Genomic DNA, 57,671 nt, shown 5'->3' on the forward strand with positions numbered 1-57,671 from the left:
TATTTCCTTTTGTCATGAGTATTTGACTTTGTGCACTTATATTTATGTTATTTTTTGTGCTTATTACTATTTCTCCACCTGCATTTAGGTTTAATCCAGTTGGACTTGTAAGAGTTACTCCTGTTTCATCTTCAAAATTTATACTTAATGGTTCTTTACTTCCACCTTTTATATTTAAAGCTCCTGGAAGCATTGCTATTTCACTTCCATGCTCTGTTTGAAAGTATCTACTAGTTGTGTCAGATGTTTGTCCACAAGTGTCTCCATTTTTTCTTACGCAACCTGTAATAATTGGTTCATCATTACCTGCACTTGGAAAGTATAGTCTTACACTTTCTCCAATGCTTGGCATTGCGTACATTATGTTTGCTGATGGTGGTGCATATCTAAACCAGAAAGCTTCACCTTCACTTTGATTTTCGTCTATATTTAAATGAATCTTTATTAACTCTTCTTTTACTGCTAGAACTTTTCCTTCAATAGATGCTCCACCTAAAAGTGAATTATATAATTTTGTTTGCCATACCCCATTTTTTCTGCATAATTTATATTTATAAATTGTTTCATCTTGGTATTTGCAAGCTTCATAGTCCTTAGTTCCAATTCTCTAGTATTCTACTCAGCCATCTTATTTTTATGTTTTATTCTATCAATTCTTTTTATTTTTAGTGCTTTTCTATCTTTATCCTATATATATTATTGTTATGAATTTTATTAACTTTTAAGTAGAATTATCAAGCCTAGGATTTCCTTGTTTATCAGCTTACACATCGCTTTCAACCTTGTTTTACTTATTCCTAAAGGACTAGTACTTAATCAACCACAGGTATTTATTTGGCTATTAAAAGAATAATGAACCAGCCTACTTAAATTTCAGCTGATTCATTTCATCCTTTAGATTATGCAGTAAATTGTTTATATACTTTTTATTAATTTCAATTGCTTATACGATTCACATTTTATGCTATTAAATTAAATCTAATTATGAAGTGACTTTTATATATTTACTTGGTATATCATCAGCTAACCATACTTTATCATTACCTAAATAAAATTTAACACCTTCATCCCAAGCCTTTTTAGCATCAATTTCAATAATAATTGGCTTATCATCATGTCTTTTACCAACTTGGAATGCAGTTTCGATATCATTTGATAAATGAACATATTGCCTTCCTTTTGGTAATAGACCTTTATTCTCTATTGACTCTAAAAAACGTCTTGCAGTTCCATGAAATAATATTGCTGGTGGTTCTTCACTTTCTTTTACTATCTTCTTCGGTACAGAATGTCCATATAAAGCTCTAATTTTGCCATCAACTAATTCATGTCTCTTCTTATCAGAATTCTCAATTATATGTTCTAAATCTCCTATGGTTAAACTTTCCCATTTACTATTCTCTTTTAAAGCAGTCAATAATTGTTCTACTCTAACCCATCCATTCTCATCTAGCTCTAATTCATACTCCCAAGGAGCATGTCTAAGAGCGTATGATATCTCCTTACTTAATTGTAAATAGTTAATAAAACTCATCTCCTTTTTTATTCTCTATTGAATTCAATCATTTCACTAATAGCAGTTTCTAACCAAGCCCAAAAATCATTATACTCTGTTCTTTGCTCATAGCCTTCTGATGTAAAATCATGTATTATTTGCACTTTTTCACCTTTACCTACTTCAAAACATGCTATATCATCATTGTCATCTCGTCTTGCAAAAGGTATTAGCTTTCTATTGGGATATCTTTCTGTAACTCCTTTTAACCTATTTAACACTCTCTCTTCATCCATTATATACCATAAATCAAAGTCTAATAAATTTAATTCTATTACTTTACTAAATGAATCTGGATATTGAAACCCATCAATCCCTAATTTATTTTCTAAAATTTCTATATTCATAATTATTTACTATCCTTTCCATAGTATCTGCTCCAAATTGATTATTATTTCTGAATGATGCTTTTTGCTTCCCAATTCTTAATTCAATTGTTTCTCCTGCATCAATTATACTTTTCAAAAAAACCTCTAGAATTAATCTAGAGGTTTAAAATTAATCTTTATATATTACTTTACATTCATTAGAAATACATTCTACTAATATTTCTTTCAATTTTCCTGCTTCCTTAGGTATTATTTCATTTAAATGACTCCATCCATTAAATATAATCACTCTAGGCAACAGAGTTTCTTCTAAAAATTCTCTTAATGCATGCCAATTCATCACATAATATTGTGAAAACTCTAATTTTTCTTTTAAGGTTTTGTGCAACTCAATTAAAGAATTTATATTTCTACAATTTATCTCAACCCTGTCTTTTTTCCCATATTTTCGTTTTAATATCATAGTTATATTATCATCAATCTCCACATCATCAATAATTCTCTCAATATAACTATCATTAATTTTACTAAATTCATCATCATTATTAGATAGTAAATACTTTTGTAGTTCGTTTTTCAAACTAACAACTTGTCTATTATCATTATAATTAGTTGAAATTATTTTATAATAAATAGTATCAGCAAATAACCTATTTAATTCCTCATCATTATCATATACCCATTCTTCAAATTCTCCATTAGATAAATAATCTTTTGTATACAAACCTAAAACTTCTATTATTTTCATAGTTCCTCCTTAATATCCTTACTATATATCTATATTTCATATTTTTTTATTAATATTCTCCAATTTTAAAAACTGTTACATAATGGTCATACGTTCCATATATTAACCCATCATTTGAATAAACTACTCGATAACCAGGATTTTTGCTTCTTCCCTTAGTATAATCCATTCCTACATCAGCCTCGTACCAAGTTCTTGCTTGTTTATTGGGTAAAACTCCATCTTCATTTCTAAATATGTTGCCACCTATTTTCTTATTAGGTGCATAATTCTTTAATGCTTTATTAGGTTTCCAACCTAAATTCATAGCCTCTTCTTTCATTATATAATCATTTGGTAATTTACCAGTTGACTTTAATGAATCCACTACATCATTTGCATATTCTGTTACTTTATATTGTTCCTTAAGTTTTGCATAATTAACTACATTATGTGCTTCAGTATTATCTACCACTTCAGTAATAACTTCTGATTCTTTACTAACCTTCTCAGCTTCACTAATAACTTCTGATGTTTTAGCAATTTTTTCAGATTTATTAAGTTTAGTAACTGTAGGACCGAATAATAAAGCACCCTCAAACAATACTCTTCCTGTAAAATATGATTCAGAGTTAGCATCCCCATCTATTACATCACGTTTATATTCATCTTTAATTTCTTTCCAAATAGCTTTTCCTACTCTTGCTGCATATTCTGAATTTCCTTGCTTATCAAGCTACACATCATTCTTATCCTTGTTTTACTTGCCTCTAAATGTATTAGGTTTAATTAGCCATGAACTCATTTATCAGTTATATGCATGGATTTAGGTAGTAGAAAATCTTTCAGTCCTTAGCACCTTCTATTAAAAGAAAATATCAATACTATTGAAGTATCGACATTTCAGTTAAAACTATATTTTCTTTTAATCTAGGTAAAAAAGGGGGGTACGGTAATAGAGTTTTTAAAAAATATTTTTTAATTTCACTAGCATTAAATTACTTTTTAAATTTATCTGCAACTCTTATCCCCCTACTCACTACATTATTTAGATCATGCAATCTCATTAATTTATAATATAATTTCTCAATATTAAACTTTTTCAGTAAGCTTTTTACAAGTTTTGCATTGAGTCTACTTTAGTCTTCTTATAACAGCCTAACTCCTATCTGCTTTTTAAATTTTATTTTTAATATGCTTTTGCTTACATCATTAATTATCATTTCATCACCTATTTTATTAATGCTCTCAACATTCTCAATCTTACAAGTAAAAACTATTAATTCTTGAAAAGTTATTGTTACTTCACAAATTTTCCTATATACATCCATGAACATAACTATTTCAAATCCTTTATCATCTTTTAAAGAATAAATAAGTTCACCAGCTTCAACCTCTCCAACACTAATAGGTTCATTACAAAACAACTCTAATAACTCATACTCATCATATTTAATAAACATATATTCTACTCCTTTACTTAGAGCTGAAACTGTAATTACAAAAGTTAATGGTAGTAATATTTTTACTATTACTACCATTTTACCATTAATTTAATTTTTATTTAGCTAATCACTACAAAATTATAATTATGCAGTAAACTTTATGTTTTTGTAGTTACTTTATTTAAACAATGTAGCTACCTGCTAATTTCAATGTTCCGATATTCCATTAATTATATTTTCAGAATCTTTCCAAACTGATATGATTCTAGTGCATTCCTTTTCTTATAATGAAATAATCCTACCACTACATCATCAACATCTTTGTAAATATGGCGCTTTAATTTTCCTTACTAGATCACAGTTGACATTCTCCATGTGTCTTTCATACAGCTTCTTATAACATAATTTATTCACTTCTTAAAATATATCCTTCTACAGATTGAATCAATCCAGATTCAGCTTGAAATTGAACATTTATATTTCCGGATATTGTTATATCAATCAATTGATTTTCAGTTCTTTTTATTTCAATATTACCAATATAATAATTAGTATTTGCATTAATATTTAACATAGATATAGCAAAAAAGTCAAGTTCTAGCATTGCTGAATTATAATTTCTCTCCTTCCATTTCTTAGGTGGAGATTCAGGATAAAACGGCATCTTAAATGCAATCGTAATTCTGTTTCCACTATCAGAAATAGCTAACTTAGTTATCTGTACCTCTCCTAACATTGGCACTGAATTATATAGAGTTATTAAAAACTTGTTATTATCTAAACAATCATACCACGTAAATATTCTCCTTTTCTATTTTTTAAATATTAAGATGCATCTTTATTTGAGCTAGATATTCTTGTATCTTCTCATTATCCTCCGAGTATTTAGTTATATGATTTTCACAAGTCTGTAAAAGGTATCTATAAAACATACTGTTTTCTACAACAACCATTGTATCCTCATCATCTGCAGGCTTCCAGAAAAACAAAGTAACACAACCTTCAACATAATCCTCATCATCTGGATCAAATGAACAAGAAATATACTCTGCACCTTGGCCCTTCATTTCTGCCATTGTCTTCAAAGCACTAATTTGTAATTTTCCTAAAAAACATATATTATCAAAATAATAATTTAAATACTTTTCTTTTTCTCCTGAAACTCTCATTTCTTTACCTTCTTTCTAAATAGTAATTTTAATTTGGTACTATTGGGAAAAAGTTGGTTACTTCTCCATTTTCTATATAACCACGAAATTGTAGGCCATTAGATACACTTCCTTCGATGATTCTTCCGTTAATTGTACCATTTTCCATTGCCTCTTTACCCCACTTTAACATCTGGTTGCCTGGAATCTTATTAGGCTCAAAAACTGTCTTTGGCTCTCTAATATTTTTAAATCCTATAAGTTCACCTCTTCCATTATAAGATGGTATAGTATATTTTTGAGCATATACACCATCTATTGTCGGATGTGGTATCGGATCGCCTATTTTTAATTCATTCAAAGAAAAACCTGTACTTTCTAATGTACTATTGAAAAAATCTTCACTGTGTGCTCCAAGAACTCCTCTTTGCTTTGGCCCAATACCTTCTCCCATAATAAAATGATGATCTGGCTTAGTTAAAGGTCCGATAAAATCAGTATCACCAGGTTCAAATATGCTTGTGGGTTTAGCCACCCCCTTATTTATACCACCAAACTCTTCTGGTACTCCAACTCCGCTTTTTTTAGGCACAGAACCTTTGGTTTCCTTAATTCCAAAAATAGCTGATGCTGTTCCAAAACTATTTAACCAATGTTCTTTTGATAAAGGATCTTTAGGATTAAATGTCTCATTTACCATATCTACATTTCCTAAAGTAATCCAATTAGAAAAATCATAAAATGAATTAAAGGCTTTTTCGGATCTTTTTACATTTTCTTTTACAATATCTCTGTCATCCTTGTTTTACCGACTCCTAAAGATGTTAGTATTGATTAACAAGGAACTCCTTTATCAGATGCTTATACTTGAAAAACTGCTAAAAAGATTTTAATCACCTATCAATTTCTATTTAATCAGTTGTTTTAGCCTTTATTCATCACTTTTAAATTAAATGCCACTCTTATTCGTAGTCTTTTAAAACTCTGTTTTCTGATGTGTTATCGTTGTTTTTTGATATAATTCTTTTAAATGATGTATTTATAGCATATGATAACTACTAAAAAAATAATGAACTAGCCTACTTAATTTCAGCTAGTTCATTTCATTTTTCACTACATTATTTAGATTATGCAGCATAATTTAAATTCTACTATATAGTAGAAATCATTAATATTAATTACGACATATAGCTCCAAATAAAATAATATATTTTTGTCGTCAGTTTTTATAAAATTTGTAGTGAGTTCAATTTAAATAATCTGTACTTTTTTATATAATTTAGACATTATTTTTGTATTAAGTAGTTCTGGGTTAATTCTCCCAACTTCGCTTAAATATTGATTTGCTTTCATTTTTACTTTATACTTAAACTCACTAAATGAAATGATTGTTTCTTTCCAAGTCGGATACTTAAAATCCTCTTTTTTAACTGTAATAAGAAAGGCACCATCGCTTTCTCCTGAATACTTAGCAAAACTTACTGTTAAAACATCGTCATTTCGAATAAATTCAAGCCAACTGTCAACACACTCTATTTCTTTTAAAGCAACATATTTTGATTTTTCTTCTAATATCAATATTACTTCCATTAATAAATCAAACCAAAGTGTTATCAATTCATGACCTACTTCAAATTCATTTAACTTATTATCATGATAATATCCTTCAATATTTCCATTAAAGTTAAGAGCAAAAAACCCCTCAACATCAGCTCCATCAGAATCAAATTGATGTGCATTAATATTACTTAAATATTCTAAATCATCTACAATTCTAAAATTAATATCAAACATTGTGTCACCTACTTTCCAAAGTTTATAATTTCATCATAAGTAAATTTATGATTTCCAAATCCAGTTGAAAATTTTCCTTCCCTCATAAATATATTAATTTCTTCTCCATATATCTTATAGGTATGATATCCATCTGTTATTCCTTTACTTACCGCATCTTTATAAGCACTATTTAAAGCATTTGTAACCTGTTCTTCAGTCCAGCTTGGATTAAAAAAGGATTTTTTACTTAGATACCCTTCAACAACTTCTTTTGACTGATACGGAACTTGTTTTACATACCTACTAACAATATGGTCATTCATTGGATGCTTTAAAGCCTTACTGCTAAGGTCTTCGATAGCTTTACCTGTCCTATTACCTAAATTTCCAATACCACTTCCAGCAATAAATTCACTCTCAGCACTAAAATTACCAGATATTATATTTTTAGCAGATTTAATACCACTAATTGATGCTGTTATTCCTGCTTCAGTCAACATTCCTACTGAAAAATCTCCATAAAGTTCTGCATATTCTGGAGTCAAACCATAACATTCACCAACGAAAGTTATATGCTCCTTGAATGGTAATATAGTCCTATCATAAACACCTTTAACTAAATATTCAAGTTTATATTCTCCTGGTAAACTGTGAAGTTTTATATTATCATTCTTATACTCTGGTATTGGTTCAAGACCTGTAGGTTTCTTTGTTATATATGTTTCTCCTGAAATATATGTTTTTTTTGAAATATATCTCTTTTCTAAATTTAGATTAACTCCTTTAAGACTTTGAGATGAATCATCACACTTACTTTCTGTGCTTGATGAACCTGAACCAAATGAAAATATAAAAGCCCCAACCAACAATTTGAATTTCTTTTCTAAAAACTCTTCAATATCATCAATGTCAAGTTCTCCATCTTCATCAACATTTACAACTCCAAGTGCAGCCATAGCTCCAGAAAGAGCCGATCCAATGGTTCCAGCAGCTGATGAAAACATTCCAGAAATTCCTGATATTGCAGACTTTACTGTATTAACTACTGCATTTGCTACTTTTGCAACTGCTCCTACAACACCTTTTACTAAATTTCCAACACTAAAGTCCATTTTATACTCCCCCTTCTGCAAAAGGAGCATAAGTTTCTCTACAGCTTCCATTTTTTGTTACATTATTACCTTTTATATGGAATTCGCCTTCTATTGATACTCCATTTTCTGTATTTCCCTTAGTCATGAGTATTTGGCTTTGAGCACTTATGTTTATGTTATTTTTTGTTCTTATTATTATTTCTCCACCTGCATTTAGGTTTAATCCAGTTGGACTTGTAAGAGTTATTCCACTTTCATCTTCAAAATTTATACTTAATGGTTCTCTGCTTCCACCTTTTATATTTAGAGCTCCTGAAAGCATTGCTATTTCACTCCCATGATCTGTTTGAAAGTATCTATTTATTGTGTCAGATGTGCCTTCACAAGTGTCTCCATTTTTTCTTACGCAGCCTGTAACAATTGGTTCTTCATTACCTTCACTTGGAAAATAGAGTCTTACACTTTCTCCAATTCTAGGCATTGCATACATTATGTTTACTGATGGTGGTGCATATCTAAACCAAAAAGCTTCACCTTCATTTTGGTTTTCGTCTATATCTAAATGAATCTTTACTAATTCTTCTTTTACTGCTAGAACTTTTCCGACAACAGATGCTCCACTTAAAAGTGAATTATATAATTTTGTTTGCCATACCCCATTTTTTCTGCATAATTTATATTCATAGGTTATTTCCTCTTTATTTCTATAGGCTTCATACTCTCTAAGATATAATTCTTTTTGCTTAAAGTAAATTTTAGAATCAATTACTTTCAAATTAAATAAAGATAATACAGTTTATTATTTGTATTATCTTTATTTTACTTCAATTATTCTTCATCTTTTACTGATTCTATACTCAATAAGATATTGGTTCATTTTCCTAACAATACACCCTGAAGTTTCATCAATATTGATATCTTATATAAATTTATTCCATGTAGCTTTTACAGTTTATTGAATATTTTGTAATCTACATCATATAATAATTACTTGTTATTCTCTCTATATTTTTTAGACATATTATCAATTTCTTTATAAAAACCATCCGGAATTGTATAATCAATTTCTTGCTCAGGTGTAACTCTAGCCAAATCACCATACACTTCTAAATGTAGAATATTATTTTGATTGTTATCACTCAATCCTATTATAACATCTGGAGTAGTATTAGGTGCATTGCGGTTAGAACGTTCAGAAAACTGTACGCCCTTTAGATAATTCATAATTTCTAATATATCATTTTTATCTTCAGTACTAAAGCTTCCACCAAAATATAAAATTGTAATGGTATCAATACTCTCTGTATCAACATTTTCAAAAAGTTTTACTTTAGTACTATTGTGACACACCCCCATTAATAATATTATAAGAATTATGCTTATTGCTATAAATATTTTTTTCATAATAGTTCTCCTTCCATATACAAATACATAGATATAAAATAATATTGAAATTATTAATAAACAGTTATAATTTCAACAATAATTGCATTATTCTCTTTACTTTATTCGCACTTTTCCTTGTCTTTTTCTTATTGGCCATCCCTCACTATCTCTTGGAACATATCTCCACCATGTCGGTTGACCAGTTGTCTCCGCTGGAGCTAAAGAATTTTCTGGAAGTACACCATATGTATCCTCATCTTTATATGAACCTTCTCCTCCTGCAACCTCCTCTGATTTCTCTGGTTTCTCATCATTATAAGCATAGACTGTTCCACCATCCCATCCTGTTATCTCATTTGCGTCAACAACATCCTCAAATGCGCTTGCTGTATTTTGTGCATCAGGATTAGCAGAATTACAAGAACTAAAATATAATTCATTCATTTTTTTCTTCTCTAAATCTGATATCAATATATCTTTATTCTTGTTATTTTCATGAATAACTGTTTTATCCGCTCCAATCCTACACCATTCCTTTTCTTTACCTTCATCACCATGAAAATACATAAATCCTGCACCTTTATAATCGTCATCATCTATATCTGGATCTATACTACCATGCAAAATAATTTGAACAGCATCAATAGTCTTAGATTTATCATCCATATTATCCCATTCTCGTTTAAAATCACTTGAATTGGTAACTGGCCTTAAAATCGGGTCAGTTCCTGGATATTTTTTCTTATATTTTTCTTTCTCTATCTCAGCTTGCTCATCAAATGAATGCTTATGATCACCAGATTCTATACCTGGTTGATAAAAAATATAGCATACATGATCACTAGAAATATCATCATTTTCTGTGCTTGATGAACCAGAATCAAATGGAAATATAAAAGCTCCAACCAATAATTTAAATGCTTCTTCGAGCAGTTCTTCCTCATCTTCATCAATCTCACCATCTTCAAAGACATCTGCCATTATTGCCACTGCTCCAAGTACAGCCATTCCTCCCGTAGGTTGTGAAGCCATTCCACCTACAGCTTGTGAACTATTTCCAGAAACTGCAGATACTATAGATTTCACTGCACTGCCTATTGCATTTGCTACTGCTGCCACTGCTCCAACAACAGCACTTACTACGCTATTAAAAAATGACATCTTACACCCCTCCTTCTGCAAAAGGAGCATAAGATTCTCTACTGCTTCCATTTTTTATTACGTTATTTGCTCTAATATGGAATTCGCCTTCTATTGAAACTCCATTTTCTGTATTTCCTTTAGTCATGAGTATTTGACTTTGTGCACTTATATTTATATTATTTTTTGTGCTTATTACTATTTCTCCACCTGCATTTAAATTTAATCCAGTTGGGCTTGTAAAAGTCACTCCACTTTCATCATCAAAATTTATACTTAATGGTTCTTTACTTCCACCATTTATATTTAATGCCCCCGGAAGTATTGCTATTTCACTTCCATGTTCTGTTTGAAAGTATCTACTTGTTGTATCAGAAGTTTGAATGCATGTGTCTCCATTTTTTCTTACGCAACCTGTAACAATTGGCTCTTCATTAAATTCACCTAAAAAATATAGTCTTACATTTTCATTAGTTTTAGGCATTGCGTACATTATATTTGTTGTTGGTGGTGCATATCTAAACCAAAAAGCTTCACCTTCACTTTGATTTTCGTCTATATTTAAATGAAGCTTTACTTTTTCGCCCTGAACTGCAAGGACTTTTCCTTCAAGTGATGCTCCACTTAAAAGTGAATTATATAATCTTCTTTGCCATACTCCATTTTTTCTGCATAACTTATATTTATAAATTAGTTCTTCTTTATTTCTATAAGCTTCATACTCTCTAGCATATAATTCTTTTTGCTTAAAGTAAACTTTTGAACCAATTTCAAGGATAGTTCGCATTTTTATTTTATAGTAAAAATAGTCAGTGTCATGATAAACTTCATCTCCACCAGCTTCATGAAATCTTTGTAAATCTTTGAAAGCCTCATAGTTCATCTTATCATTTAATTTATAACTATGCTCACTTGGTATTCCAAAATTAAACATATAATTCAAATTTATTATATCACAATATAATTCTGATTTTAATTCACTTGCAATCCTCTTTAAAAAGTTCCAATCTGTTTCCTTATATTGAAATAAGGGCTTATCTATTTTTTGTCCTTTCCCTATATTTTGAGTAAAAGTGTAACCTGAATACTCTTTTAATATTTCATTTATAAGAGCATCATAAGTCATATCAACATTTTGAAAAGATCTACTCTTTTCTTTTATATCTAATTTAAAACTTGAAGTTAAAGCTTGAATTTCTAAATAATATATTCCATTTATATTGGTTGTCCTAATATTTTGCACTATTCCATTAAATAATCTTTTACTATTTCTTTCATTAACTTCATTTATATTTATTGTATTTTCATCACTGTTTGTACTCTCATTATCTATATCTTCTATTTCTTCATAAACACATATTTCATCTTCTGTGGAAGCTTTTATAGCAGAATTAAAATTTATACTGTCATCTATTAAACATTTTAAATATAAATATCCATGTTCATTAGGTTTATTTTCAATTTTTATATCTACTATCTTCATTAACTCATATGGCGATTTTACCCTTAATCTATTAATTTCTCCCATATATTTTTCCCCTTAAGTTTTATAATTTTTTACTATTGTCCATCTGTAACAAATTTTATTATTCCTCCATATGCACATATCAATGTTGAATCCGTAGTCAATGCCGGTTCTCCATCAACTAAAGTATCTTCTTTAGTATTCATCCACTCTTTTAATATCTTTACTTTGCATTTTTTCCCCGTTACTGTATCACCTCTTTCTTTTGTTAAAGTAACATTTTCACTTGAAGGGCAGTTCCCTTTACATACTCCAAAGCAACTTATATTTTTATCTACCACATTGTCACTTTCATTCATCATTGGATTTCCATTTGAATATGTTCCATGACTTGTAGGCAGATTTATTCTTTTTTTATGGCTTCCTTTATTACATTTCATTTTAGCTCCCCTAACTACATATGCCTGTGCCACATTTATCATCTCCTATTTTTTAAATTAAGATTATGTTTTACTTAAATGTTGATATTCTAAAAGATAGACTTTAATCATCAATTTCTAATCTTTTTAAACACATTCCTTTAAATTCCCTTCTAAGCAAACTTTCAGCAACATCTAATCTTATTACCACCAAGGTTTTTGAGCTTTCTTTTATTTTAAAAATCTTTTTATTTCTAATTTTTTCTTTATCTAATATAATTTTTTTTACTACAGTTTTATTTAAATTTAATTCTGCTTTTTCACTTAAACATTCTATTTCTTCAAATATTGGCATATAATAATTTTCTTGTCTTTCATGTGGTAAATCTATTAAAGGAATGATTTTAAATAAAATTTCTGAATCATACTTTTCAATTATTTTTTTCATTTCTTTTGAAATAAGAAATAGATTTCTATCTAGGATATCTAAAAACTCGGCCTCATCAGTGCACTTAACATTTAAAATAACAATATCATCAATTTTATGAGCATTTAATAAATTAATATTTCTAACATCAATATTTCTAAATACATCCATTAACATTGGCGTATTAGTATATTCCTCATCCTGCTTTAATAAAAAGTAATCCATGTTTGTTCCTTTCTCTCATATTTAGTTGATTAATTTTGAGAATATATCAAAATATTATAATCCTTATATTCTCCTGCCATAATAACTATGTCTTCTTTCTTTTTCATTTCTTTATATGAAGTACATTCTAAGAAACTTTCTAACATCTTCATAATTATGCCTATAGCTAAACCATGATATTTTTCTGCTTCTCTTAACTTTATAACTTCTATATCCTTTTCCTTAATAGTTCTGCCATATTCTTTTTTCTTCTCTGAAAGTTCTTTCATATGATTAAATAAAGGTTCATAAATAAAATCTAAATCTATATTTATTGAACATTCCTCTTTATCTAAAAACCATTTTTCATCATAAAAATCAATTCTCCATTGTCCTTTATTTTCAAGAATCTTTGTTCTAAGCATTGAAAAATAAATATATCTTATTTCTCCTTTTTGCTCTTTTTCCTGAAGTAAAATAGCTTCTGTACATATAGAATTAAATTTTGAGATCAAATTTTCTTTAATACTCTCTCTTTCAGTTTTATATTTTTCTATTATTTTTTCAAATTCAGTAATATATCTGTTGTGTACATACTTTTCTTCAAATTCTTTTAATACTTTTTCCTTATCAACTTGTATTATCATCTCTTTAACACCTGCATTTTTTCTAACTTTGGATATTTACTTTTCCACCACTCATTACTACATCATCTTGTATTGTCATATTTGCTCCTGCTTGAGTTAAATTAATTCCTGCATCGCCTTGTATTATTACTTTTCCGCCTCCACTTATAGATACATCTCCTCCAGCACTCATAACTATACTTTTATCACTATTTACCTCTATTCCACCATCATCTGTTAATCTCATAAGTAAATTCCCATTTCCTATTATTTCAACAGCACCAGAACTCATAACAATTTCTTTTCCATATTTAGTTCCAATACTCTTTCGTGAAGGATCACTACGCTTAGAAGAATTACTTGATTGTAGGTTAACTGAACTTATAGAGTAAGCATTGCTTTCCACGTTATCTGGAAAATATAATCTTATTGCATCTCCAACTTCAGGCATACAATACCATCCAGTTCCATCTGGTGATGAAAATACAGTAGAGTATTCAAACCATTTTGCACCTTCACATTGTGTTGGACTTCCATCAATCTCTAAAGAAACCTTAACCCTATCTTTTTCTGTGTCTAACACTCTTCCTTGAAGGGAAATTCCAACTATTTTGTTGTTATAAATTTTTCTTACTTTCATTCCATTTTCATCTCTCAAAATATACTTATTTGAAATTACACCATTTATAAGTTCTAATTCTGTTCTATATATATAAAGACTTCTTCCTTTAAAATTAACTAAATTATATAACTTCATTACTATATTAGTTACTACTTCATAACTTATTAAATTAATATCATTTAAATCATCAATATCATTTTCTGATTTAAGTCTGTATTCTTGTAGCCCTTTCTTTATTGAATAATTAAATTCATCAAGTTCATATAATGTTGAACATCCTGAATTCCCCATGAAATATTTTATTCCTGATAAAGTGCATTCAGGAACTAATGGAACATAAAAATGCGATGCTAATCTTTTTAGAAGTTCCCAATCTGTTTCTCTGTATTGAACTATTAATTTATCAATTTTAGTTTGATTAGTAATATAATTTAATATTTGTACATCATTGTAATCACTAATAATTTCACTAAAAACATTTTTATAAGTATAATTTTCATTTTGGAATGTCCTATTCTTTTTCTTTATATCAAGTAAAAATGTATTACTTAATGCTTCTACTTCTAAAGTTCTTACATTATTAGCTGCATTAATACCAATATTAGTAACAATTCCTTCAAATACATTAATTACACTGCTACTATTGTTTTTTAATGATATTTTAATACTTGATTCAGCATCTGCTGTTTCAACATAATTATCATTACTATCATCGTCAATTATTCCACTTATATAAAGTTTTGCATGTTCATTTAACTCTCTAATAATTTTTAATTTGGTTATTTTTTGAAACCTATATGGTTCTATTAAAATATCTCCTTGAGTATACGTATATCCATTACGCATTAAAATCCATCCCCCTTACCTTATTTTATTATTCTTATAGTTTTAATAACTTGAAAAGCAATCTCTCTCCACTCTTTACATTCATTATATATACAGCTAAATGTTCCCATTAGAGTTTTTCCTTCAAACTCAAGAAAAAACATTATGTTATATAATGAATCATCAATAGCATAGCTTTTAAATTCAAAGAATCCAATATTTTTAGAATCAACTTCTAACACTCCATCTTCATAAAATACATTTGATGGATTAGTTTTTCTTATAATAACTTTCATTCCATTTTTTAATTTTTCAACATTTTCTTCTTCTAATGGACTATTAATCTTTTTTAACGTTATACATATATTTCCTTTTTCATTACATTTAATTATTTCTGGTCTACTTTCAGATGGATATTTAAGCTTTCTTGCTGCCAGTGACATCTCGTTAAAATCTTTCGGAATGTATATTTTTAAAGCTTCATCAAAGAATTCACTTTCTTCAAATTCATAATATCTCTTTCCGATTTTTACCGGACCATTTGTTATATCTTTTCTAAGTTCCTTTTCCTCTGCTTCATTAATAAAATCTAATATTTTTTCATCTACTCTTTCATCCATATTTCTCGTCCTTTCATAACTTTATAACATTATAAAAACAGCTTGAATAAACTTGTGTTGTTTTACCTTCACCAAACTCTGTTTTAGCTTCTTTTGATAGTATCTATTGCATTGCAATGTGTTTTACAATTATTCTTATCAATATCAGCTAGTCCAAATTAAAAGTTTTCTAATAAATACCATAGTACAAATTACTATAATTACTATTTTTCCCTTCTTGTCAGATTCTTTAAAATCTTTAACTAATGACTTGCAACATAGTGTAGCAGCATGTATCACTGCTACTATAGGTACTAAGAGTAATGCTCCTTTTATTATTGAACATATATATTCTATAACAAAAAATACATTAACTGTTGGCATCGTATCTTTTATTAATGCATGCGCAGTGGCTACTATATAAATAATAGTACTTAATATAAATGCAACCGCTAAATACGTTCTCAATATTTGGAATAATTTTTTCATAATTATGTCCTCCTTCTGCATAATTATTTTTAATCATCATTGCTAAAAATTTTGTCTATCCACCCTGCAATTGTATTTGAAATATCCATACCTGCACCAATTTTTTCTGCTTTAGATACATTATTTACTGGTACTGAAATTGTAGGTATTATCTTATTCCCAATACTTGTAACCTCCTTGAAATGATATGACTCATCAGCAATTTTTTTAACCCCTGATTTTACTCCTTTTGCTCCAATAAAGGCGTCAGCTCCTTCAAATATCCATCCACCGATATCTTTCCCTACCTTCTCACAATCATTAGAATCAAATACATTATCTATACCCTGACCAAATTTTTCTCCTGTTACTTCAAAAGCAGATTTAAGTGGATTAAACTTACCTTTTTCCTTATACTCTCCAGTAAATATAGCTTTTAAATCAGAACTTGACGATACTATTGAGTTCGTTGAAAAAGTTGCTAATGGTATTACAGCCGGTGATGCCGATCCACCACTAAAAACCTCTCCTATTCCAGAACCTACTAATCCAATTACACCAAAAGCAAACCCTCCCGCTGCTAATGCTGTATCTTCAGGATGCGATGCAAGATTTTTCATTCCTTGTGTAGAGGCTCCAACTAATAATTTAAACTTCTCTTCAAAAAACTCCTCTGCATCATCAATGTCAAGTTCTCCATCTTCGTCAACATCTACAACACCAAGTGTAGCCATTGCTCCAGAAGTAGCTTTTTCAATTCCTCCTGCAACTGATGAAACTGTTCCAGATACTATAGATTTCACTGCACTGACTACTGCATTTGCCACCTTTGCTACAGCTCCAACAATAGCACTTACTAAACCTCCAAAACTAAATGCCATTTTATACCCCTCCCTTTTAATCTATCAATATCTTTTTAAATCTTCCCCGTTTATTATTCCTTGTTTTTAAATCTTCTCTTTGTTTTTTTAATACCTCTAAAAGATATAAATACAATTCCTCATTTGAATAATCCTTTTCTTGAATATTTAGCTTATATGATAGGTAGCTTATTATTATATCTTTCTCAATTGCATCTTTATTTTGAATGCACATAGTCGCAAAAGTTATGTCCCATGCTTCATTAATATTGCACTTTATTAATTCTTTTCCAAACATCCTTAAAATAATTGGTGATAAACCTACTTCGTTTTTAGTTGCATAAGAAGAATTAATTAAGTTTACAGTGTCATACTCCGTTGACAAATCTTCAAAACCAGTATAATTTACTCTTAAATGTGCTCCTTCTCTAAGCTGAAATCTACATATTTCCATTTCATTTTCTTTTAATTCAAGTTCATCATCCAAATAAATTTCTGTGCAATTTTCTATAAAATCTTTATCTATTACCTGTTCCATAAATCTCAGCTTTAATATAGTGAGTTTATTATTACATTCATATTTTATTTTTGTATCTTCCTTTAAAATATAAATGACCTGATCATATTTAATTATCCCTTTTCTTATTATCAAGAAATCATCTACTACATCTATTGAACATCCAGAAATTATTCCATCACAATATTCTCTAAACATTATGTCAATAAATGTTCTTGGATAATCCCTAAGCTCATTAAGCATATCTATTTTTAAAAGTCTACCACTCTCAAATAATGGATACCTATTTTCAAACACCAAATCACCTTCTTTCAATGTTTCTTTATAGCAACGTGTATATTTGTTTTAATATACGTTGACATATCTAAATTAATTGTTAAATTAGAAATGAAAGGTATCTTTTGTGTAGTGTTACATTAAAAAAGTTTTTGGTTAGTGTTTCTTCACTATAAGTTGTTCCAAATGTGCTTGTTCAAAGCTCATCTTTGAAGCTAGCATTTTGGGTACAACTTATAATGTTAGATACACCCAATAAACTTTTCAGTAACCGAGCAAATGTATTCCTTTCATTTATCTCATCCTTTATAATAACGTCTATGTCTGTTTTAAGCATGTGTTGATATATGTAATAGGTAAAGTGGCATTGTAATTGGACTTTGAGAATTCTTAATGAGTATTGTCACATTTACTGCTTGTCTCAATTTTATATTGGAGCAAGCTAAAATGGGACTATAGTCATTTTAGTATTCCTAAGTTAAATTACTCAGTCCACTTTACTTATACATATATCAACGTCCCCCTTAAAACTACTTCATTCCATCAAAGAAATTTTTCTCCCATTTATCATTTTCAAAATAAAAGAACTTTTCTTTGCTTATATATAATTCATGATCTTTTCTTAATATAGCTAGTACATAAAATCCCCAAAGTTCCTCTTCTGCCCAAACAAAAAACTTTATTTCATCATTTTCAATATTATCTGTTTCATGCTGACTTATATTAGGATACTTTTCCATAATCCTAACAGCATCAGTTTTTTCTAATTCTTCATTATTAAACTTATAATCATACTCGTATTTCACATTATTGCTGCTATCTTTTAAATAAAGCTTTAATATAACTCGGTCCATAAATCTTGAAACGAACCCTCTTTTTACCTTCTTATTCTTAATTAATGTTATTTCGTCTCCTTTATGTGTAAATGCTGTAAGTGTATAAGGAAGTGTTGGCATATTATTTTGAATTTGTATATCAGCATATCCAAAGTTTTTAGAATAAAGATACTTCAATGCGCCCTTAAGGCAACTTAACTTTAAGTCATAATCTTCACTTGTATCTTTTTTACTTTTATTTATTTCAATTATTCTTCCTGGTATAAATTCTTTTAAAGCATCTTTAAATATATCTACATTACATGATTGACCAGTAAGTTTAATTAGTGAGTATTCATAAAGTTCATCATTTTTATATAAAGTTTCTAAGAATTTCTTTATTATGTTATATACATCACCTTTTATTAATGTGCTTATTTCATAAGTTGTAATATTTAACGTTGGTGCCTCTTTTATAATTTGCAATCTTCCATTATTCATATAGGATAATTTCCATTTATCATATATAATTTGAGCACTATCTATTATTTCTAAATTTTCCTTTAATTCATTTGGACTTAATATTATCTTTATAAGCTCTGGATTACTAAAGAATATTTTCTTAATCTCTTCTGCTAGATTGAATAAGAAATAATAATTGTTTCTAGCTTTACAATAGTCCTCTTTATTTCTAGTTTCATATAATTTAAACTTTGTTGGAATTATCTCTTCAGCCCTGTCATATTCACTGTTTAAGTCTTCATATAATTGATCAATTCCATATTTATCTATGTTTCTAAATATATCTATTTTAAATTCATCCACTATAGCTTTTTTAATTTCTAAATAATTATCCCTAGCCAATACATTCGCCATTAATATTTTTATAAACTGTAAAATTCTAAATGTAAGATTGTTACCTCCAAAGTCTGTATCTCCATTTTCATATGATGTCTCTATATCTATTTTGTACGAAACTCTATTATCTCTTATACTAAAACTACAACCTGAAAGATCCGTAGTTCCCCCTCCACAATCTATAATTAACGCCTTATATTCATCTCCACTTGAATACTTATCTCTATCTATAAAATTACTTATTGTGTTATATAAAACAGCCACACTTTCCTCTATCATATTTTTGCTTTCAACATTATACTCACTTAATACTTCTTCAAATAATTTGTGAAATTTATACTTTTGTTTCGATGGACATGAAATGTAAATATTTTTGAATTTACATTTAAATCTTTGATTTGCTAAAGATATGACATACTCTAAATACGCTTTTATGATATCTTTTCTCTTTATAAGTGTTGTTTTTCCATGAATATCTATTACTTTTTCACTTTTCTCGAAATCACTTATCCACCTTTTTATGTCATAAAAAACTGTTAAACTGTCATCAACGTATCTCTTTTTTGATGCAAATAATGCATCATATCCAAAAATATATTTCACATTATCTTCATTTTCATTTATATATTTAATGCCTACTACACTTGGAATTAGTGGAGTTATGCTATAATCTTTTTTAGTCGTATCTAAAAGTTTTACTAATTTTACTTTATCATCTTCATAATCTTCTAAATTTATATTTCTAATTAAATTATCATTTAATCCTTGAAATACTTCTTTATCTATATAAATACCTGCTGTAGTATTTGATGTTCCAAAATCTATAGCAATTGGCATTGTTGTCTCTTCTAATTCTTTTATTTCAAGTTGTAAAATAGGCAAAGATGAGTACTCTAAATTATAATTTTGAAAATCAACTTTATTTTCATATATATCATAAAGTAGCTCTGATTCTTTTTGTGGTAAAAATATTAGATTATAAAATTTACTTTCATTTTCTTTAATAAAAACATCTTTTCCTTTTACTAAAAAGTATTTATATTCATTATTCTTTTTTATCTTTTTTATATTAAGTACAGTAGAAACATTAAAATTATTATCAACTAAAAGAACATTACCTTCGTCTAATTCTTTATTGGTTTTCAACTCATATTCATCATATATTTCAAGTGATAAATCTTTGTAAATTACTATTTTCCCTGAGTAATCTACAATATCACTTGGGATTTCTTTTTTAACACTTCTCTTTAAAAACTTCTCAATTCTTTCTATTCCGTCCTCTATATAATTACTTATTAACCGGCTATCTTTTTCTCCTCTATATTTCATAATAAGTTTTATAAGCTCTTCTTTATCTAAAGGATTTACTATACTTTTCACTAACTTTTCTTTATTACATATTTCTCTTAATTGAAAAGTTGTCATTAAAATTAAGTCTTTTTCTTTATATCTTTTTGAAATATTTTCTTCTTGTTTTTTATGCAACTTGTATGTATATAATCCCATATTTTCCTCCTGATTTTTGGTTGTTTTTAAATTGTTAATAACATCTATACTTTTCAATTCATTTTTTCAATGAAAAAGAAAAAACATACAAATTATATTTATAACTTTTTATTCAATCATTACTATGTCATCAATTTTCATGGTATTATCAGAACCTAAAATTCCAAAATGTTTGTCCCAAAATAAATACACATTCATATTTATAGGTAAAAATGTATTTATAATAGCATTTATTTTGCCTTTTAGAATTTTATCTTCAACTTCACTTAAATAAACATATATATCTTTTGAACTTTCTTTATTTAAATACACTGTGCTATTTCTAAATATTTTTGCTAAAATTTTATTGAAAAGTTGCAGCGAAGTCCCTGTTTTATATAAAGTTATAAAGCTATTTAAAAATATATCTGTTTCTTCTTTATTAAAACAAAGTATATCTTTAGCTAACTCTTCTCCATATACATTATTTATTACGTCTTTAAATAAAAACTTCTTATAAAATTCATTTTTATTTAATCCTTGTTTTAAATCTAACTCACATAAATAATGAATTAATATATCAAATAGTACATTTTTTAATTCTATGTTTTCTTTAAAATTAATATCAAACAATTCTTCAAATATCTCTTGAAACCTATACAAAGCATTTATTTCAATATACTCACTTTGTGGTAATTTGCTTGAATTAATGTTTTGAATAGCGAGTTCCATATATGGACTATATACCTCTGCTTGTTTAAATTTAATTCCTTCTGTTCGAGTATTTTCTTCTATTGCTTTTATAAAGATGTCATAAATGTAATTCATATTAATCTTCCTTCACATTTATATTCCGGATAAATAATTTGTATTTCTGATACTAAAAAACTTAAAATATCTTTATTTAAATAATATTCTTTGTTCTTTGGTTCAAAGTATAAAACTAAAGATTTTTTTATGTTATCTTCTCTTATTTCATCTATTATAAAATCATTAGCATCGTAGGTTTCTTTGTCTTCATCAAATTTAAGTTCTTCTATTTTTAAATCTCTAAATCTCAAATGTTTTGATACTTCAAATGAATTTATAAGCTTTGCTATTTCATTTTTTGTTTTTATAACATATCTATTATTAAATAAAAATCTATTTGAAAAATTAACATTCTTGTAATTACTCATAATTTCGTAATTATCTTTTTTAGTATTATCTTCTTTATAATTTACAATCTTATAGACTATCCATGGAGATGAAACAGATATTTTTGATGTTATTGTTATATAATTCTTTTTTATTGTTACATAATCCATATTTTCTTCATCTAAATTAACCAAGTAACCATGATTTGTTCCTTCTTTTTCAATTGAAATATAATGTTCAAAATTAACTTTATCTATACAAGGTACTGGAAATCCTGCACATTTCAATTTAATCTCTTTAATGTTCCAAAGTGGCACCATATCATATTTTATATATTTGCTATAATCACCAAAGTCTATGTTTATCTTTATAATCTCTTCTTCTTCATCTATTTGATCTTCACACTCTGTGAGAAATATTTGTGCTATTTTATTAATATAAGGCATATTAACTGTTTTCCACATAATGTTGTTATTTATAAAACACTTGTATAAAGTATTTATTTTTTCTTTATATTCAGTATTTGCTTTTATTTTAAAATAAGCTTTATGAATCTTTTTATTTGTTTCTATAATTCCTGTTATTTCTGAATTATTAGATATGAACTGTTTAAAAATACTGTAGTCGCATTTTAGAAATACATTAAACATTTCAGAAGATACATTATCATTTAAATTATCTATAATTGTTTTTACATCATATATCTTTTCCTCTGTATCTTCTTCTATCATTGGAAATAAAAATTCATTAGTTACATCTAAATGTTTTCTATCAATTATTGTTGAATACACATTATATTTTTCCTCTAAATATTGTATTTCATCAAAAACTCTTTCTTCTAAATCATTAAATCTATCTTCACTATGTTGTTCTAATGAAGTGAAGACACTGTTCAGTATTTTTTTTAGCATTACTCTATCATTTAAATCATTTATTTCATTTAATTTTTCATAAATTCTATTCATTTTTACCACCTGTACTAGCTATTTCTTTATCTAATACCTTTAATTTTTCATCTATTGATTTTATTTCTTCTGTAAGACCTACTTGAGTGTATGCATCTTTTGCTAATGTATATAAAACTTTTGCAGATGTTATATCACCCTTAACGTATCTTTCGTTAGCTTCATTTAGATATATATCACCTTCAGCTTTTGTTTGCGATTGCCCTTCTATTTTTTTATCCATAAGAACTATTTTTTCTTCTAATTCATTTGCTAAACTATTTGAATTTATTTTTTCAAATGCCTCTTTTGCCAAAGCATAATACATCTTCGCTCCTACGTAATCTCCTGCTATATATTGTGTATCACCATTTTTTCTAAGGTCTATAGCTTTACTTTGAAGATCATCATCTTCCTTTTTAGCTTTTTCTTCTTTTTCCTTAGTTTTTTCTTCTTCTTCTTTTGCTTTTTCCTCTTCTGCTTTAGCCTTTTCCTCATCTTGCTTTTGTGCTTCTGCTTCTTTGCCTTGCTTTTCATATATTCCTTTAAGTTTATCTATAGCTTCTTGTTTTTCATCTTTTAAATAATAATTTGAAGCAAGTCTTTTTGCTTCTAAGTAATTTGCTTCTGCTTCTGGTACTTTTCCTGCTTCTAACTGACTGTCTGCAAGTTCCAAAAGATCAGCAACACTTATACATGTTTTAGCTATATCTATTTTCTTCAAAATATAATTTCTTGCTTTATCATCAACATCTTCACCTTTTTGCATTGCTAATAAGTACTGATCTAAAGCTTCATTAAATTTCTTTTCTTCAAGTTTTTTATCACCTTCAAGTATTATTTCTGTATATTTACATTCACCATCTATTTCTTTTATGTCATTTTTAAGTTTATATTTGTTAGCTATCTTTAATGCTTCTTCATATTTTGAATTTGCTTTTTCTATATGTTCATTTTCTATGTATCCATTTGCTTCACTTACATAATTATTCATAGATGCAATTGCTTCTCTTTTTTTATTTTGCTTTACATTAAATACTACTAATGCTATAACTAAAACCAAGATTATTGGAATTGCTGCAAATAAAATTTTCTTTATCATAGCCTTTTTCTTTGGATTTATATATGCCTTTTCAACAAAGGTTACAGCTAGTGTATAGTTTTCTAAATTATTTAATTGCTTTGATAAGATCATATCTTCAACTCTATCTGCAACTTCTTCAGGCTCTGTTGCCCCCTCTAGAGCATCTTCTATTTCTTTTTCATCACAATTTTCCCATATTCCCTTTGTAAGCAATGTAAATACATCACCATCGTTAAGTTTTATTTTTTTAGATATGAACGGTGAACTTAATTTATTTTCTCCTAAGTAACATGAAAGATTATTTCTCTCTATATGCTTAGCTGCCTTATCTAAAGCTATCATTTCCTTATCACTAAGTTGTTGAGTTAATGATAGATCTCTACTTTTTTCTTTTAAATATCCATCCTTAAAAAAATAGAATCTTGAATTACCTATTACAATATACCTAACTTTACTGTAATTAGTTATAGCTATTGTCATAGATGCTTTAAGTCGTACATTTTTACTTGTCTTTACTATTTCTTCATTAACTTTATTTAAATACTTTTTTAGTGTAAATTTATTCATAGTAGGATTTTGTGTAAATAATTTAATGAATGTTGTTACTGCAATTTGAGCAGTGTCATTTTCTGTGTCATTATCAATACCATCTGCAATTGCATAACATCCAAACTTATCAAGCTCTACAAAGGCAAAATAATCTTTATTTTGAAGATGCGTTCCTTCTTCTGATATAAAACTTGTCTTAAATTTTGAATTCAACTTTCTCATTTGTCTCACCCTAACTTATTAAAATGCGATTATTTTTAAATATTCTTTTTCATAATTATTATGCTTCCATTATGAGTATTTTCATGATGTTCTATTTCATCTATAATTTCATCCAAAACTATATCTATATGCTTTTTATTTTTATTTAATATATTTTCAAAATCTACCCATCTTATTTCTTCATAAATCCCTTTACTCATAATCAAAAGTAAATCATTTTTTTCTAATTTAATACTATGGTTTTTCATTTCTACATTATTAAGATTTTCTTGTCCAAGGTAATATAAAACCTTTTTGTTATTTAAAACTTGAAGTGCTTCAATCTTTTCAAGTTTTCCTTCATAATATTTTTCTTTTGCAACTTCATTCATACAATGACCTTCACTCAATTTTATAAGTTCACCTTTTCTAAAAATAGTTAACATCAAATTACCTAAAGAAGTATAATATAAATTTTCTTCATCAATAATTGCCATTAAAATGCTTGTACCACCTTTATTCTTCTCTACTCTTTTAAGTATTTCATGATTTGCTTTATTAATGGCTTTTTTTAAAAAGTAACTCACTTTTTCATTACTATATTCCTTTAAAAACATATTTGATATTGTTTTTACAGCAGTAATACTAGAAATTCTTCCCGCTTCATTTTTTCCTAAGCCATCAGCAATAACTGCTAAAACTGCATTATCTTTTTTCTTTATATTAAAGTAATCTTCTTGTATTTCTTCATGACCTATATGTGAATATTTAACTAAACTTATATTTTCTTTGTTCATAATTTTAAACAATATGTGCTTTATCACACATAATAAAAGTAATAACATTATTAATATAAGCACTACTTCTTTTTGATCATATCTACTCATAAATAACATTTAAATTACCCCTGTTCTTTATCTTGCCATTCAAAATGTTCACCACAAAATGGTACAAATAAGAATTTACTCTTTCCAAGCTCTATAACATCATAATTTGTAAGTTGTGTTGGCATATATACTGGTTCATTATTTAAATAAGCAATTCCTGAAGAATCTCCTGGAAGTAATACATAATTTTTCTTTTTAGGATCATATACTACAACGGCATGATTTCTGGCTGTTATGTAATTATCCCCAATTATTTGTATGTCCATATCATCAGCTCTACCGATGAAATTTTTCCCATTCTTTATTTTATAATCTTTTCCTACTCTACATCCTTCAATGCAAACAAGCCATCCACATACTGGCTCTATTTCTTGATATAAAAGATTTGTTTCTACTTCTTCCGCATCTGGTACAAGTTCTTTCTTATTTTCTTTTTTACTTGTATCTATATTACAATAAGGACATATTGGACCATATCGTCTTTCACTAAACATATGACCATTTTGACATCTAATTAATGACATATAATCACTCCATTCATCTAAGTAATAATTTCACTTTTGAAATAAATATAATATCTCCTTTTTTTAAGCTACAAGGAGTATTTTTCACAATCCTATACTTTTTACCATCATCTATTTTTTGTATACAAACTCCACTATCTAGAGATAGATCTTCTATATACCATGTTCCAGCAGCATAATTTAATACTGCATGATTCTCTTCAACTAAGGTTGAATAAATAGATTTGTCTAAGTCTACAAATACATGGTTCTTCTTATTGTTTTTTCCAATAAGAAAAGATATTTTATCTTGTATTTCCCATTGTTTTATGATTTCATTATCTTCATTTACTAGCTCAATGGTATTTATACTATTGCTTTCTTCTATATAACTTTCATTATGTATTTTTCTATATAAAGTTATAAATGTTATAATTCCAAATACAATTAATAAACCTAAAAGTACACCTTTAAGTTCCCTTGATTCTATAGTCATATAAGTTATTCCAAATATTAATGTTATTGTTATGCCTATAAAAACATTTATTAATTGAATACTAAATATCAACTTATTATTTTGATTATTTTTCAAAGTAACCACTCCATTACTTTCTTAATACTTTTTACTCTATATAAATCCTTATTTCTTTACATTAAAAAAATTATTAAATATATTACTTGTATCAATAGGATTTTTACTATCTTTTTTTATTTTGCTTCCATCAACATCATTACTACTTGCTTTAAAGCCAAAAAAACTTTCAAAATATTGATTTAAATCATTTAAAGCATCACCTTTGTTAAAGTTTTCTTTGGTTTTTTCTTGTGATTTTTTACTATTATTTTTGCTTTCATTTTTTTGTCTATTAGAATTATTTTGATTTAACTTTTTATCATATTCTTCTCTAGATGATTCATTACTTAAAATTTCATATGCTTCATTAATTTGTTGAAACATTTCTATTGCATCTTTATTATCTTTATTTTTATCTGGATGATACTTTTTAGCTAAGTTTCTAAAAGCTTTTTTTATTTCATCTTTATTAGCACTTTCTGAAACTCCAAGTATCTTATAATAATTTTTCACTTTATCACTCACTTTTTATTTAAATTAGAGTATGTTTTAAATATATTTTGATATAGCAATAAACAAAGTGTCATCATTACTCCATACACACCCTTACTTATGCATATATAACAATCTAATAAAACATAGACTTAAATTAAGATTTTATTTTCATACTATATTTAATTTCTATAGACTAATACTGAAATATTTTAGTATACTATAGTTAGTGATGCTGAAGGTATATAAAAACTAAAATACTCATATTTATTTTAAAAAAGTTGCATGTGAGGATTTAAATTATTAGTGAGTCAAATTTAAATCCTCTGCAACTATAGTAAAATTAGATATATTGCTATTTTATTACTTTTAGGTATAATTAAGCGCTATATCCGCCTTCAATTGTAACTTGAGTTAGCTTATCTTTCTTTTGTCTAACTACAAGTGTAAATGTACCAATACCTTCAGTGTCACCAAAGTTTTCTTTGTAATCTACAACGAAAGCATTAGGATAAGTAATTTTTCTTATAATTTGATCAGCTGAAATAACTTCTACTGTTATTTTTCTATAACAATCAGCTTTTTCTGCTGGTACTAATGACCAAAGTCCCATTTGTCTTGTGCTATCAAATGGATCCCCATCTACAGCTGTTAATATTTTTCCGCTTATAGTCATTGTGCTTCCTACGTCTTTTGAACGTGCATTAGCATCCTTTGGAGTGTCTGTTGTAAATCTTACTTTTTCAACACTTTCAATACTTAAATCAATTGTTTCTGCGCCTTCAATTTTTACTCTAAATCCCATTTTTTAATTCCTCCTATTCTTGTCCAAATCCACCTTCAAATTTTACAAAAGCTGTTTTATCTTTCTTTTGTTTTACACATATCTTGAAAGTACCAATACCTTCAGCATCTCCGAAGTCTTCTTCGTAGTCTACAACAAATGCATTAGGTAATGTCATTTGTCTTACTATTTGTGATGCTGAAATAACATCTACTTTTACGCTCCTATAACAATCAGCTTTTTCTGCTGGTACAAGAGACCATTGTGCTAATTTTATAGTGCTATCAGCAGCTTCCCCTCCTACTGGAGTTAATATCTTTCCTGTTATAACTAATGTTGTACCTTGGTCTGTTGAACGGGCATTTGAATCATCAGGTGTATCAGTCTTAAATTCTACTGTTTCAACACTTTCAATGCTTAAATCAATAGTTTCTGCACCTTCAACTTTTACTTTAAATCCCATTTTGTCATCTCCCTTTTCATAATTTATTTATAATTAAAATAGATATTTAATTAATATCTATCAGAATTAGCTAGCTTCACTTCTAGTAATTTCAACTTCAAGATTTTTAATATTTCCATTAAATACAAGATCAATATTACATGTTCCACTCTTATCATTTATAACAAAGTTAATGTCATCTCCATCTTGTATTATTGCATTAATGAATTCTTTATTTGACATCCATTTACTCTTAACGCTATTAGGATTATTACTAAAGAATTTAACTATATTATCTTCTTTAAAATCATTAGTATAGAATCTTAGCATTCTTTCTATATAAGTTGTAACTAAGGTCTTATACATTGATTCAAAATCATTTTCAGTTGCTTGAAGGCTTCTTGCCTTGTAAACTGTAATTTGTTTTATATCTTTACCTTGGTATTTAGCATTTTCTGATGAGAATACAAATCCAAAGTTCTTTCTATTTATTAAATTTTTGATTTCATTAGTAAATCCGGATATTTCTTTTGCTAAAGTTGAAGTAATTCTTAGCGAATTATCTCCAGATTCAATATCAAATCTTACTCCTGGATAATCAAAAAATACATTGCCATAATATTCTCTTAAGTATTCTGGACATTGATATGCTGCAACTATTCCTGCTGCAATATATGAACTTCCAATATATACTCCTTCAATCCATAACTTAAATAAATCTTCTTTTGCTTTTGACAATTCTGCACTTCCCTCATCTGTCATAAGCATTTTACTATCAAGTATCACACCTGATTTTTCTTTTGGAATTATTGTAAAGTTTGGAACACATGGAATTGCAAATTCGCTGTATGTTTGTCTCATAAGAGGGGCACATCTGTCCATAAATTTATCTATTCCTGCTGTAGCTACATGATTAAATGTAGTATCTTCTCTTGCTTCAAAGCTAAAGAAAATTTGGATTCTATATTTTTGAACTGTATTAAGAAGTAAAGATAGGTTTTCCATAGTATTACATTCTATTTTTTCAACTTTTTTGTTTCCCTTAAATCTTTCTCTCTTAGCTCCACTTTTGTTTTGACCTTCTAATTCAATTGATGGAACTATTCCAAACCAAATTGTATTATCAAAATCATTTTTATCATTTACAGTACTTAAATATGCTTCAAGTCTTGGCAAGTTAGCTGAATTTACCAATCTGTCAAGCTTATTATTTGCAACAAGTAATGTTGGCTTCATACCTTTGTTTTTTGTTTTATATTGGTCAAAGAACATCTTTACACCAACAATTTTTTCTATTAATGGTTTAACAGTTTTTATAAAATCATCTTTAGAATTTTTGTAGAACTCAAGGTATGTATTATAATTTTCAACTTCATGTTCTACATCTATTTCACTTTCCATTGTAGATGCAAGCGGGCAAAAAGTTCTAACAACTAAACTTTTTACATAATCAGATTTTGTTTCATTCACTTCATCATAGTCATCTTCAAAGGCTTCAATTAATCCTACATTTGCTTTGTCATCTATTGCAATTAATGATTTTTCTTCACTCTTAGGTGCTTCAAGAACCTTAAGTTCTCCATCTTGTCCCATACTTAACACACCTATTTTTAATGCTTCTCCGCCATTTTGGCTATCATCTTGTCCTAAAAGTAATCTCGTTTTTATATCTTCAATAGCTAATGGAAGCATTGCCATTATGTTATTGTAGTTTTCACCAGCATTCTCAAATAAATTATTTAATTTATCTCCTAAATCTAACTTACTTGGATCTTCATCATCTAGTTCGTCATATTTACTATATAAATATTGTATTTCTTTTCTAGATTGTCTTATATCATCCATTACTTTTTTAGGTGAAATCATATCTAATAAATTTTCAAATTTAAAATCTACATTTGCTATTCCCTGAGCACTTTTAGTATCTATTAAAGTGAATAACATTTTTAGAAAATCATTTGATTGATTTATAGGGATTTCTGTTACAAAGTTATCTGGAAGATTTTCGGGTTTCTTCAATGTATACATAACCTTCTGGTTTGTTGCATTATAAAATGAATATACAACAGGTGAGAATTTATCTAAAAATTCATCAAAACTACTTACTAAAAAATTTTCATTAATTTCTTTTATCTTATCATCATTTAAGCTGCTTAATCCTTTAGTGTCTCCAATTACTGAAATCAAATCTAATCTTTCGGGGTTTATTTCCTCAAATAATATCGTTCTATTCGTTTGTTGAATAACATCCATAATCTATTTCCTCCAAAAATTATTTTATGCTACTTTTCATACTTAAATGAAATCACATTTCCTTTTTCGGTTTATTTTACCATAACTTTAAATTTAATCCCTATTTTATATTTAATTTCCAGTATTTTTTTGTAATTTTTTTAAATTTTTTTCTAAAATTGAATAATTTTTTATATATTTTTTTGATGATTTATTAATTGTCAACGTTATATTTAAACTATCTAAGAAAATTTAGTATTTTTTGTATTTTTTTTTAATTTTATCTATTTTTTATTTATAAATATTAGAAAAAGGCAATAAAAAACAAATTTAAAATTGCTTTTTATTGCCTTTTTTTAAAAAATTTTATTAAATTTAATTGATATTTTATACTTAAAAAATTATAAATGATATAATAAAAATTATTAAGCTAGAAATAATTAATATAAAATTTATTAAGTCCTTAACATGAAAAGTAGCTTTATTATTTTTATTTTCATGTCCTTTAGCTTCTAAATCAATATTTGATACATATTGTGAATTCATTTGTCCAAGTGATTGAATTGATATCCCAAGTGAATTTCCTGATATATTTAAGAAAACTTCTATAACTAGCACAGCTAAGCTTATAACAAACAAAGTATCTTTTAATGTAAAACCATAAATATGATATATTCCTAAAGAAATTAATACTAAAACTATACAATTAATAAAAGTCCCCAAAATAATTTTCAGAATAATATTTCCATCCATATACAATCCCCCTTTAATTTATTATACTCTGGGGTCCAAAAAATTCCAAATCACTTTGAAACCTTAAATATGCCTGCCTTTGTTGTAATTTCTATATTTTTATTTTCTTCAATATATTTTTCTAAATACTTTGTAAATTCTTCTCTTTTTTTTCCTATAAGTATTGAATTTCCTTGAATTGTTGATGCTTTATATGATACAACGGGCTCTGCTTTATCTACTATTATCTTTCCTTCTAATATCTCTGATTCAATATTATTAAAATATTTCTTTAGCATTTTTTCTCCGTTTTCTAAATCAAATCTAGAGGAAAGACCATTATTATTAATATCTAAATTAGGATCAAATTTCTCAGCTAATTTATTTAATTCAATCATAGAATTACATGAATTAGTGGTTACGTAAAAAATACCATTTGGTTTTAAAACTCTTTTTATTTCACTTAATGCCTTTTCTATATCAGTAACAAAATAAAGCATATGTTCTGCAATAACAACGTCAAAACTTTCATCATCATAAGGAATATCTTCTGCATTTATCTTTTTATACTTGAACTTATAATCTAAATTTTCCAAATTATTTTTAGCGCACTTTAACATATTGGGAGAAAAATCAGATAAAATAATTTCAGAATTTTTATCTATTAATTCTTTGTTTTTTATCCATAGCTTTCCTACTCCACACCCTAATTCCAATATTTTTGAGCCTTCAGTCAAGTTCATTTTTTGAAAACACCATTTATCCCAATCAATCTTATTTGTATTATAACTATGAAGAGTGGTTCTCAAATTCAAATTTTTATCGCTATTATACTGCTCCTTTATGCTATTTTGCATATTTGTTATTTTTATAATGTTTACTAAGTTGTTGACATCTAAAAAACCTTTTTGTTTTGCAGTGTTTTCAGCATTATTAAATATTTCTATAACAGAATCTATATGTCTTTTCTTTTCTTCTAAAGCCCTTTTTTGGATTTTTACCATGCTCTCTAAATTTTCTCCGCTTTCATTTAATATATGGGCTATCTCACTTAATGATATTCCAATAAACTTTAGAGTAGTTATTTGTTGAAGCCTTAAAAAATCATCTTCACAATAAATTCTGTAACCAACTTCTGTTTTTTCAGATGGTTTAAGAAGTCCTATTTTATCGTAATGCAAAAGTGTTTTTACAGTGACTCCAGACCTTTTAGCAAACTCCCCTATTTTCAAAATTACCCCTCCAATTCATTAATGAAATTATATAAACATGTTTTGCTAAAATGTTTATATATACATAAGAAAAGTGGACTGAGTAATTGAACTTAGGAATACTAAAATGACTATAGTCCCATTTTTGCTTGCTCCCAATATAAAATTGAGACAAGCAGTAAATGTGAATATTAAAAGGAAACTCGACTCCGCTGAGTAAGTTTAAAAAGCAAAATGTAAAATTTTGATTTTCACTTAACAATTCTCAAAGCTCAATTACAATGCCACTTTACCTATTGTATATATAAACATAACTCTAAAACAAATGTGTATAAAATCTCAAAAATTGTGTATCTTAAATTGTACTAACTATAAAAAGTAGCATATAATAGTTTTCACTAAATATGCTACTTTCAATTATTTATATGTTATTAATATTTTAGCATAAACTAAATATATCAAAATTATTTTTTATATAAAGCTTATACTAAAAACTTTATATTGCAATTTAAATTTTAAATTACTATATTAATTCTTTAATAACTTTTACAACTTCTCTTGCTACATATTCTGCATCTTCTAAAGATAATTTTGTGTATACAGGAAGAGAAATTTCATTTTCATATTGTGCATAAGCATTTGGATAATCTTTTATATCATATCCAAGGTTTTTATAAAGTGTTAGCATTGGAAGTGGCTTATAATGAACGTTTGTTGCTATTCCCTTTTCTGCTAATCTGCTTATTGCTTCATTTCTCTTGGCTTCATTAAATCCTTTAACTCTATAAAGATATAAATGATAAGAAGTTTCTGTACCATTATCATCTTTAGTAAATGGTATTATTGAAAAATCTTCTTTTGATAATATATTATTATATACCTTAAAGATAGCTCTTCTCTTTTCTAATAGCTTTTCGTATCTCTTAAGTTGAACTAAACCTATTGCAGCACTTATATCTGTCATATTACATTTTAATCCATCATTAATGATGTCATATTCCCATGCTCCAGCTTTAAGCTTTGTTAATGCATCTTTTGATTGACCATGCATAGCTGTAAATCTCATGTATTTTTGTAAATCTTCATGATTTTCAAAGTTATTATCATTGAAAGTAACTGCTCCACCTTCTGCTGTAGTTAAATTCTTAACTGCATGGAATGAGAAAGAATGGAAGTTACATTGAGATCCAACTCTTTCGCCCTTGTATTTAGCTCCAAATGAATGTGCTGAATCACAAAGTATTATTATATCTTCTCTATTTTTTTCTTTTAAAACTTTTTTAAGTTCATCATAATCAAAAGGTACTCCGGCAATATCAACTGGCATAATTACCTTTGTTTTCTCAGTTATCTTTTCTGCTACTTTATCTATATCCATTTCAAATGTATCTTTTTTTACATCAACATATACTGGCTTAATTCCTCTATGTACAGAAACACTTGAAGTAGCAGTATAAGTATAAGGAGTAGTTATAACTTCATCTCCTTCTTTTATATCAAAAACCTTAAGAACTAATTCCATAGCAGCTGTTGCACTATTTAATGCTAAAGCCTTATTAACCTTACAATATTCTTGTATTCCTTCTTCAAATTTAGCAAGTTGAGGTCCTGATGTTATCCATCCTGATCTTAAAACATCACAAACTGCCTCAATTTCTTCTTCAGTTATATCTGGTGGTGAAAAAGGTATATTCTTTATTTTAGTCATTAAAATTCATTCCTCTCTTAATATGAAAATTTTTTAAATATCTATCTATTAGTATAAGAGTAATTTCTTAATTAAAATCTGCTTTTTTTAATTAATGATACTACTTTTTATTTTTATCATTCCTAAACAAATTTATCTCTAGTAATTTTTTATTAATAATTTAACATCCTATACTAAGTATTTCCTACTTCAATATTTATTATAAACTCCTACCTAAGGTATGAGTCAATAGTAATATTTAATTAGATTTAAATTCTTTGTAATTATAATATTATATACTAACGTTTTTTTAAATAAGTTGTGTTTTAAATGAGTGTTAATATATGCAATGAGCAAATTGGCATTGTAATTGGATTTTGAGAATCCTTTATGAGTATTGTCACATTTACTGCTTGTCTCAATTTTACATTGAGAGCAAGCTAAAATGGGACTATATTCATTTTAGTATTCCTAAATTCAATTACTTAGTCCAATATGCTTATGCATATATTAACACTCTTCAAACATAAATTTACTTATTCATTGATATATAGAGGCATCTATGCAATAAGAACTCTATTTCTTTTTTTAGTCTTATTAGTTCTTCTCCGCTAATATCTTCTAACTTCTTTTCATCTTCTTTAAATTCTTCATTTAATGCATCAAATAAAGACATTATCTCTTCTTTATTAGTTTCTCGTAAAGAATCTAAATATCTTCTTATAGATATTTCTACGTCTTCCGCCCAATTATCTATAGCTTTTAATGAAATCTCATTTATCTTCTTTTGCCATGTCAATGAATCATATAAGTAAAATACAGATTCAGTAAAAACAGTTAGATACTTAGTAATAGCCTTTATTGATGAGGCTTTTATTGCTTTTAATAAATGTTTTAAATTTTCATGTGCATGTTTATATGATTTAGTATCTACTATATTACCTAATTTATTTAAATTTATATCTTCTGGATTGCTTATACTATCTTTGTCTTCTTTTGCAGTTGCTTTTCTAAACATTTCTCCAGTTGCTTGTTGTATCTCATCTCCTATGTGTTGCTTTAATACACCTTCCATAACTTCTGTGTAAGATGGAATACTTACTTTTATCTTTTCTTCTAATTTAGATATGGCTTCTTTTAATATATCTTCAATATTTTTATCTAAAAGTATTATTTCACTTTCAATATCTCTCATTAAAGTTTCTGTTTCTTCATTTATTAAATTTGGAACATAATAATTTTGCATTAATGTATATGTCTCTTCTTTTTTAGTCCATTTGCTTTCATCATGAACATATTCAGTAATTTTATTTTTTACATCTATTGCAGATTTATCTATAAGTTTAACTGAACTTACTTTTATTTTTGTAAATCCCCTATCTATAGTAGTTAATATTTCATGCTTTTTATCTAAAAATTCTCCTAGTATATTTAATCGTTCTTCTATACCTTCTTTTTTAGATTCTATATTAGCAACCTTAGAGTTAATCTTTATATTACATTCATTTAATATATAATCTTGATAATTTTTCAAACTATTAGCAAGTTCCTCTTTTTTATCATCATCATTAACTCTTTCATATACATATTCCCAAAGCATAGATGTATCAGGATGTTTTTCTTTATTACTTTCTATAAAGAATGTCTTTGCATCTTTTTTAATACATTTATTAACACTTTTTTTGATTTCCAATATTCTCTTATTATCTTCTGACATATCTTTTGGACACATATTAATTGCTAAAATAACTTCTACATCTTCACTTATTATTTCTCCAACATATTTTAAAAATTGAAAATCATCATCACCAATTCCAACTTTATAAGATACTACATATATAATAAAATCACTTTGTGGAATAAAGCTTTTTAATGATTCCTCATGATATTCTACAAGTGAACCATAACCTGGAGTATCAAAAATTCTCATTCCATTATATTTAGAATTATTAGCTTTTCCAACATATTTAAGCTTATGTAAATCCTTATTATAATTTACTAGTAACTTATCAAAGATATCTTTATCTATAACTTGTGTACTCGAATCCTTATTTACAGCTATTAATTTTTCTTCATCTTCATCAGATATAACAACTTCAGTAACAACTCCAGTTGTTGGCTTAACACTTTCTAATAAAATTTTATCTTTAAATAATCCATTTATTAATGTACTTTTTCCTGAGCTTGTCTCTCCTAGCATAACAACATAATGTGAAGGATTCATTATTTTATCTTTAACTAAAAAATTCTTTTCAGTAATATCATCATTTCCTAAAGTTTTAACAATTGAATCAATACTCTTTTGTCTACTTATACATCTTTCAAAATTATTCATATATTCATCCCCTTGCTTTAAATAATTTGACTATATTTTAAAATATATGTTTATATATTCAATATGTAAAATGGCATTGTAATTAGATTTTGAGAATACTTAATAAGTATTGTCCATTTTACTGCTTGTCTCAATTTTATATTGGGAACAAGCTAAAAAGGGACTATAGTTATTTTAGTATTCCTAAGTTTAATTACTCCGCCCACTTTACTTATGAATATATAAACATATCTGCTCTAAAACATACTAACTGCTTTAAATTAATCCTACATCTTCTTTGACTTCATTTAATATTTTTAAATCATCTTCAAATTCTAATATATTATTTTCACTATAGGCATAGTCATATTGTTTCTCTATACTTTGAATATCATCTTTAAAGCTATTTTCTAAATTCTTTCTTAGCTCTTTTATTGAATCATCCATATCTTGTTGTTTTGCTCTTAAATCATCAAGTATTTCTTCTTTTAAATAGTTTTCTAAATCTTCAACCATAGGCTCTAAATCCCTTAATGTATAATTTGCTCTATTTTCTACTATTTCCTTACGAACAAAATCACCTATCAAAGAAAATGCCATTCCAATTCCCATTCCAACAAGTATTCCAAGAGGACCTCCTAATGTTCCTACAGTTCCAAGTGTCCCTATTAGTCCGCCAGATACCCCTAACAATGATGGTAGCGATTTTTCAAATTTAAATTCACTTTCTTTATTAAAAAATGATATGTTTTCATATTGACCATAAAAGCCCTTTATTGTTATACCATTTAATTCTTTGTTAAGGTTTTTTATTAATTCACTTGTTTTATCTAATACTTCATCCATAATATCATTTATAGCTTTATCCGATGATTCTTTATATATTAAACTTAGTCTTTCTCCATCTACAATCCCTCTATTTATTATGGCTTTTAAATTAGCTCTTAAATTTGTTATTTTTTCTTTTATAATACTTGAAGCATAATCGATAATCTTTTCCATTTCTTCATATGCATAAGCTCTAATTCTTCTAAAATTCTTTTTATTATCTAAAAGTATAGCTTTTATTTCTTTAATCTTTTCTTCTTTATTTAAATCATTTTGTTTTTTTTCATTTAAACATAATGTCTTATATTCTTCTATTTTATCATTAATATTTTCTAATGCTCCTACTATTTTTGAATTTAAAGACTTTTCTAAACCTATATTATATTCTTTAGATACATTTTCTATATTTTCTATAACATTTAATATACCTGAGTCTTCATAAAGTGTGTTATCTCTAGTAAATTTACCTTTTACCGCTTCATAAACATTAACCACATTTACATTAATTTCTTTGCTTTCGTTATGTTCCGCACAAATACTATTTAAAACATATTCATTATGCTCTTTTGCATCAAGTGCGTCTTCATCACTTTCATCATTCCACTTATTTTGAACAAAAATTGTATTTGACAATTTAGGCCATAAGGCATTTATAAAATTTCTTTCAGTTCTTGTAATTGGAGGGTTTGTCCTCAACATAAATATTCCAGAAACCAATTTATTTACATAGTCTAATGTAGTTCTTTGATTTTCAGGTGTTAAACTGCCCACACCTGGAAGATCAACAAGTACTACATTATTGTTTAATACATCGTTTTTATTATATAAGATTATCTTAGATACCTTAAGCTCATTTGCCATATTATAATCATTATGAACATATTTCTCTAAATCACATAATTTTATTTCTTTACATTCTTTATCTAAAAAATGTACTATAGCTTTTTCAGTATCTTCTCCATATCTTACTTCAACAGGTACACAAGTTGTTTCATCAACATCTGTTGGCAATATATTCTCTTCCATTAAAATAGAATTAAGAAAACTACTTTTTCCAGCACCTTGAATACCTAATACAGGTATTATTATTTCTTTTTCATTTAAGTTGTCAATAAAATGATTAAAATAATCTATATAATTTACAGCATTATCTTTATTAAGATATTTCTCTAATAAAAAATTAAATCTAGAATCATTTATTAAATCTACATATTTCATTAAATATTATCTCCTCTTTCCAAAAATCCTTGCAAAGAATGATCTATTTCCCCATTCAACTTCTTCTTGTATATTGCTCATTTTCTTATTTAATTTAATTTCCATATCATTTATAAGATTCATTACTTCATATTTTTCTAACATTTTTTCATGTACTGTATCTAATTTTTCTATAGCTTCACAGCTATTATTTATATTAATCTTAATAGCCTCTTCTAATAAGCTTACTTTTGTTCCAACTTCATCAATATTAATTTCTTCTATCTTATTTATTATTTCTTCTTTATTATTTCCAGAATTCTTAACCATTTTAACTCCTAAAATAGCTAATTTATCTTCTAAAGATTCTATATTTAAATCATTTATTTTCTTTTCTATTGTTCCAACACCCTCTGATAATTTAACTTCTAACTGCTTATCTGAATCTTCAACACGATCTTTTAACTTTTCTAGAGTTATAGCAATTCTGTTTAAACCACCATTTAAAAGCTTATTATGTTCTTCAGCAATTTCTTCTACACATTTTGAAATTTTTGATATATTACCACTTATTTCTTCTATTTTTTCTTCTATATCTTCATTACCTTCTCCAAGTTCATCTTTTAATATATTGATTTTCTTTTCAAGAGGTTTTAAGTTTTCTTTAAGTTCATCATTTATATTTTTAGATATCCTTGATAAAGACTCTATCATGTCTTGTTGCAATTCATCCATCATATTTTTTGTAACTTCATCACATTGTATTAGTAAAGATTTTTTGTCCATTTCTTTGCTCCTTAGTTTTTATAATATTACTTTAAAAAATAGCTCAATATTTCTTCTAATGTTTGTTTTTCTTCATTACCGCGAGATAATATATTTCCAAACAACTTAGTTTTTATATCTTTATATTGACTTAATAAAAATCCATCATTTTCTTGCCCCTCTATTAATGCTAAATTGTAAATAGGATTTTTAGAATTAACTAATACATAGCCAATCTTAGAATTATTTATTCTATTTTTAATTTTTTTCTTAAACGAGTAAGTGGCTGTAAGTATTTCTTTTATATTATTAGCATTTATAAATTCTCTACTAGAATCTATAACCAAATTTATCATAATATTATTCTTTAAAACTATATTTTTAAGATTAATATTTTCAAGTATTTGCTTTTCTGAACTACCTATTTGAATTCCATTGAAAAGTAAGTACATATTGTATTCTTTTGAAGAGTTAATATTTAGTATTTTATTTGTTTCTACTTTATTTTGAGATAATTCATATATTATAGTTATATTATTTAAAGTGTATATTCCTTGTTTCTTTATAATTTCAAGTTCTTCATCATTTAAATACAAATCATACATTCTAGAAATAAATTTAGATGCAGCCTCTAAATCCCAAGTCCAAAATATTTGATGAGTTTCTTTTTTAGATATAGATAAAACTTTTTCTTCTATGTAATTACTTATCATTGAATAGCTTTTCTTAAATATTTCATTACTTAATTTATAAAGATTGTAAGAAACATTGGTTAATTCTATTTCCTCTATATTCAGATTTTTATCTTCATTTTTATTTTCTATTTCTTCATCTAATGTTAAAGCTGCTTCTTCTACATTATTATATTTATTCTTCAGCTTATTTCTTATAATCTTTAAGTCCTTTATAACATTATCTATATCATAAAGTTCTATATTTTGCTCTTTCTTCTTTTTAAACTCTTCTTCTATCTTACTTATCTCACTATAGAAGAGGCTTAATGAATTACTATACTGTTCGCTCCAATCATAAAGTATACTCATATATTTTCTACTACTTTCATTGCATACTTTTTTAACCATAAGTATAGTAGCCTCTTTATCTACTACTTTTTCATCATATTCTTGCTTTTCATATCCCCAGTCAGTTTCAAATATATCTGATAAGATTCTCTTTCCTACATTAAAGAAACCATCTTTTTTTATAAGTTTTACTTTCTCTTCGTATTTGTGCTTAACATATATATCTTCACTTTCCATACTAGGTAATGAATATGAGAATCTAATATCAATATTCAGTTTTTCGTATATTTCCTTTTTCTTTTCTTCACACTCTCTTACAATACCTAAAATTTGATTTTCTATCTTTTTACTCTTATTATTTATATTTTCTACTATATCTGAATAGCTACTTATTTCTTTTGAATCCGACTCGTTTATTTCTTCTATTGTATTAAGTGTTACCTTATCTATAAGATTAATTTTAGATGTTATTTTATCTCTAGATACTCTAAAATCATAATTAAGATCATCAATATCATTAAGTATTTCTTTTATGTAACTTGTATCTTCTAAATTGCTTCCATCTATGATTTCTTTATCAGTATCAATTATATTGCCAATTCTTTCAACAATACTCCCTTGCCTTTGAATATTTAGTTTTGGGGTAATATTTTCAACACACCTATATATAGACTTTATAAAACCTTCAAGATTAGATTCATTATATAAATTATTGTTATTTTTTATTCTTCCATTTAAAGCATTTAAAGAAGAAATTTGAATAATATCAAACTCTTTATTGCTTGTTGCTTTTTCTAATAATATTTCTGCTCTTTTTTTATGCTTGTCTAATATGATATATTTATTTTCTTCAACAATGCCATATTTACCTATCTTTTCCTCTATTGAATCTATCATATTTTGAACTAATATTATTTGCTTCTTTTTATCATTTACTATTTTTATTTTTTCTAAATTAATTTGGTCGCTATTAGCTTTAACAGTAGTTAAAAATACACAAATATCTATTGTTGGTAATAGAATCTCCAAAGTTAATTTTTCATGCATTTCTAAATTATAAGCATCTAGACCTGGACTATCTATTAACTGAATATTGTCATCTAATAAAAAGTTAGGTGATTTTATATCAATCTGAGCTACATTAAACTTATTATTAGAATTTCTATTTTCATCAGCATACTTAGATATAACTTCCATATTTAAATTAGTATCATCATAAACTTCTGGAGATTTATCTTTAAAGTATATAGTAGCCTGTCTTTTTTCGCCTTTAGACACTGTTATTATTATACTTGAGCTTGGCAAAATAGCTACTGGTAATAGCCTTTCCCCTAGCAATGAATTTACTAATGTTGATTTCCCACTGCTTGTTATTCCCATAATAGCAATTCTTATTATATTACTTTTTATTTGTTTTTTACGTTGCTTTAACCATTCAACATCATTACTGTATCTATTTCTTCTGTATTCATTCTGTTCTAATATATTTTTTATATCTTCAATTGTATCTAATATATAGTTATCTTTATTCATAATTTTCTCCATCTTTTATGCTAATTCATGTTATGTATTCATAAATAATCATTTACTGTTATATTACCACAATTGACTACATTTATCTAATTTCTATTTACAAAAAATCATTAAATTAACTGTGAAACCTTATATTTTTCTATGTTTTTACATTTTACATATATTTTAGAGGAATTGTTAGATAGACCTGTTATCTTTTCTTATTATTTCTTTAATTATTAAGATAAATTACTAATTAATTTCTCATCATAAGTTTAGTTTTTCATATTATTAAAAAAGAAATAAACTAGTTAAATATACTATTAATCTTGTTTTTTGATTATTAACATTTTTAGATGTAAAAAAATACTATAATAGCATAAAAATAAGCCATGCCTTAAGTAAATGGATATATTATAAATTGTTTTTATAATATATCCATTTTCAAAGCATAGCCTAGTTTTTTTGATCCTTACATTTTATAATATTGTTAATATTTTATAATAAGTTATATTTCTACAATTACTGGTAATATCATAGGCTTTCTTTTCATTGTAGTATATACAAAACTATCTACTTCTCTTCTTATTCTATTTTTAATTTCTGCCCATTGTGTTATATTATCGTCTAAACATTTTTCTACAACTTTTGTAACTATACGTCTTACATTGTTAATTAAATCTTCAGAATTTCTAACATATACAAAACCTCTTGACACTATATCTGGTCCTGATAATATTACCTTATTTCTTCTATCTATTGCTACTACTACAGTTATAATTCCATCTTCAGCTAAATTTTTTCTATCTCGCAAGACCATATTTCCCACATCGCCAATTCCAAGACCATCTATAAGAACTCTTCCAGATGGCACTTTTCCAATAACTTTTCCCTTGTTTTTTGATAATTCAAATACATCACCTGTATCTAATATAAATATATTCTCTTCTTTAAGCCCCATACTTTGAGCAATTTTAGCATGAGTAATCAAATGTTTATATTCACCATGTACAGGAATAAAGAATTTAGGTTTTAATAAGCTTTGAATCACCCTAAGTTCTTGTTCACATGCATGACCTGAGACATGTATGTCTTCTATTGTTTTATATATTACATTAGCACCTTTTTCAGTCAAGTCATTTATTAAATTTGATACAGCTTTCTCGTTTCCTGGTATTGGAGATGCTGAAATTATAACCACATCTCCCTTTTGTATTTCTATATATTTATGAGTTGACGCTGCTATTCTAGAAAGAGCTGCCATTGATTCACCTTGACTACCTGTTGTCACAATAGTAATTTGGTCATTTGGACAATTCTTTATTTCATCTAATGATACTATCATTTCTTTAGGTATAGATAAATATCCTAAATTCATTGCAATCTCTGATATTTTCTCCATACTTCTACCACTAAAAGCTATCTTTCTTTTATTTTTTATAGAACAATCGCTGATTTGTTGAAGTCTATGAACATTTGATGCAAATGTAGATACAATAACTCTTCCGGTTGCTTTACTAAAAAGATTATCTAGTGTTTCTCCAACTGTCTTTTCTGACATTGTATATCCTTTATGTAATGCATTTGTGCTATCTGCCATCAATAATAATACACCTTTTCTGCCTAGTTCTGCATATCTTTGAAGATTTATTACATGACCATCTATTGGAGTAAAGTCAACCTTAAAATCTCCACTGTGTACAATAATTCCCATTGGTGTATGCAATGCTATAGAACAAGCATCAGGAATACTATGATTGGTTCTAATAAATTCGATATTAAAATTCTTTAATTTTATAGTTTCACCAATTTCAACAAGATTTAATTTACAATCATTTAACATATGATGTTCTTCTAATTTACTTTCAATTAATGCTAATGTTAATTTTGGTGCATATACTGGAACATTAATTTGTTGTAATACATACGGTATTCCACCTATATGATCTTCATGACCATGAGTTATAAAAAAGGCTTTTACCTTATTTTTATTTCTTATTAAATATGTAACATCAGGAATTATGATGTCAATTCCATAAAGATCTTCATCTGGGAATGCTAAACCACAATCTATAACAATTATTTCATCACCATATTCAAATGCTGTAATATTCTTTCCTATTTCTCCAAGTCCACCTAATGGAATTATTTTTAATTTCGCCTTATTTTTTAGTGAAACCTTCTTTGGTTTGTAACTTTTTAAATTTTTAGTTTCTTTTTTAGTTTCTATAGTGTTTTCCACATTTTCACTCCTCATTTATTTTCATCTCTTATTTTAAGTATGTACATATACGATTAAATATATAACTTTAAATTTAAGTTATTCATTTGCAGTACAATCATATATTTTTTATTTAAGTTAATACTATTTTTTCTATTCCATTATTAATCGGAAATATCTTTCAACAACTTTATAGTATGGTTGATACTATTATAGTCGGTAGATTTTTAGGCATCCAGTCTCTTGCTGCTGTTGGAGCAAGAGGATCTATTTTCTTTTTAATAATAGGATTTATAGTAGGACTTGCCAGTGGATTTTCTGTTATTGTTTCCCAAAAATTTGGTGCTAATGATGATGAAGGTGTAAGAAATTCCGTTGCAATATCATTAATTTTATATTTTATAATAACTATAATAATAACCACTTTAAGTCTTTTATTTTCTAAATCACTATTAAGGCTGTTAAATACCCCAGAAGATATTATAAATAGTGCTAATGCTTATATAAGTGTTATCTATGCAGGAATTGGAGATAGATTTATTCCTATGATGGCTGGCGTTGCTTAAATTATTAGTAAGAGTTATTGTTGCATTTACATTGCCTGCTATAATTGGGTATACTGGCATATGTTTAGCTGCCCAATAGCATGGATTGCAGCATGTATTCCTTTGGCAATAAAATATTATAAAACCATAAACAAGATGAGTATTAATGATTTAAATTTTTTAAAAACAAAATCAACAGAACTTCTTGGATAAAAAACAATGCATTAAAAATATTCCTTGGATAAAATAAATATTCCAAGGAATTTTATTTTATATACTGATCTACTAGATCACAATATTATTATACTTATATTCTTCATTATTCACTTCAAATAACATTTCTATAATTTTACTTTATATTAAGATTATAACTCATTCATTTTTATATTAATACATCTTAATTATTAAATTTTAATTAAACTAAAAAAACAAGTCTTGTTTAAGTAAAAGTTAAAATATATTTCTTTTCAAACAAAACCTTGATTTTTTAATTATATTACTTATTCTGAAATTCCACTTTCCTCAAACTTTTTTGTAAACTTTTCTAATAGTTTATTTATAGGCTTCTTTAAAAATACTGCAATTAAAATAGAAGCACCTCCATAAATTAACAATATTATTATATCTTTTGTTAATACTTCTCCTACTACTCCACCAATTGCTTCTCTTGCAAAAGATATAGCATATGTAAATGGTAAATAAGGATGTATCATTTGAAAAAATTTTGGGGTTAATTCTATTGGAAATGTTCCTCCTGATCCACCTATTTGTAATACTAATAATACTATTCCTATAACTTTTCCAACATTTCCAAAAACAGAAACTGCCGAATAAAGTATTGATACAAATACAGCACTAGTAAATAACATTCCTAGGACTAATAACATAGGATTTAAACAATATATTTTTAATAAATATAAATCTCCCATAACTACTATAAGTGATTGAATTAGTGCTACAGTCATAAATAGCATTAACTTACCAAAATATATTTCCCAAAATTTATATTCTCCATGAGTATTAACAGTTAAAATTGAAAGCAACAATAATAATCCAACCCATAAAGATAATACACTATAAAACGGTGTCATAGCACTTCCATAGTTGCCCATTGGATACAATTCTCTTGTTTCAAGATTTACAGGAGTAGTTAAAAAATCCGTTCTTTCTTGAACATCTTCTTTTAATAAGTCTATTAATTCTTTTAAACTCTGTTCGTCTGTTACATTTTTCATTTTATCTGTTATTTCATTTATTATTCTTTCTGCTTCTGGAAGTTTTTCTTTAACAAAAGTTATTCCTTCTATTCCTTTGTCTGCCCCTTTATAAGCAGTGTTTAATATGCCTTCAACATTAGGTAATCTTTTTTCAGCTTCTTCTATCATTGTTAATGTATTTTCAGCAACTTTAAATGCACTGTCAAATATATTATTTATTTGTGGAAGTATTTCTGTGTCAAACTTTAAATATATATCTTCACTTGTTGATGCAATATTATCTGCTAATGTTTTTATATTGTTTAATAAACTTAAATCTACAGTATTTCCAGCATCTAAAGAATCTCTTATAATTTGAAGTGAATTTTGAATTTTATAAATATTTTCTTGTAACGTTTCAAGCTTATTTACAATTCCATTTAGGGGCTTAGTAGAACTAATATTATTTAGTACTTTTAGAAACCTCAATACTGAATCATTTACTTTTTCTAAACTCTTTACCTTATTTATTAAATTATTAATCATTTCTGGTGCTTTCTCTGTTCCAGAGTTTATAGCATCTATAATACTATTTGTATATGATGAAATATCTTTACTTATTTCTGAAACTAATCTAATATCTTCTTTAATTGTTGGTGACATATCATTTAATCCACTCTTAGATACAGAAATAAAACTTTCTACCTCACTACTTAAGCTCTTAGTATTATTTAATGTTTCATAAATTAAAGGTATACCTTCCTGTATTTCTTTAACTAACTCTTTAATTTTAACTACACCATCATAAGCTAAATCAGTTGCTTCATTTATTTCTCCGAACCTGCCTCTAATTTCTTCTAACATATTATATACATTAGATATTTTAGGTATTTGATCTTCTAATTCAATTCCCACATCTCTTGATGCCGTAAGTAATGAATTACTAACTGTTTCAATTACACTCTTTGTAACATTTTCTTGAACTCCTGAAGCACCTTTATCAGTTAATTTAGGAGCAACTGCATTTATTTTTTCATTAACAGTATAAATTATAGTTCCTTTTTTAATATCACTAGTTATTATTGAAGTCATATCTTTTGAAAAGTCTTCTGGAATTGTTATTGTAGCATAATATTTCCCCTTTTTAATAGCTTCATCGGCTTCCTCTTCACTAACAAATTGCCAACCTAATAAATTATTTTCTTTTAATCCATTAATAACTTCATCGCCTAAGATTATATAATTTTCCAATATATATGCACCTTTATCCTTATTTACAACACCAATTTTAATTTTACTTGTAGCTTCTTGTGAATATGGATCCCACGATGCTGCTATATTAAACCAAGCATATAAGGATGGTAGTAAACATAAAGCCATTATTACAATAAGTGCAGATGAGTTGGTAATTATATTTCTTATATCTCTTTTATAAATACTAAATATGTTTTTCATATTATGCTGCTACTTATACTCTATACAAGTAGCTCTCCTTTCCATAACAAATAACATTCTTAAGTATATTATTAGGATATTTTCAAAAATTTATTAGTTATTTATTATAAAAGAGACGATAATTCCAAGGTTAATAAAAACAGACTACAATAATAAAATAAATATAGATATTTTCAGATGCGTATATATAAGAATAGACAGAATTTCTTTAAGATTGTGACTAAAGAAAAAATTTAGAAAGTAAAATAGAAAGTAAGCTTAAATATAAAAAAATTGGCTCTGTCTTAAATCAATATTGACATATGCAATATGTAAAGCGGCATTGTAATCGTACTTTGAGAATTCTTAATGAGTATTCCTAAGTTCAATTACTCAGTCCGACTTTGCTTATGTATATATCAATAATAGATAAAACAGAGCCAATAAATACTTTATTTATTCATGCCTTCATAATCTTTTAAGAATTTTTCAATTCCTGCGTCTGTAAGCGGATGCTTGATCATTTGCATAATAACATTGTATGGAATTGTTGCTATATCAGATCCTGCTTTAGCACAGTCTAATACATGAATTGGATTTCTAACACTTGCAGATATAATTTCAGTATCTATTCCATGAACTGCAAATATTTCAGATATATCTTCTATTAATGTAATACCTGTACTTCCAATATCATCTAATCTTCCTAAGAATGGACTTACATAGCTTGCACCAGCTCTTGCTGCAAGTAATGCTTGTACTGCTGAAAAAATTAATGTTACATTTGTTTTTATTCCTTCTTTATGAAGAATATTTACTGCTTTTAATCCTTCTGCACACATAGGAATTTTTATCACCATGTTTTTGTGAATTTTAGCTATTTCACGTGCTTCTTTAACCATTCCTTCACATTCCATTGAAATAACTTCTCCACTTATTGGACCATCAACAATGCTTGTGATTTCCTTAATCACTTCTTTAAAGTCTCTTCCTTCTTTTGCTATAAGTGAAGGATTTGTAGTAACACCACAAATAACTCCTAACTCATTAGCTTTTTTTATTTCTTCAATATTGGCTGTATCAACAAAAATTTTCATCGATTAATCCTCCTAATCTTTTCTTACTTTATTTATTCTATAATTAGTATACATAATCCTTCAACTTTTAAAGTTAACGATTACTTTAGAACAAAATCGCTAAGGCGACTTTAGAGCCCTCGATTTTTTTAGCCATGCACCCTTTCCAAACGCAGTGCAGGAATAATGGTGCGGCATATGATTATTTTTTATTCTTTAGGTGTACTCATCATACCTTTAAAAAACAGTATCCTAAAAATTATACACAAATTTCTTAATAATATAAATTCCTAAAGAATAAAATATAACGTTTGCACTTACTTAAATAAATATTCTAAGTTTTAGATGAAATATTACTCCATCTAAAACTTAGAACTTTAATTTTTTATAAAGAAACTATTGTATCAAGAGCAACTTCCATCATTGCTTTGAATGTTGTTTGTCTTTCTTCTGCACTTGTTACTTCACCTGTTATAAAGTGATCACTTACTGTTAATAAAGTTAATGCATTAACTTTATGTTTAGCTGCTATTGTATATAATGCTGCTGTTTCCATTTCAACTCCTAAGCAACCGAAATCAGCCCATTTCTTCCAATCTTCATTATCATCTCCATAGAATATATCTGAACTATATACACTACCTACTTTAGGTTCAAATCCTTTTTGTACTGCTATATCATAAGCAGGTTTTAATAAATCAAAACTTGCTGTTGGCGCATAAGTTCTACCTTGGAATCTTACTAAGTTAAGATTTGAATCTGTTGAAGTTGACATTGCAATTATAAGATCTCTTATTTTAACTCTTTCATGGTAACCACCACAAGTTCCAACTCTTATAAGGTTTTTAACTCCGTAGCTTTCTATTAATTCAGTAGAATATATAGACATTGATGGGATACCCATTCCGGTTCCTTGCACTGATATTCTCTTACCTTTATATGTTCCTGTAAATCCATACATTCCTCTAACTTCATTGTAGCAAACTACATCTTCTAAAAAGTTTTCTGCTATAAATTTAGCTCTTAAAGGATCTCCTGGTAATAATACGCTTTCTGCTATAGCGCCTTCTGGTGCATTAATATGAATACTCATTGTGTCTTACCTCCGCTTATTATAATTTAATTAATTGTTATGTTTTTTAATTTGGGTCTTATATAAGTAAAATCTATTTTAATATTGATTTAACTTCTTTAATTATTTCTTCACTAGTTAAATTATATTTTTTCATAAGTTCATCTGGTGTTCCTGATTCTCCAAATGTATCTTTAATTCCTACCATTTTAATTAAAGTAGGACATTCACTAGATACAACTTGAGAAACCATTGCTCCAAGTCCACCTATAATAGAATGTTCTTCAGCTGTAACTATTCCTTTAGTTTCTTTAGCAGCTTTTAATATTATTTCTCTATCTATTGGTTTAATAGTAGAAATATTTATAACTCTTGCTTTAATTCCTTGAGTTTCTAATTCTTTTGATGCTTCTATAGCTTTTTGAACCATCATTCCTGTAGCTATGATAGTTACATCATTACCTTCTCTTACCTCAACACCTTTTCCGATTTCAAATTTATAATTATCATCGAATATATCTTCTGTATTGCATCTTCCAAATCTTAAGTAAACAGGACCATTAAATTCAGCAGCAGCTTTTGTTGCAGCCATTGCTTCTCTATGATCTGCTGGAACTATTACTGTCATATTAGGAAGTGAATTCATAAGTGCTATATCTTCAACAGATTGATGTGATCCACCATCTTCACCAACTGTAATTCCTGCATGAGTTGCTGCTATTTTTACGTTAACCTTTGGATAACAAATAGAGTTTCTTATTATTTCAAAAGCTCTTCCAGTAGCAAAAACAGCAAATGTGCTTGCAAAAGGTATGTTTCCTACATTAGCAAAACCTGCAGCCATTCCCATTAAGTTTTGTTCTGCTATACCTGCATTAAAAAATCTATCTTTAAATTCTTCTTTAAATCCATTAGTTTTAGTTGATTTAGAAAGATCCGCATCTAAAACTACTACCTTCTCATTTTCACGTCCAAGTTCAACCAATGCCATTCCGTATGATTCTCTTGTTGCTTTACCCATTTTAAATTCCTCCTATCTTTCAATCTCACTTATTGCTTGATTTCTTTGTTCTTCATTAGGTGCTTGACCATGCCAACCTGCTTGATCTTCCATAAAGCTAACACCTTTACCTTTTACAGTCTTAGCAATGATAACGCTTGGCTTATCATTACACTTTTCAACTTCTAAGAATGCTTCATTTATTTTGTCAAAGTCATTACCATCTTCACAAATAACAACATTCCAACCAAAGCTTTCAAATTTCTTATCTAAAGGAGAAACTCCCATTACATCTTCATTTTTACCATCTATTTGAAGGCCATTGTTATCAATTATAGCAACTAAATTATTTAATTTATAATGAGCTGCTGCCATTGAAGCTTCCCAAACCAATCCTTCTTGTAATTCTCCATCACCTAAAACAACATATATCTTAGCATCGTTCTTTTGAGTCTTAAGACCTAAAGCCATTCCCACTGCATTTGATATTCCTTGACCAAGTGATCCGGTTGAAACATCTACTCCTGGTACATGCTTAGAATCTGGATGTCCTTGAAGAAGAGCTCCTGTTTTTCTTAAATTGTATAATTCTTCTTTTGGGAAATATCCTTTTTCAGCTAATACAGAGTAAAGAGCTGGAGCTGCATGTCCCTTGCTTAATACGAATCTGTCTCTGTTAGGATCTTTAGGATTCTTAACATCAACATTCATTTTTTCATTGTATAAGTATGTTATTATTTCTGAGCAAGATAGTGAACCACCTGGATGTCCTGATTTTGCTGCATAAATCATTTCTATTATGTCTTTTTTTACTTCTTTTAATGTAGAAACTAAATTTTCTTTATTCATACCTTTCACCAACCAATCTTTCAATTTGTAGTATATAATTTAATTAACTTTGTTTAAACATTCACATTTTAGCCTAGTTAAATCTAATATGCTTACATTTATGCTGAATTCTAATTTCCAGGTAAAATTAATTCTACCTGGAACTAAGAATCTTATTATTCTAAAAATCAATGCAATTTTAAGATATTATATTCGTAATTTAAAATATTATTAAACTAGCTTTCCTAGTACTGATTTACCAATTGTATTTTCAGGCATCTTTAATTCAAAGTTATCAGCTATAGTTGCACCAATTGTAGCAAAACTATCTACTGTATCCATTAATCCATTTTCTTTCATAGATGGTGAATAAGCTATAAATGGAACAAATTCACGTGTATGATCAGTACCAGTATAGGTTGGATCGTTTCCATGATCAGCTGTTATTATTAATAAATCATCTTCTTTTAATTTTTCTAATACTTTTCCTAAGTTAACATCAAATTTTTCTATTTCTTCTGCATAACCTACTGGGTTTCTTCTATGTCCCCATAAAGCATCAAAATCAACTAAGTTAACAAAGCATAATCCTTTAAAGTCTTTATCCATTATTTCTAATGTTTGTTCCATTCCATGAACAGAACTCTTTGATTTATTTGATTCAGTAATTCCTTCTCCATCAAATATATCACTTATTTTTCCAACAGATATTACATCAAATCCATTATCTTTTAATGCATTAAGTGCTGTTGCTCCATATGGTTTTAATGCATAATCATGTCTGTTGCTTGTACGTTTAAATTCGCCTTTTTTAGCTCCTAAGTATGGTCTAGCTATTACTCTTCCAACTTTCCATTCATCTTTAAGAGTAAGCTCCCTTGCTATTTCACAACAACGATAAAGTTCATCTAAACCAAAAGTTTCTTCATGACCACAAATTTGTAAAACAGAGTCAGCAGAAGTATATACTATCATATCTCCTGTCTTCATTTGATGTTCTCCAAGTTCGTCTAATATTTCAGTACCACTCGCACTCTTATTTCCTACTATATTGTGTCCTGTTCTTTTTGTTAGTTCATCTAACAATTCTTCTGGAAAACCTGTATCTGTAAATGTTTGGAATGGTTTTGTGATGTGTAAACCCATCATTTCCCAATGACCAGTCATAGTATCTTTACCAACACTTGCTTCTTTCATTTTCATATAATGAGCTAAAGGTTTTTCTGCTGCTTTTACATGTTTTATCGGATGTAGGTTTGATATACCTAGTTTTTCTAAATTAGGTATATTAAATTTTTCTACTGATTCAGCAATATGCCCAAGAGTATCTACTCCTTTATCTCCATATTCTGTTGAATCTGGCATAGCGCCTATTCCAAGTGAGTCTATTACAATTGTAAAAATTCTATTATACTTTTTCATACCTTTAATTCCTTTCCAAATTAGACTATGTTTTAACACTAATTTTACTATATTTTTACTTATTATGGGCAATACTATTTAAAATAGTTATTTATTATACAAATTTCTTAAAGTTATAAAAAATTTTTATAACTTTAAGAGAATGTAATATCTTATTAATTATAATTTTAATATGTACTATTATATTAATGTAAGAAGACCAACTATCATTGCGCTTAAAACACTAACTGCAAATCCACCAATCATTGCTTTAAATGCTAATCTAGCAAGGGTATTTCTTTTTTCTGGACACAATGCAGCTATACCTGAAATACAAACTCCCATACTAGAAATATTAGCAAATCCACAAAGTGATATAGTAAGTACTAAACCTGTTCTATAACTTAATGAACCAAATATGTTACCTAAGTCTTGGAATGCAACAAATTCATTTAATACTAACTTACTTCCTAATAATTGACCTGCTGTAAGTATATCTGATCCATTTAATCCCATAAAGAATCCAATAGGTGCAAATATATAAGAAAATATTTGTTGTAAACTTACTCCAAAAATTCCAAGTATACCATTAACTAATGCTACTAGCGAAATAATTGCAAGTAATGAAGTACCTATTGCTACAGCTGTTTGGAATCCACTCATAGCACCTTCTGAAATTGCAGAAATAAGATTTTCATTATCACCTTTATTGTCCATGCTAACATTTTCAATTAATTGAGTTTCCTCTTTTTCAGGTAATAATAACTTTGATATTGCTATACTTCCCATAGGTACCAAAGCACTAGCTATTAATAAATATTCCATAGGAATTCCAAGTGCAGTATATCCCCCTATTATAGTTGCTGACATACTTCCCATTCCTGAAACTAATACAACTATGATTTCACTATCAGTCATTCTATTTAAGTATTTACTAACTAATATTGGACTTTCTGTTTGGCCTAAAAACATATTAGCAACTGCAACAAAACTTTCAACTTGTGTTGTTCCCAATATTTTACCTATAGCTTTACCTATTATTTTTACTATAAATCCTAATATTCCTAAATAATATAAAGCTGCAACTAATGCTGAAATAAAAACAATATTTCCTAATACTTGAATGGCAAATATCATTCCTGTAGGTGCACCAGCATTACCTATTGTTCCAAATAAGAAACCGATTCCCTCTTTACCATAATCAAGTACTTGAGTAACTACATCTGATACTTTTAATATCATTATTCTTCCTAATGGAAATTTTACTAATAAAAATGCAATTACAAACTGTATACCAAGTGCTTTTAATATAGTTTTTTTGGGAATGCTTCTCTTATCTGCAGATAAAATGTACATTATTCCTAATAATAAAATTATACCTATTAAATTTATAACTATGTTCATAATCTTTCTCCTGTCTTTTGTTATAGTATTAACTTTATTCCCATAAAACCTCATACCTTTTGGACATCATTTAATAACGTTAAGTATGAGAAAATTTCATTAGTAAACTTTTAATACTTTTGCTATTAATATCAACAAGTTTTCTTGAATAATTTGTAAACCATGAAATTTTCTCTATTAATAACTATTTATTATTTTCTTTATCTGCTTTTATTAAATTTCTAATCCCTTCTATTGCAACTTTAATTGCTGCATCTGTATCATGAACTTGAGGATCTTCTAATCCAGCTTTAGCACGTTCTTGGTTAGCAATAGCTAAGAATACCGAACCCACACGTACTCTTAAGTAGCTTGATGCTATGAATAAAGCAGCTGATTCCATTTCAGATGCAAGACATCCACATCTTAACCATGCATTCCATTTATCCATTAATTCATAACTTACTGGCTTAGTTTCTGGTGAATGTTGACCGTAGAATGAATCTTTACATTGTACAACTCCAACATGATATTCTTGATTTAAAGTCTTAGATGCTTGTACTAATGAGTTTACTACATTAATATTAGCAACTGCTGGGAATTCTATTGGTGCATATTCCTTACTAGTTCCTTCCATTCTGATTGCTCCAGTGGCAATAACCATATCTCCACCTTTAACATCAATATCCATTCCGCCACATGTACCCACTCTAATGAAAGTATCTGCTCCACACTTTACTAATTCTTCTAAAGCTATAGCAGCTGATGGACCACCAATTCCTGTTGAGGTAACGCTTACTTTAACACCATCTAAGTATCCTGTATAAGTAACATATTCTCTCTTATCTGCAACTAACTCTGCATTATCAAAATATGCAGCAATCTTTGCACATCTCTTAGGGTCTCCTGGAAGAATTACATATTTTCCCACTTCTCCCTTTGCAACGTCTATATGATATTGTTTACCTGATCCTTGTGAATATTTCACTTTAATCCCTCCATTTTTTTATTATGTATTTTTTAGTTTTTATTAGTATTCCCGATTTATTTTGTAATATACCCGGAAGACGATTACATGTTTGCCACAAAACATTACTTTAGACACACATTCTACTTGTCTACTTTGTTGTATTGTTGTCTGTTCTTAAATAATATCATGTCTATTATTTACATGTCAAGTTTTTTATAAAGGTATAGTAATTATGTTAAAATATTGATATATTGGTTATATTGTTAATAATAATTAGTTTTATACCTGTAAATCCCAACTAAATCTCAACGATTAACTTATGTTCAAATTTAATGTTTTAATGTTATAATAAAGTATAGATTATTATAATATGTTTTTATTTAGACTTTTATTTATCTACTTGTATTAAACTTGTCTAATTTATTTTTTTAATTATTTATTATGGAATTATTTAAACACAGTTAAATTTAAAAATCTAAATAGAGTTTTTCTAAGATAACATTCTCTAGTTAATTCACTCATTATATATTATTGACAAAATAGAAATCGTTATCTCAAATCAGAAACACTCTATAAAATTTATATTATGTTTATGCGTTAAAAAATTGTAGCAATACATTATTATTTAGTTTATAGAAAAATATTACAATTTAATTGGCGTAATACATAGCCTATGCTAGTTATTAATGAAAGGTGAATTTTATGAATGATATTAACTTAAGTGTAAAACCTAAAGAATTAAGATATGTTACTGTATATAATCAACTTTTTAAAATGATAAATGAAGGTATATTTAAAGAAGGTAGTAGACTTCCTTCAGAACCTGAATTAGCAAAATTTATTGGTGTAAGTAGAACAACATTAAGGCAGGCTTTAGCTTTACTTCAAGATGATGGTTTAATAAAAAACATTAGAGGTAAAGGTAATTTTATAATAAAATCTGAGACAAACAAAGACGTTGGTCTTGAAAAGATAGGACATCCCGTTTATAAATCTTTAGATGAACCAATTGATGATGTTGAAATCATTTTGCGTATAGAACCCTCTACAGATTATTTTAATAAAGTTTTAATTAAAAGTACAGCTGCTGTTGTTCTTGTTGATAGATGGTATAAGTATCAAGGAAAAGCTATTGCTTATACATTTACTTTAATACCAATTGAAACTATATCATCACTTAATATAGACTTAAACAATAAAAAACAAGTTATGGAGTTTTTAGAAAAAGAACTTTATGAAATAGCTAATGATATATTAATTGAATTAAAATATTCAACTTCTGGAAATTTTGCAGCAAAACAACATCCAATTGCATCTGAGGATAAGTTTTACTTAATTCAAGAAACTATATATAAAGATAATGAATTTCCAATTGTATCAAACAAACATTATCTTCCTATAAAGTCAACATCTATAAAGCTACATCCTACAAAATAAAAAGATAATTTAATAAGGCACAATGAAAAAATAACAAGTCCATTTGCTAGCTTATTTTCCATCATGCTACGTCGGCAAATTGACCTAATAGACTCGCTATGAGGGCAATTCGTCTCCTTGCCTAATGAAAAATATCAATTGCAATTTTGGACTTGTTATTTATTTTCATGTTCCTAATAACAAAATCACCTACTAGATATTAATCTCCATAAATAGGAGTATTGTGATTAAATTATTCTTTTAAAAATTTGATTTAAATTCTTTCTTTATAATTAAGAACTCCTCTAAATCATTTAAAAATTGAAATAACAATGCTCTATTTTCAAATTCATCTCTATTTATAGGTAATTCCATTAATTTATATTCATCTCTTAACAAATTTAACTTATCTATTAACTTAATACAATCATTGTATTCATAAATATTTATTGAAACATCCTTCGTAAAATCTGATAATAGTTTTGTTTGCTCGTATGTCATATAAAATTTTGAAAAATGATTCTTCATCCTTTTTATAGTTTTTAATTGTGCTATCCTCATATCTACATATCTTATATAATAATCATCACTTTTAAAAATATAGTTATTATCTATTTTATGAGCTATTACCTTGGTTTTCTTTATTAACTCCTCCGCATCTCTTAAGATCCTTTGTTCGTATATTGGTACTGATTGAGTAATTAAACTTAATGCCATATCAGATAATATTATTCTATAATATTCTTCTATTTTATCCTTATTCTTATCAAATTCTTCCTCTAATGACATTGTGTACAAGTTAAATATCATTGCAACTCCAATACCAACTATAGTTAAAGTTACTTCGTTAAAAATCCAATAAAAATTTATATTATCACTGCTTAGAAGATGTGTTGACAATACAGCCCCAACTATCATTCCTTCCGTTATTTTCGAATATTTAGTTATTGGTATAAAAATAAGCAA

At 27.2% G+C, this 57,671-nt stretch carries 55 protein-coding genes (1 of these 55 running past the window's edge); 3 read left to right on the forward strand and 52 right to left on the reverse strand.

The window, feature by feature from the left end; genetic code table 11:
• From NG901_RS09765 to NG901_RS09975, 43 genes are all read right to left on the reverse strand, one after another.
• A partial coding sequence (locus NG901_RS09765; protein ID WP_353847554.1) for a phage baseplate assembly protein V occupies positions 1-604 on the reverse strand: 604 nt, incomplete at its 3' end.
• Between the two features lie 378 nt (positions 605-982).
• Positions 983-1,534, reverse strand: coding sequence for an RNA 2'-phosphotransferase (locus NG901_RS09770; protein WP_286675193.1), 552 nt, complete (start codon positions 1,532-1,534; stop codon positions 983-985).
• Positions 1,535-1,542: 8 nt separating this feature from the next.
• Positions 1,543-1,902 carry a hypothetical protein gene (locus tag NG901_RS09775; RefSeq protein WP_252214030.1) on the reverse strand — a complete coding sequence of 120 codons (360 nt, stop codon included), beginning with the start codon at positions 1,900-1,902 and terminating at the stop codon, positions 1,543-1,545.
• Positions 1,877-2,020, reverse strand: a complete 144-nt coding sequence (locus NG901_RS09780; RefSeq protein WP_252214032.1) for a hypothetical protein — start codon at positions 2,018-2,020, stop codon at positions 1,877-1,879. Before NG901_RS09780 ends, NG901_RS09775 begins: the two co-directional genes overlap by 26 nt.
• Before the next feature lie 33 nt (positions 2,021-2,053).
• Positions 2,054-2,632, reverse strand: coding sequence for a barstar family protein (locus tag NG901_RS09785; protein ID WP_252214034.1), 579 nt, complete (start codon positions 2,630-2,632; stop codon positions 2,054-2,056).
• 49 nt (positions 2,633-2,681) lie between these two features.
• Positions 2,682-3,215: a ribonuclease domain-containing protein gene (locus NG901_RS09790; protein WP_252214037.1), complete on the reverse strand. Its 534-nt coding sequence runs from the start codon at positions 3,213-3,215 to the stop codon at positions 2,682-2,684.
• A 544-nt stretch (positions 3,216-3,759) separates the two neighbouring features.
• Positions 3,760-4,074, reverse strand: a complete 315-nt coding sequence (locus NG901_RS09795) for a hypothetical protein (protein WP_252214038.1) — start codon at positions 4,072-4,074, stop codon at positions 3,760-3,762.
• Between the two features lie 388 nt (positions 4,075-4,462).
• Positions 4,463-4,858, reverse strand: a complete 396-nt coding sequence (locus tag NG901_RS09800; protein WP_353847555.1) for an Imm50 family immunity protein — start codon at positions 4,856-4,858, stop codon at positions 4,463-4,465.
• Between the two features lie 16 nt (positions 4,859-4,874).
• Positions 4,875-5,225 carry a ribonuclease toxin immunity protein CdiI gene (cdiI, locus tag NG901_RS09805; protein ID WP_252214040.1) on the reverse strand — a complete coding sequence of 117 codons (351 nt, stop codon included), beginning with the start codon at positions 5,223-5,225 and terminating at the stop codon, positions 4,875-4,877.
• A 28-nt stretch (positions 5,226-5,253) separates the two neighbouring features.
• Positions 5,254-5,904 (reverse strand): CdiA family toxin C-terminal domain-containing protein, encoded by a 651-nt coding sequence (locus NG901_RS09810; protein WP_252214042.1) that lies wholly within the window; start codon positions 5,902-5,904, stop codon positions 5,254-5,256.
• A gap of 551 nt (positions 5,905-6,455) precedes the next feature.
• Positions 6,456-6,998: a hypothetical protein gene (locus NG901_RS09815; protein ID WP_252214044.1), complete on the reverse strand. Its 543-nt coding sequence runs from the start codon at positions 6,996-6,998 to the stop codon at positions 6,456-6,458.
• Positions 6,999-7,006: 8 nt separating this feature from the next.
• A complete protein-coding gene (locus tag NG901_RS09820) occupies positions 7,007-8,092 on the reverse strand; it encodes a hypothetical protein (RefSeq protein ID WP_252214046.1) in 1,086 nt (361 codons plus the stop codon).
• Between the two features lies 1 nt (position 8,093).
• Positions 8,094-8,849, reverse strand: coding sequence for a type VI secretion system Vgr family protein (locus tag NG901_RS09825; protein ID WP_252214048.1), 756 nt, complete (start codon positions 8,847-8,849; stop codon positions 8,094-8,096).
• Positions 8,850-9,061: 212 nt separating this feature from the next.
• Positions 9,062-9,478, reverse strand: coding sequence for a hypothetical protein (locus NG901_RS09830; protein WP_085293946.1), 417 nt, complete (start codon positions 9,476-9,478; stop codon positions 9,062-9,064).
• 96 nt (positions 9,479-9,574) lie between these two features.
• Positions 9,575-10,621, reverse strand: a complete 1,047-nt coding sequence (locus NG901_RS09835; RefSeq protein WP_252214050.1) for a hypothetical protein — start codon at positions 10,619-10,621, stop codon at positions 9,575-9,577.
• A 1-nt stretch (position 10,622) separates the two neighbouring features.
• On the reverse strand, positions 10,623-12,128 hold the full coding sequence (locus tag NG901_RS09840) for a contractile injection system protein, VgrG/Pvc8 family (RefSeq protein ID WP_252214051.1): 1,506 nt from the start codon (positions 12,126-12,128) through the stop codon (positions 10,623-10,625).
• A gap of 32 nt (positions 12,129-12,160) precedes the next feature.
• Positions 12,161-12,538, reverse strand: coding sequence for a DUF4280 domain-containing protein (locus NG901_RS09845; protein WP_353847553.1), 378 nt, complete (start codon positions 12,536-12,538; stop codon positions 12,161-12,163).
• Positions 12,539-12,608: 70 nt separating this feature from the next.
• Positions 12,609-13,136 carry a hypothetical protein gene (locus tag NG901_RS09850; RefSeq protein WP_252214052.1) on the reverse strand — a complete coding sequence of 176 codons (528 nt, stop codon included), beginning with the start codon at positions 13,134-13,136 and terminating at the stop codon, positions 12,609-12,611.
• 29 nt (positions 13,137-13,165) lie between these two features.
• Positions 13,166-13,762, reverse strand: a complete 597-nt coding sequence (locus tag NG901_RS09855; RefSeq protein ID WP_252214053.1) for a hypothetical protein — start codon at positions 13,760-13,762, stop codon at positions 13,166-13,168.
• 22 nt (positions 13,763-13,784) lie between these two features.
• Positions 13,785-15,209: a type VI secretion system Vgr family protein gene (locus NG901_RS09860; protein WP_252214054.1), complete on the reverse strand. Its 1,425-nt coding sequence runs from the start codon at positions 15,207-15,209 to the stop codon at positions 13,785-13,787.
• Between the two features lie 20 nt (positions 15,210-15,229).
• Positions 15,230-15,808 carry a hypothetical protein gene (locus NG901_RS09865; RefSeq protein ID WP_252214055.1) on the reverse strand — a complete coding sequence of 193 codons (579 nt, stop codon included), beginning with the start codon at positions 15,806-15,808 and terminating at the stop codon, positions 15,230-15,232.
• A 144-nt stretch (positions 15,809-15,952) separates the two neighbouring features.
• On the reverse strand, positions 15,953-16,276 hold the full coding sequence (locus tag NG901_RS09870; protein WP_061301879.1) for a hypothetical protein: 324 nt from the start codon (positions 16,274-16,276) through the stop codon (positions 15,953-15,955).
• Between the two features lie 29 nt (positions 16,277-16,305).
• Positions 16,306-17,136, reverse strand: coding sequence for a hypothetical protein (locus NG901_RS09875; RefSeq protein WP_252214056.1), 831 nt, complete (start codon positions 17,134-17,136; stop codon positions 16,306-16,308).
• Between the two features lie 16 nt (positions 17,137-17,152).
• Positions 17,153-17,929 (reverse strand): hypothetical protein, encoded by a 777-nt coding sequence (locus NG901_RS09880; RefSeq protein ID WP_252214058.1) that lies wholly within the window; start codon positions 17,927-17,929, stop codon positions 17,153-17,155.
• Between the two features lie 509 nt (positions 17,930-18,438).
• Positions 18,439-21,087, reverse strand: coding sequence for an Hsp70 family protein (locus NG901_RS09885; RefSeq protein WP_252214060.1), 2,649 nt, complete (start codon positions 21,085-21,087; stop codon positions 18,439-18,441).
• Between the two features lie 108 nt (positions 21,088-21,195).
• Positions 21,196-21,894, reverse strand: a complete 699-nt coding sequence (locus tag NG901_RS09890) for a hypothetical protein (RefSeq protein ID WP_252214062.1) — start codon at positions 21,892-21,894, stop codon at positions 21,196-21,198.
• Entirely contained in the window at positions 21,891-23,168 is a 1,278-nt protein-coding gene (locus NG901_RS09895) for a normocyte-binding protein (RefSeq protein ID WP_252214064.1), read from the reverse strand. Before NG901_RS09895 ends, NG901_RS09890 begins: the two co-directional genes overlap by 4 nt.
• Positions 23,161-25,002: a serine/threonine protein phosphatase gene (locus tag NG901_RS09900; RefSeq protein ID WP_252214066.1), complete on the reverse strand. Its 1,842-nt coding sequence runs from the start codon at positions 25,000-25,002 to the stop codon at positions 23,161-23,163. Before NG901_RS09900 ends, NG901_RS09895 begins: the two co-directional genes overlap by 8 nt.
• 35 nt (positions 25,003-25,037) lie before the next feature.
• Complete coding sequence (locus tag NG901_RS09905; RefSeq protein ID WP_252214068.1) at positions 25,038-25,877, reverse strand: PP2C family protein-serine/threonine phosphatase; 840 nt, start codon at positions 25,875-25,877, stop codon at positions 25,038-25,040.
• A 5-nt stretch (positions 25,878-25,882) separates the two neighbouring features.
• Positions 25,883-26,392: an FHA domain-containing protein gene (locus NG901_RS09910; protein ID WP_012424108.1), complete on the reverse strand. Its 510-nt coding sequence runs from the start codon at positions 26,390-26,392 to the stop codon at positions 25,883-25,885.
• A gap of 13 nt (positions 26,393-26,405) precedes the next feature.
• Positions 26,406-26,963 (reverse strand): FHA domain-containing protein, encoded by a 558-nt coding sequence (locus tag NG901_RS09915; protein WP_252214070.1) that lies wholly within the window; start codon positions 26,961-26,963, stop codon positions 26,406-26,408.
• A 48-nt stretch (positions 26,964-27,011) separates the two neighbouring features.
• A complete protein-coding gene (locus tag NG901_RS09920; protein ID WP_252214072.1) occupies positions 27,012-27,458 on the reverse strand; it encodes a DnaJ domain-containing protein in 447 nt (148 codons plus the stop codon).
• A 358-nt stretch (positions 27,459-27,816) separates the two neighbouring features.
• Positions 27,817-28,242: a hypothetical protein gene (locus NG901_RS09925; RefSeq protein ID WP_003370322.1), complete on the reverse strand. Its 426-nt coding sequence runs from the start codon at positions 28,240-28,242 to the stop codon at positions 27,817-27,819.
• A 13-nt stretch (positions 28,243-28,255) separates the two neighbouring features.
• Positions 28,256-28,684, reverse strand: coding sequence for a hypothetical protein (locus NG901_RS09930; RefSeq protein WP_003368913.1), 429 nt, complete (start codon positions 28,682-28,684; stop codon positions 28,256-28,258).
• A gap of 66 nt (positions 28,685-28,750) precedes the next feature.
• Positions 28,751-30,916 (reverse strand): transcriptional regulator, encoded by a 2,166-nt coding sequence (locus NG901_RS09935; RefSeq protein WP_252214074.1) that lies wholly within the window; start codon positions 30,914-30,916, stop codon positions 28,751-28,753.
• A gap of 372 nt (positions 30,917-31,288) precedes the next feature.
• Positions 31,289-31,648, reverse strand: a complete 360-nt coding sequence (locus tag NG901_RS09940) for a hypothetical protein (protein ID WP_252214075.1) — start codon at positions 31,646-31,648, stop codon at positions 31,289-31,291.
• Positions 31,649-31,698: 50 nt separating this feature from the next.
• Positions 31,699-32,859 carry a MerR family transcriptional regulator gene (locus NG901_RS09945; protein WP_252214076.1) on the reverse strand — a complete coding sequence of 387 codons (1,161 nt, stop codon included), beginning with the start codon at positions 32,857-32,859 and terminating at the stop codon, positions 31,699-31,701.
• Positions 32,860-33,361: 502 nt separating this feature from the next.
• Entirely contained in the window at positions 33,362-34,546 is a 1,185-nt protein-coding gene (locus NG901_RS09950; protein WP_252214077.1) for a DegT/DnrJ/EryC1/StrS family aminotransferase, read from the reverse strand.
• Positions 34,547-35,057: 511 nt separating this feature from the next.
• Positions 35,058-36,860 (reverse strand): dynamin family protein, encoded by a 1,803-nt coding sequence (locus tag NG901_RS09955; RefSeq protein ID WP_252214078.1) that lies wholly within the window; start codon positions 36,858-36,860, stop codon positions 35,058-35,060.
• Between the two features lie 255 nt (positions 36,861-37,115).
• The gene (locus NG901_RS09960; RefSeq protein WP_252214079.1) at positions 37,116-38,885 is read right to left on the reverse strand and encodes a dynamin family protein; all 1,770 of its coding nucleotides are present in this window, start codon (positions 38,883-38,885) and stop codon (positions 37,116-37,118) included.
• A gap of 6 nt (positions 38,886-38,891) precedes the next feature.
• Positions 38,892-39,650, reverse strand: coding sequence for a viral A-type inclusion protein (locus tag NG901_RS09965; protein ID WP_252214080.1), 759 nt, complete (start codon positions 39,648-39,650; stop codon positions 38,892-38,894).
• Positions 39,651-39,676: 26 nt separating this feature from the next.
• Positions 39,677-42,184 carry a dynamin family protein gene (locus NG901_RS09970; protein ID WP_252214082.1) on the reverse strand — a complete coding sequence of 836 codons (2,508 nt, stop codon included), beginning with the start codon at positions 42,182-42,184 and terminating at the stop codon, positions 39,677-39,679.
• Positions 42,185-42,671: 487 nt separating this feature from the next.
• A complete protein-coding gene (locus NG901_RS09975; RefSeq protein ID WP_252214385.1) occupies positions 42,672-44,312 on the reverse strand; it encodes a ribonuclease J in 1,641 nt (546 codons plus the stop codon).
• Between the two features lie 239 nt (positions 44,313-44,551).
• Between NG901_RS09975 and NG901_RS09980 the strand changes: the two genes are divergently transcribed.
• Together NG901_RS09980 and NG901_RS17160 are read left to right on the forward strand one after the other, a co-directional pair.
• The gene (locus NG901_RS09980) at positions 44,552-44,950 is read left to right on the forward strand and encodes an MATE family efflux transporter (protein ID WP_353847556.1); all 399 of its coding nucleotides are present in this window, start codon (positions 44,552-44,554) and stop codon (positions 44,948-44,950) included.
• A gap of 60 nt (positions 44,951-45,010) precedes the next feature.
• The gene (locus NG901_RS17160) at positions 45,011-45,142 is read left to right on the forward strand and encodes a hypothetical protein (RefSeq protein ID WP_286675195.1); all 132 of its coding nucleotides are present in this window, start codon (positions 45,011-45,013) and stop codon (positions 45,140-45,142) included.
• 287 nt (positions 45,143-45,429) lie between these two features.
• Here NG901_RS17160 and NG901_RS09985 read toward each other — a convergent pair whose 3' ends face one another.
• The 8 genes from NG901_RS09985 to udp all read right to left on the reverse strand — a co-directional run bounded on the left by NG901_RS09985 (position 45,430) and on the right by udp (position 55,307).
• Entirely contained in the window at positions 45,430-47,580 is a 2,151-nt protein-coding gene (locus NG901_RS09985; RefSeq protein ID WP_252214086.1) for a YhgE/Pip domain-containing protein, read from the reverse strand.
• 431 nt (positions 47,581-48,011) lie between these two features.
• On the reverse strand, positions 48,012-48,656 hold the full coding sequence (fsa, locus tag NG901_RS09990; protein WP_252214088.1) for a fructose-6-phosphate aldolase: 645 nt from the start codon (positions 48,654-48,656) through the stop codon (positions 48,012-48,014).
• A 364-nt stretch (positions 48,657-49,020) separates the two neighbouring features.
• The gene (deoD, locus tag NG901_RS09995; protein ID WP_252214089.1) at positions 49,021-49,728 is read right to left on the reverse strand and encodes a purine-nucleoside phosphorylase; all 708 of its coding nucleotides are present in this window, start codon (positions 49,726-49,728) and stop codon (positions 49,021-49,023) included.
• A gap of 73 nt (positions 49,729-49,801) precedes the next feature.
• Positions 49,802-50,728 (reverse strand): transketolase family protein, encoded by a 927-nt coding sequence (locus tag NG901_RS10000; RefSeq protein WP_017353617.1) that lies wholly within the window; start codon positions 50,726-50,728, stop codon positions 49,802-49,804.
• Positions 50,729-50,740: 12 nt separating this feature from the next.
• Positions 50,741-51,556 (reverse strand): transketolase, encoded by an 816-nt coding sequence (locus tag NG901_RS10005; protein WP_252214091.1) that lies wholly within the window; start codon positions 51,554-51,556, stop codon positions 50,741-50,743.
• 210 nt (positions 51,557-51,766) lie between these two features.
• Positions 51,767-52,957: a phosphopentomutase gene (locus tag NG901_RS10010; RefSeq protein WP_252214093.1), complete on the reverse strand. Its 1,191-nt coding sequence runs from the start codon at positions 52,955-52,957 to the stop codon at positions 51,767-51,769.
• 180 nt (positions 52,958-53,137) lie between these two features.
• Positions 53,138-54,340, reverse strand: coding sequence for a NupC/NupG family nucleoside CNT transporter (locus NG901_RS10015; protein WP_252214095.1), 1,203 nt, complete (start codon positions 54,338-54,340; stop codon positions 53,138-53,140).
• A 184-nt stretch (positions 54,341-54,524) separates the two neighbouring features.
• On the reverse strand, positions 54,525-55,307 hold the full coding sequence (udp, locus tag NG901_RS10020; protein ID WP_252214097.1) for a uridine phosphorylase: 783 nt from the start codon (positions 55,305-55,307) through the stop codon (positions 54,525-54,527).
• Positions 55,308-55,991: 684 nt separating this feature from the next.
• Between udp and NG901_RS10025 the strand changes: the two genes are divergently transcribed.
• A complete protein-coding gene (locus NG901_RS10025) occupies positions 55,992-56,726 on the forward strand; it encodes a GntR family transcriptional regulator (RefSeq protein WP_252214099.1) in 735 nt (244 codons plus the stop codon).
• Between the two features lie 240 nt (positions 56,727-56,966).
• Here NG901_RS10025 and NG901_RS10030 read toward each other — a convergent pair whose 3' ends face one another.
• On the reverse strand, positions 56,967-57,671 hold the 3' portion of the coding sequence (locus NG901_RS10030; RefSeq protein WP_252214101.1) for an aromatic acid exporter family protein. It continues 252 nt past the right edge of the window; 705 of the gene's 957 nt are visible here — the last part of the coding sequence; its start codon lies off the right edge, out of view; it ends in the stop codon at positions 56,967-56,969.

Source organism: Clostridium sp. CMCC3677 (assembly GCF_023845585.1).
In the GTDB taxonomy this organism is placed as follows: domain Bacteria; phylum Bacillota; class Clostridia; order Clostridiales; family Clostridiaceae; genus Clostridium; species Clostridium aquiflavi.

Bases quoted from the DNA above. Each gene is read 5' to 3' on its own strand.
- NG901_RS09770 (WP_286675193.1), bottom strand. From the start codon at position 1,534: ATGAGTTTTATTAACTATTTACAATTAAGTAAGGAGATATCATACGCT.
- NG901_RS09775 (WP_252214030.1), bottom strand. From the start codon at position 1,902: ATGAATATAGAAATTTTAGAAAATAAATTAGGGATTGATGGGTTTCAA.
- NG901_RS09785 (WP_252214034.1), bottom strand. From the start codon at position 2,632: ATGAAAATAATAGAAGTTTTAGGTTTGTATACAAAAGATTATTTATCT.
- NG901_RS09795 (WP_252214038.1), bottom strand. From the start codon at position 4,074: ATGTTTATTAAATATGATGAGTATGAGTTATTAGAGTTGTTTTGTAAT.
- cdiI (WP_252214040.1), bottom strand. From the start codon at position 5,225: ATGAGAGTTTCAGGAGAAAAAGAAAAGTATTTAAATTATTATTTTGAT.
- NG901_RS09810 (WP_252214042.1), bottom strand. From the start codon at position 5,904: ATGGTAAATGAGACATTTAATCCTAAAGATCCTTTATCAAAAGAACAT.
- NG901_RS09815 (WP_252214044.1), bottom strand. From the start codon at position 6,998: ATGTTTGATATTAATTTTAGAATTGTAGATGATTTAGAATATTTAAGT.
- NG901_RS09820 (WP_252214046.1), bottom strand. From the start codon at position 8,092: ATGGACTTTAGTGTTGGAAATTTAGTAAAAGGTGTTGTAGGAGCAGTT.
- NG901_RS09830 (WP_085293946.1), bottom strand. From the start codon at position 9,478: ATGAAAAAAATATTTATAGCAATAAGCATAATTCTTATAATATTATTA.
- NG901_RS09835 (WP_252214050.1), bottom strand. From the start codon at position 10,621: ATGTCATTTTTTAATAGCGTAGTAAGTGCTGTTGTTGGAGCAGTGGCA.
- NG901_RS09840 (WP_252214051.1), bottom strand. From the start codon at position 12,128: ATGGGAGAAATTAATAGATTAAGGGTAAAATCGCCATATGAGTTAATG.
- NG901_RS09850 (WP_252214052.1), bottom strand. From the start codon at position 13,136: ATGGATTACTTTTTATTAAAGCAGGATGAGGAATATACTAATACGCCA.
- NG901_RS09855 (WP_252214053.1), bottom strand. From the start codon at position 13,762: ATGATAATACAAGTTGATAAGGAAAAAGTATTAAAAGAATTTGAAGAA.
- NG901_RS09860 (WP_252214054.1), bottom strand. From the start codon at position 15,209: ATGCGTAATGGATATACGTATACTCAAGGAGATATTTTAATAGAACCA.
- NG901_RS09865 (WP_252214055.1), bottom strand. From the start codon at position 15,808: ATGGATGAAAGAGTAGATGAAAAAATATTAGATTTTATTAATGAAGCA.
- NG901_RS09870 (WP_061301879.1), bottom strand. From the start codon at position 16,276: ATGAAAAAATTATTCCAAATATTGAGAACGTATTTAGCGGTTGCATTT.
- NG901_RS09875 (WP_252214056.1), bottom strand. From the start codon at position 17,136: ATGGCATTTAGTTTTGGAGGTTTAGTAAGTGCTATTGTTGGAGCTGTA.
- NG901_RS09885 (WP_252214060.1), bottom strand. From the start codon at position 21,087: ATGGGATTATATACATACAAGTTGCATAAAAAACAAGAAGAAAATATT.
- NG901_RS09890 (WP_252214062.1), bottom strand. From the start codon at position 21,894: ATGAATTACATTTATGACATCTTTATAAAAGCAATAGAAGAAAATACT.
- NG901_RS09895 (WP_252214064.1), bottom strand. From the start codon at position 23,168: ATGAATAGAATTTATGAAAAATTAAATGAAATAAATGATTTAAATGAT.
- NG901_RS09900 (WP_252214066.1), bottom strand. From the start codon at position 25,002: ATGAGAAAGTTGAATTCAAAATTTAAGACAAGTTTTATATCAGAAGAA.
- NG901_RS09905 (WP_252214068.1), bottom strand. From the start codon at position 25,877: ATGTTATTTATGAGTAGATATGATCAAAAAGAAGTAGTGCTTATATTA.
- NG901_RS09910 (WP_012424108.1), bottom strand. From the start codon at position 26,392: ATGTCATTAATTAGATGTCAAAATGGTCATATGTTTAGTGAAAGACGA.
- NG901_RS09925 (WP_003370322.1), bottom strand. From the start codon at position 28,242: ATGGGATTTAGAGTAAAAATTGAAGGCGCAGAAACAATTGATTTAAGT.
- NG901_RS09930 (WP_003368913.1), bottom strand. From the start codon at position 28,684: ATGGGATTTAAAGTAAAAGTTGAAGGTGCAGAAACTATTGATTTAAGC.
- NG901_RS09935 (WP_252214074.1), bottom strand. From the start codon at position 30,916: ATGGATGTTATTCAACAAACGAATAGAACGATATTATTTGAGGAAATA.
- NG901_RS09940 (WP_252214075.1), bottom strand. From the start codon at position 31,648: ATGGATGGAAATATTATTCTGAAAATTATTTTGGGGACTTTTATTAAT.
- NG901_RS09950 (WP_252214077.1), bottom strand. From the start codon at position 34,546: ATGACTAAAATAAAGAATATACCTTTTTCACCACCAGATATAACTGAA.
- NG901_RS09955 (WP_252214078.1), bottom strand. From the start codon at position 36,860: ATGAATAATTTTGAAAGATGTATAAGTAGACAAAAGAGTATTGATTCA.
- NG901_RS09960 (WP_252214079.1), bottom strand. From the start codon at position 38,885: ATGAAATATGTAGATTTAATAAATGATTCTAGATTTAATTTTTTATTA.
- NG901_RS09965 (WP_252214080.1), bottom strand. From the start codon at position 39,650: ATGGACAAAAAATCTTTACTAATACAATGTGATGAAGTTACAAAAAAT.
- NG901_RS09970 (WP_252214082.1), bottom strand. From the start codon at position 42,184: ATGAATAAAGATAACTATATATTAGATACAATTGAAGATATAAAAAAT.
- NG901_RS17160 (WP_286675195.1), top strand. From the start codon at position 45,011: ATGTTTAGCTGCCCAATAGCATGGATTGCAGCATGTATTCCTTTGGCA.
- NG901_RS09985 (WP_252214086.1), bottom strand. From the start codon at position 47,580: ATGAAAAACATATTTAGTATTTATAAAAGAGATATAAGAAATATAATT.
- fsa (WP_252214088.1), bottom strand. From the start codon at position 48,656: ATGAAAATTTTTGTTGATACAGCCAATATTGAAGAAATAAAAAAAGCT.
- deoD (WP_252214089.1), bottom strand. From the start codon at position 49,728: ATGAGTATTCATATTAATGCACCAGAAGGCGCTATAGCAGAAAGCGTA.
- NG901_RS10000 (WP_017353617.1), bottom strand. From the start codon at position 50,728: ATGGGTAAAGCAACAAGAGAATCATACGGAATGGCATTGGTTGAACTT.
- NG901_RS10005 (WP_252214091.1), bottom strand. From the start codon at position 51,556: ATGAATAAAGAAAATTTAGTTTCTACATTAAAAGAAGTAAAAAAAGAC.
- NG901_RS10010 (WP_252214093.1), bottom strand. From the start codon at position 52,957: ATGAAAAAGTATAATAGAATTTTTACAATTGTAATAGACTCACTTGGA.
- NG901_RS10015 (WP_252214095.1), bottom strand. From the start codon at position 54,340: ATGAACATAGTTATAAATTTAATAGGTATAATTTTATTATTAGGAATA.
- NG901_RS10025 (WP_252214099.1), top strand. From the start codon at position 55,992: ATGAATGATATTAACTTAAGTGTAAAACCTAAAGAATTAAGATATGTT.